50 protein-coding genes, 1 other RNA gene and 1 pseudogene (1 of these 52 running past the window's edge) are annotated in these 57,509 nt (G+C 57.7%); 29 read left to right on the top strand and 23 right to left on the bottom strand.

Translation table 11 applies throughout. From position 1 onward, the window contains the following. Together ACW9IR_RS09460 and ACW9IR_RS09455 are read right to left on the bottom strand one after the other, a co-directional pair. Positions 1-3,893, bottom strand: the 5' portion of a protein-coding gene (locus ACW9IR_RS09460) for a non-ribosomal peptide synthase/polyketide synthase (protein WP_457462908.1). 8,428 nt of this gene lie to the left of the window's left edge; 3,893 of the gene's 12,321 nt are visible here — the first part of the coding sequence; its start codon is at positions 3,891-3,893; its stop codon lies beyond the left edge, outside the window. A 244-nt stretch (positions 3,894-4,137) separates the two neighbouring features. After that, the gene (locus tag ACW9IR_RS09455; RefSeq protein ID WP_457462906.1) at positions 4,138-4,875 is read right to left on the bottom strand and encodes a thioesterase II family protein; all 738 of its coding nucleotides are present in this window, start codon (positions 4,873-4,875) and stop codon (positions 4,138-4,140) included. 129 nt (positions 4,876-5,004) lie between these two features. On the opposite strand from ACW9IR_RS09455, the gene ACW9IR_RS09450 reads away from it, so the two are divergent. Continuing rightward, the gene (locus ACW9IR_RS09450) at positions 5,005-6,138 is read left to right on the top strand and encodes a cupin-like domain-containing protein (protein WP_457462904.1); all 1,134 of its coding nucleotides are present in this window, start codon (positions 5,005-5,007) and stop codon (positions 6,136-6,138) included. Positions 6,139-6,249: 111 nt separating this feature from the next. Here the strand turns inward: ACW9IR_RS09450 and ACW9IR_RS09445 are convergent, their stop codons facing one another. Further along, the gene (locus tag ACW9IR_RS09445; RefSeq protein WP_457462902.1) at positions 6,250-7,422 is read right to left on the bottom strand and encodes an MFS transporter; all 1,173 of its coding nucleotides are present in this window, start codon (positions 7,420-7,422) and stop codon (positions 6,250-6,252) included. 328 nt (positions 7,423-7,750) lie between these two features. Between ACW9IR_RS09445 and ACW9IR_RS09440 the strand changes: the two genes are divergently transcribed. The 4 genes from ACW9IR_RS09440 (at position 7,751) to ACW9IR_RS09425 (ending at position 12,254) form a co-directional block, all read left to right on the top strand. Beyond that, a complete protein-coding gene (locus ACW9IR_RS09440) occupies positions 7,751-8,755 on the top strand; it encodes a terpene synthase family protein (RefSeq protein ID WP_457462900.1) in 1,005 nt (334 codons plus the stop codon). 129 nt (positions 8,756-8,884) lie between these two features. Then, positions 8,885-9,685, top strand: coding sequence for a 3-oxoacyl-ACP reductase FabG (fabG, locus tag ACW9IR_RS09435; RefSeq protein WP_102900905.1), 801 nt, complete (start codon positions 8,885-8,887; stop codon positions 9,683-9,685). After that, positions 9,678-11,504: a glycoside hydrolase family 15 protein gene (locus tag ACW9IR_RS09430; RefSeq protein WP_110719731.1), complete on the top strand. Its 1,827-nt coding sequence runs from the start codon at positions 9,678-9,680 to the stop codon at positions 11,502-11,504. The genes fabG and ACW9IR_RS09430 overlap by 8 nt, the downstream gene beginning before the upstream one ends. Positions 11,505-11,864: 360 nt before the next feature. After that, positions 11,865-12,254, top strand: a complete 390-nt coding sequence (locus ACW9IR_RS09425) for a hypothetical protein (RefSeq protein WP_102900903.1) — start codon at positions 11,865-11,867, stop codon at positions 12,252-12,254. On the opposite strand, the gene ACW9IR_RS09420 is transcribed toward ACW9IR_RS09425, so the two are convergent. Beyond that, positions 12,226-12,858, bottom strand: a complete 633-nt coding sequence (locus ACW9IR_RS09420) for a hypothetical protein (RefSeq protein ID WP_095120092.1) — start codon at positions 12,856-12,858, stop codon at positions 12,226-12,228. The genes ACW9IR_RS09425 and ACW9IR_RS09420 overlap by 29 nt on opposite strands. A 75-nt stretch (positions 12,859-12,933) precedes the next feature. Beyond that, positions 12,934-13,917, bottom strand: a complete 984-nt coding sequence (locus tag ACW9IR_RS09415) for a GlxA family transcriptional regulator (protein ID WP_457462896.1) — start codon at positions 13,915-13,917, stop codon at positions 12,934-12,936. 89 nt (positions 13,918-14,006) lie between these two features. On the opposite strand from ACW9IR_RS09415, the gene inhA reads away from it, so the two are divergent. From inhA to ACW9IR_RS09385, 6 genes are all read left to right on the top strand, one after another. Further along, a complete protein-coding gene (gene inhA / locus ACW9IR_RS09410; RefSeq protein ID WP_457462894.1) occupies positions 14,007-14,693 on the top strand; it encodes an isonitrile hydratase in 687 nt (228 codons plus the stop codon). 254 nt (positions 14,694-14,947) lie between these two features. Beyond that, positions 14,948-15,739 (top strand): CPBP family intramembrane glutamic endopeptidase, encoded by a 792-nt coding sequence (locus ACW9IR_RS09405; protein ID WP_102900899.1) that lies wholly within the window; start codon positions 14,948-14,950, stop codon positions 15,737-15,739. A 102-nt stretch (positions 15,740-15,841) separates the two neighbouring features. After that, entirely contained in the window at positions 15,842-17,407 is a 1,566-nt protein-coding gene (locus ACW9IR_RS09400; RefSeq protein WP_064389791.1) for a methyl-accepting chemotaxis protein, read from the top strand. Positions 17,408-18,092: 685 nt separating this feature from the next. Then, a complete protein-coding gene (locus tag ACW9IR_RS09395; RefSeq protein WP_457462891.1) occupies positions 18,093-19,517 on the top strand; it encodes an asparagine synthase-related protein in 1,425 nt (474 codons plus the stop codon). Positions 19,518-19,532: 15 nt separating this feature from the next. After that, a complete protein-coding gene (locus ACW9IR_RS09390; RefSeq protein ID WP_102900897.1) occupies positions 19,533-20,213 on the top strand; it encodes a lasso peptide biosynthesis B2 protein in 681 nt (226 codons plus the stop codon). Between the two features lie 12 nt (positions 20,214-20,225). Further along, entirely contained in the window at positions 20,226-21,881 is a 1,656-nt protein-coding gene (locus tag ACW9IR_RS09385; RefSeq protein WP_102900896.1) for an ATP-binding cassette domain-containing protein, read from the top strand. Between the two features lie 320 nt (positions 21,882-22,201). Here ACW9IR_RS09385 and ACW9IR_RS09380 read toward each other — a convergent pair whose 3' ends face one another. From ACW9IR_RS09380 to ACW9IR_RS09370, 3 genes and pseudogenes are all read right to left on the bottom strand, one after another. Then, on the bottom strand, positions 22,202-22,567 hold the full coding sequence (locus ACW9IR_RS09380) for a DUF6124 family protein (RefSeq protein WP_457462888.1): 366 nt from the start codon (positions 22,565-22,567) through the stop codon (positions 22,202-22,204). A 605-nt stretch (positions 22,568-23,172) separates the two neighbouring features. Continuing rightward, positions 23,173-23,533: pseudogene (locus ACW9IR_RS09375) on the bottom strand (DUF6124 family protein). Between the two features lie 1,261 nt (positions 23,534-24,794). Next, a complete protein-coding gene (locus tag ACW9IR_RS09370) occupies positions 24,795-25,475 on the bottom strand; it encodes an alpha/beta family hydrolase (protein WP_457462886.1) in 681 nt (226 codons plus the stop codon). A gap of 95 nt (positions 25,476-25,570) precedes the next feature. Between ACW9IR_RS09370 and ccoN (ACW9IR_RS09365) the strand changes: the two genes are divergently transcribed. The 8 genes from ccoN (ACW9IR_RS09365) to ccoP (ACW9IR_RS09330) all read left to right on the top strand — a co-directional run bounded on the left by ccoN (ACW9IR_RS09365) (position 25,571) and on the right by ccoP (ACW9IR_RS09330) (position 32,471). Beyond that, on the top strand, positions 25,571-26,995 hold the full coding sequence (gene ccoN, locus ACW9IR_RS09365; RefSeq protein WP_008082029.1) for a cytochrome-c oxidase, cbb3-type subunit I: 1,425 nt from the start codon (positions 25,571-25,573) through the stop codon (positions 26,993-26,995). A 10-nt stretch (positions 26,996-27,005) separates the two neighbouring features. Continuing rightward, the gene (gene ccoO, locus ACW9IR_RS09360; RefSeq protein ID WP_003223389.1) at positions 27,006-27,614 is read left to right on the top strand and encodes a cytochrome-c oxidase, cbb3-type subunit II; all 609 of its coding nucleotides are present in this window, start codon (positions 27,006-27,008) and stop codon (positions 27,612-27,614) included. 5 nt (positions 27,615-27,619) lie between these two features. Continuing rightward, positions 27,620-27,817, top strand: a complete 198-nt coding sequence (locus ACW9IR_RS09355) for a cbb3-type cytochrome oxidase subunit 3 (RefSeq protein ID WP_457462913.1) — start codon at positions 27,620-27,622, stop codon at positions 27,815-27,817. Beyond that, a complete protein-coding gene (gene ccoP, locus ACW9IR_RS09350) occupies positions 27,814-28,767 on the top strand; it encodes a cytochrome-c oxidase, cbb3-type subunit III (RefSeq protein ID WP_457462883.1) in 954 nt (317 codons plus the stop codon). Before ACW9IR_RS09355 ends, ccoP (ACW9IR_RS09350) begins: the two co-directional genes overlap by 4 nt. Positions 28,768-29,249: 482 nt before the next feature. Next, on the top strand, positions 29,250-30,692 hold the full coding sequence (ccoN, locus tag ACW9IR_RS09345; RefSeq protein ID WP_034152833.1) for a cytochrome-c oxidase, cbb3-type subunit I: 1,443 nt from the start codon (positions 29,250-29,252) through the stop codon (positions 30,690-30,692). Beyond that, complete coding sequence (gene ccoO / locus ACW9IR_RS09340) at positions 30,692-31,300, top strand: cytochrome-c oxidase, cbb3-type subunit II (protein ID WP_034152834.1); 609 nt, start codon at positions 30,692-30,694, stop codon at positions 31,298-31,300. Before ccoN (ACW9IR_RS09345) ends, ccoO (ACW9IR_RS09340) begins: the two co-directional genes overlap by 1 nt. 5 nt (positions 31,301-31,305) lie before the next feature. Then, the gene (locus ACW9IR_RS09335; protein ID WP_003175465.1) at positions 31,306-31,491 is read left to right on the top strand and encodes a CcoQ/FixQ family Cbb3-type cytochrome c oxidase assembly chaperone; all 186 of its coding nucleotides are present in this window, start codon (positions 31,306-31,308) and stop codon (positions 31,489-31,491) included. Further along, positions 31,488-32,471, top strand: coding sequence for a cytochrome-c oxidase, cbb3-type subunit III (gene ccoP, locus ACW9IR_RS09330; protein ID WP_007917163.1), 984 nt, complete (start codon positions 31,488-31,490; stop codon positions 32,469-32,471). The genes ACW9IR_RS09335 and ccoP (ACW9IR_RS09330) overlap by 4 nt, the downstream gene beginning before the upstream one ends. Positions 32,472-32,699: 228 nt before the next feature. Here ccoP (ACW9IR_RS09330) and ACW9IR_RS09325 read toward each other — a convergent pair whose 3' ends face one another. Beyond that, a complete protein-coding gene (locus tag ACW9IR_RS09325) occupies positions 32,700-33,704 on the bottom strand; it encodes a metallophosphoesterase family protein (protein ID WP_457462880.1) in 1,005 nt (334 codons plus the stop codon). 300 nt (positions 33,705-34,004) lie between these two features. Here ACW9IR_RS09325 and ACW9IR_RS09320 point away from each other — a divergent pair, with 300 nt between their 5' ends. The 7 genes from ACW9IR_RS09320 (at position 34,005) to hemN (ending at position 41,535) form a co-directional block, all read left to right on the top strand. After that, positions 34,005-34,181, top strand: coding sequence for a hypothetical protein (locus ACW9IR_RS09320; protein WP_457462878.1), 177 nt, complete (start codon positions 34,005-34,007; stop codon positions 34,179-34,181). A gap of 234 nt (positions 34,182-34,415) precedes the next feature. After that, complete coding sequence (gene ccoG, locus ACW9IR_RS09315; RefSeq protein WP_102900750.1) at positions 34,416-35,831, top strand: cytochrome c oxidase accessory protein CcoG; 1,416 nt, start codon at positions 34,416-34,418, stop codon at positions 35,829-35,831. Positions 35,832-35,842: 11 nt separating this feature from the next. Next, the gene (locus ACW9IR_RS09310) at positions 35,843-36,382 is read left to right on the top strand and encodes a FixH family protein (protein WP_038365378.1); all 540 of its coding nucleotides are present in this window, start codon (positions 35,843-35,845) and stop codon (positions 36,380-36,382) included. Positions 36,383-36,593: 211 nt separating this feature from the next. After that, entirely contained in the window at positions 36,594-39,044 is a 2,451-nt protein-coding gene (locus ACW9IR_RS09305; RefSeq protein ID WP_102900751.1) for a heavy metal translocating P-type ATPase, read from the top strand. A gap of 22 nt (positions 39,045-39,066) precedes the next feature. After that, positions 39,067-39,279 (top strand): cbb3-type cytochrome oxidase assembly protein CcoS, encoded by a 213-nt coding sequence (gene ccoS / locus ACW9IR_RS09300; protein ID WP_102900752.1) that lies wholly within the window; start codon positions 39,067-39,069, stop codon positions 39,277-39,279. After that, a complete protein-coding gene (locus ACW9IR_RS09295; RefSeq protein ID WP_016984739.1) occupies positions 39,272-39,955 on the top strand; it encodes a sulfite exporter TauE/SafE family protein in 684 nt (227 codons plus the stop codon). Before ccoS ends, ACW9IR_RS09295 begins: the two co-directional genes overlap by 8 nt. Positions 39,956-40,152: 197 nt before the next feature. After that, on the top strand, positions 40,153-41,535 hold the full coding sequence (gene hemN, locus ACW9IR_RS09290; RefSeq protein WP_102900753.1) for an oxygen-independent coproporphyrinogen III oxidase: 1,383 nt from the start codon (positions 40,153-40,155) through the stop codon (positions 41,533-41,535). Here hemN and ACW9IR_RS09285 read toward each other — a convergent pair. Beyond that, on the bottom strand, positions 41,532-42,014 hold the full coding sequence (locus ACW9IR_RS09285; RefSeq protein ID WP_102900754.1) for a hypothetical protein: 483 nt from the start codon (positions 42,012-42,014) through the stop codon (positions 41,532-41,534). The genes hemN and ACW9IR_RS09285 overlap by 4 nt on opposite strands. Before the next feature lie 154 nt (positions 42,015-42,168). On the opposite strand from ACW9IR_RS09285, the gene fnr reads away from it, so the two are divergent. Both fnr and ACW9IR_RS09275 read left to right on the top strand, forming a co-directional pair. Continuing rightward, positions 42,169-42,903, top strand: coding sequence for a fumarate/nitrate reduction transcriptional regulator Fnr (gene fnr / locus ACW9IR_RS09280; RefSeq protein ID WP_003223347.1), 735 nt, complete (start codon positions 42,169-42,171; stop codon positions 42,901-42,903). Positions 42,904-42,981: 78 nt separating this feature from the next. Continuing rightward, complete coding sequence (locus ACW9IR_RS09275; protein WP_024012326.1) at positions 42,982-43,530, top strand: adenine phosphoribosyltransferase; 549 nt, start codon at positions 42,982-42,984, stop codon at positions 43,528-43,530. 110 nt (positions 43,531-43,640) lie between these two features. Here the strand turns inward: ACW9IR_RS09275 and ACW9IR_RS09270 are convergent, their stop codons facing one another. From ACW9IR_RS09270 to dnaX, 5 genes are all read right to left on the bottom strand, one after another. Continuing rightward, positions 43,641-44,789, bottom strand: a complete 1,149-nt coding sequence (locus tag ACW9IR_RS09270; RefSeq protein ID WP_457462873.1) for an acyl-CoA dehydrogenase family protein — start codon at positions 44,787-44,789, stop codon at positions 43,641-43,643. Positions 44,790-44,975: 186 nt separating this feature from the next. After that, positions 44,976-45,578, bottom strand: coding sequence for a recombination mediator RecR (recR, locus tag ACW9IR_RS09265; protein ID WP_007918335.1), 603 nt, complete (start codon positions 45,576-45,578; stop codon positions 44,976-44,978). Between the two features lie 66 nt (positions 45,579-45,644). Next, positions 45,645-46,679, bottom strand: a complete 1,035-nt coding sequence (locus tag ACW9IR_RS09260; RefSeq protein ID WP_457462870.1) for an NADP-dependent oxidoreductase — start codon at positions 46,677-46,679, stop codon at positions 45,645-45,647. 276 nt (positions 46,680-46,955) lie between these two features. Next, positions 46,956-47,294 (bottom strand): YbaB/EbfC family nucleoid-associated protein, encoded by a 339-nt coding sequence (locus ACW9IR_RS09255; RefSeq protein ID WP_016984747.1) that lies wholly within the window; start codon positions 47,292-47,294, stop codon positions 46,956-46,958. 67 nt (positions 47,295-47,361) lie between these two features. After that, entirely contained in the window at positions 47,362-49,464 is a 2,103-nt protein-coding gene (gene dnaX / locus ACW9IR_RS09250; protein ID WP_457462868.1) for a DNA polymerase III subunit gamma/tau, read from the bottom strand. Positions 49,465-49,609: 145 nt separating this feature from the next. Between dnaX and ACW9IR_RS09245 the strand changes: the two genes are divergently transcribed. Continuing rightward, positions 49,610-50,359 carry a substrate-binding periplasmic protein gene (locus ACW9IR_RS09245; RefSeq protein ID WP_457462866.1) on the top strand — a complete coding sequence of 250 codons (750 nt, stop codon included), beginning with the start codon at positions 49,610-49,612 and terminating at the stop codon, positions 50,357-50,359. A gap of 57 nt (positions 50,360-50,416) precedes the next feature. On the opposite strand, the gene ACW9IR_RS09240 is transcribed toward ACW9IR_RS09245, so the two are convergent. From ACW9IR_RS09240 to ACW9IR_RS09205, 8 genes are all read right to left on the bottom strand, one after another. Continuing rightward, the gene (locus ACW9IR_RS09240; protein ID WP_457462864.1) at positions 50,417-50,905 is read right to left on the bottom strand and encodes an OB-fold protein; all 489 of its coding nucleotides are present in this window, start codon (positions 50,903-50,905) and stop codon (positions 50,417-50,419) included. A 152-nt stretch (positions 50,906-51,057) separates the two neighbouring features. Then, positions 51,058-51,417 (bottom strand): hypothetical protein, encoded by a 360-nt coding sequence (locus tag ACW9IR_RS09235; protein WP_457462863.1) that lies wholly within the window; start codon positions 51,415-51,417, stop codon positions 51,058-51,060. A 40-nt stretch (positions 51,418-51,457) separates the two neighbouring features. Further along, positions 51,458-52,600 carry a polymorphic toxin type 44 domain-containing protein gene (locus ACW9IR_RS09230; RefSeq protein WP_457462861.1) on the bottom strand — a complete coding sequence of 381 codons (1,143 nt, stop codon included), beginning with the start codon at positions 52,598-52,600 and terminating at the stop codon, positions 51,458-51,460. A 336-nt stretch (positions 52,601-52,936) separates the two neighbouring features. Then, positions 52,937-54,901: a hypothetical protein gene (locus ACW9IR_RS09225; RefSeq protein WP_457462859.1), complete on the bottom strand. Its 1,965-nt coding sequence runs from the start codon at positions 54,899-54,901 to the stop codon at positions 52,937-52,939. 35 nt (positions 54,902-54,936) lie between these two features. Continuing rightward, positions 54,937-55,284 (bottom strand): hypothetical protein, encoded by a 348-nt coding sequence (locus ACW9IR_RS09220; RefSeq protein ID WP_457462857.1) that lies wholly within the window; start codon positions 55,282-55,284, stop codon positions 54,937-54,939. Next, positions 55,277-55,726, bottom strand: a complete 450-nt coding sequence (locus ACW9IR_RS09215; RefSeq protein WP_457462855.1) for a hypothetical protein — start codon at positions 55,724-55,726, stop codon at positions 55,277-55,279. Before ACW9IR_RS09215 ends, ACW9IR_RS09220 begins: the two co-directional genes overlap by 8 nt. Before the next feature lie 243 nt (positions 55,727-55,969). Beyond that, an RNA gene (gene ffs / locus ACW9IR_RS09210) (signal recognition particle sRNA small type) lies at positions 55,970-56,066 on the bottom strand. A gap of 134 nt (positions 56,067-56,200) precedes the next feature. After that, positions 56,201-57,364 carry a zinc-binding metallopeptidase family protein gene (locus tag ACW9IR_RS09205; RefSeq protein ID WP_457462853.1) on the bottom strand — a complete coding sequence of 388 codons (1,164 nt, stop codon included), beginning with the start codon at positions 57,362-57,364 and terminating at the stop codon, positions 56,201-56,203. Positions 57,365-57,509: the final 145 nt, after the last annotated feature.

Genomic DNA, 57,509 nt, shown 5'->3' with positions numbered 1-57,509 from the left:
GGACGTTCGCACGGCAGGTCCGTCGCGCCCTGATGCTGGGCTTTCCAATAACCCAGTTGTTCATCGAAGCGTGAAGCGGCGCTTTCGAGGCGCGCGGTCCAGTTCTGGAAGGCATTGGTTTTGGCCGGCAACTGAATGCCGCCGCCCGCCGCCAGCTGCTCGTAAGCCTGCTGCAGATCTTCCAGCAACACCCGCCAGGAAACGCCGTCCACTACCAAGTGGTGAATAATCAGGGCCAGACGCTGAGAGCCATCGGCCAGCGTCACCAGCAATGCACGCAGCAGCGGACCGTTTTGCAGATCGAGGCTGCGCTGGGCATCGTTGCACAGCGCCTGCAATTGTTCAGCGGACTCGGCGTCACGCAGCCACAGCTCAGCACTGTCGACCAGCGGGCCGTGGTTTTGCTGCCAGCCGTCGACGCTTTCGACAAAGCGCAGGCGCAAGGCGTCGTGATGATTGATCACCTGCGCCAGCGCGGCATCAAGCCACTGCGCATTCAAGCTGTCGCGCGGGGTCAGCAGCAGCGACTGGTTCCAGTGCTCACGCAGCGGCATCGCGCGGCTAAAGAAATGCTGTTGAATCGGCCCGAGCACGGCGTCGCCGGTCACCGGACCTTGATCTACCGAGGTCTGATTATCCAGCGTGGCAACCAGCGCGAGGCTGCGCACGGTCTGGTACTGGAACAGGTCGCGCGGGCTGATACGAATCCCGGCCTGCCGCGCACGGCTGACCACTTGAATCGAGATGATCGAGTCGCCGCCCAGTTCGAAGAAGTTGTCTTCGAGACCAACGCGCTCAAGCCCGAGCACATCTTCCCAGATCGCCGCCAAGGCTTTTTGCAGCGCATCCTGCGGCGCGACGAACGCTTGCTGTGGCGCGGCATCCGGTTGCGGCAAGGCTTTGCGATCGAGTTTGCCGTTGGCGGTGACCGGCAGTTTGCTCAGCGTCATCAGGTAAGTCGGCACCATGAATTCCGGCAGGCTGCCGAGCAGCCACGCCTTGACGTCCTGCTGCCACTGTTCGTCCGGCTGAACCTGTTCCAGCACAAGGTAGGCCACCAGGTGCTTGCCGCCCTGCACCAGTACCACCGCTTCGCGCACCAACGGATGCTGCATCAGGCGGGTTTCGATTTCGCCCAATTCGATGCGCAGACCGCGCAGTTTCACTTGATGATCGAGACGACCGAGGTATTCGATCACGCCGTCGGCGCGCTGGCGCACCCGGTCACCGGTGCGGTACAGCCGCGCGCCGTCGTGGAACGGGCACGGCACAAAACGCTCGGCAGTCAGCGCCGGACGCTGGTGATAACTGCGCGCCAGCCCGGCGCCGCCCAGGTACAGTTCGCCGGCCACGCCACTCGGTACCGGCAGCAGCTCGGCATCAAGCACATGGGTGCGCAGGTTGGCGATCGGCCGGCCGATCGACACGCTGTCGGCGCCTTCGTCGACGCAGGTCCAGTGGGTCACGTCGATCGCCGCTTCGGTCGGGCCGTAGAGGTTGTAGAGGCCGGCGTTCGGCAGTTTGGCGAAGACTTGCAATTGCGCATCCAGCGGCAGTGCCTCACCGCTGCAGACGATGCGCTTGAGGCCCACGCAGCTTTCCACGCCCGCCTCATGAATGAACGCCTGCAACATCGACGGCACAAAGTGCAGCGTGCTGATGCCGTGGCGATTGATGATGTCGATCAGTTGCAGCGGATCGCGGTGCGCACCTGGCGCAGCAACCACCAGACGCGCGCCGGTCAGCAGCGGCCAGAAGAACTCCCAGACCGACACGTCGAAACTGAACGGGGTTTTCTGCAACACCGAATCGCTGGCGTCGAGCTCGTACGCTTCCTGCATCCAGCACAAGCGGTTGACCAGCGCCGCGTGGCTGTTGCCGGCGCCTTTCGGTTTACCGGTAGAGCCCGAGGTGTAAATCACATAGGCCAGGTTCAGCGGATCGACGCTGACGTCCGGGCGGCTGTCGCTGTAGCCGTCGAGCAGGCCCGGTTGATCCAGTGTGATGACCTGCACGCCGTCAGTCGGCAGCGATGCCAGCAAAGCATCCTGGGTCAGCAACAAGGTGATGCCGCTGTCCTCGATCATGTACGCCAGACGTTCCTGCGGGTACTCCGGATCCAGTGGCACATAAGCGCCGCCAGCCTTGAGAATCGCCAGCAGCGCGACAACCATTTCCACCGAACGCAGGGCGCATACACCGACCAGACTGTCGGCCCGCACGCCTTGCTCACGCAGCAGATGCGCGAGGCGGTTGGCGCGGGCATCCAGTTCGGCGTAGCTCAGGGTCTGCTCACCGAACAGCAGCGCCGGCGCATTCGGCGTGCGCGCGACCTGCGCTTCGATCAGTTGATGGATTGGTGTTTCGGTCGGGTAAACCGCGTGGACGTTGTTCCAGTCGTGCACCAGCGTGTGCTGTTCCTCGGCTTCCAGCAGCGGCAATTCGCCGACACGTTGCGCCGTATCGGCGACCATGGCGGTGAGTAGACGCAGCCAGTGTCGCGCCATGCGTTCGATGGTTGAAGCCTCGAACAAGTCGCTGGCGTACGTCAGCGCCGCGTGCAACTTGCCGCCCTTCTCATAGGTATCGAGGGTCAGGTCGAACTGGGTGGTGCGGCTCTGCCAGTCGAGGCTGTCGAGCACCAGGCCGGACGCCGTGCTGAGGCTGGCAATATCGGCCACTTGCGGCTGATGGTTGTACATGACCTGGAACAGTGGCGTGTGACTGAGGCTGCGTTCCAGTTTCAGCGCTTCGACCAGTTGCTCGAACGGCAGATCCTGATGCGCTTGAGCGCCGAGCGCGGTTTCCTTGATCGCGCGCAGCAGGTCATCGACCCGCGTCTGCCCGTCCAGTCGGGTACGCAGCACTTGAGTGTTGACGAAGAAGCCGATCAGCCCTTCGATTTCGCCACGGTTACGGTTGGCAATCGGCACGCCGACGCGGATGTCGGTCTGACCGGTGTAGCGATGCAGCAGCGCGTTGAAGGCACCGAGCAAGAGCATGAACAACGTGACTTGATGCTGCTGCGCGGTGTTGCGCAGTTGCCCGGCCAGTTGTTCATCGACAGCGAACTCATAGCGAGTGCCGCGATAGCTCGGCATCGCCGGACGTGAATGATCCAGCGGCAGCTCCAGCACCGGATGTTCGTCGCCCAGTTGTGCTTGCCAGTAATCGAGTTGCCGCGCCTGCTCGCCCGCCTCCAGCCAGCGGCGCTGCCACAAGGCATAGTCGCTGTACTGGATCGGTAGTGCTGCCAGTTGCGGCTGCTGGCCGGCATCGAACGCGTCGTAGCAACGAATGAATTCGTCGATCAGCACGTTCATCGACCAGCCATCGGAGACGATGTGGTGCAGGGTCAGCAGCAGAACATGTTCCTGCTCGGCGAGCTTGAGCAAGGTCACCCGCAGCAGCGGGCCGACGGCCAGATCGAACGGCAATACCGATTGCTGTTCGGCGGCCTGCACCACGGCCTGTTCACGTTCGCTGGCCGGCAATGCACTGAAATTTTCATGGCTGATCATCAGCGGCGCCGTGGCCGGCACCTGCAACAGGCTGTCGTCAGCCTGGCGCTGGAACACCGTGCGCAGGGTTTCGTGACGCTCGACCAGGCTGGCGAAGGCTTGCTCCAGCGCGCCGAGGTTGAGGCGACCGCTCAGGCGCACCGCGCCCGGCAGGTTATAGGCGCCGCTGCGCGGATCGAGTTGCCAGAGAAACCACATGCGTCGCTGCGCGTAGGACAGCGCTTGGCGATCCTCCGCCTCGATCCCGGCCGGAATCGGAAACCGGGCGAAATCCACGCCCTCCTTTTGCAGCGCCGCGAGGAACATCTGGCGCTTTTCCAGGGGCAACCCGATAAACCGGCGAGCAAGTTTCAAGGAGTCTTCAGCATTCATTTCTCAGCATCCGGATCAGTAGGCAGGAAGCACAAAGGCACGTCATCCCTATAAAACGAATGCAGACCGGAAAAATTAGCGAATGAGAATAACTGTCAGGCGGGAGGTAGAGCGGGGAATTTCAGATCTGCAAAACACCCTGTGGGAGCGAGCTTGCTCGCGAATGCGGTATGTCTGCCAATACAGATGTTGACTGACATTGCGTCTTCGCGAGCAAGCTCGCTCCCACAGGTTTTCGCGGTGTTCAGGCGGTTGCGGCCATGGCGTGGCGGCGATGATGTCCGTCGAGCTGATCCTTGATCACTTTGAGCACCTTCGCTTCATGCTCATGAATAAAGAAGTGCCCGCCCGCAAGCATGTCCACCGAGAAACTGCCGCGGGTTTCCTTGCTCCAGCCGATCAATTGCTCGGTGGTGGCACGATCAGCCTTGCCGCCGAGCACATGCACCGGGCAGTTGAGCAGCGGTCGCGCCAGCGGTTCGAACTTGCCACACAGCTGAAAATCCGCGCGCAGGATCGGCAGGGTCAGGCTCATCAGCTCTTCGTTGGCCAGCACTTCTTCGCTGGTGCCATTGAGTGTACGTAACTGCTCGATCAACTCGGCGTCAGTCTTGGGGTCGGCGAAGCCGCGATCGTAATCGGCCCGCATCGTCGGCGCCGCAGTGCCGGAAGCGAACATCGCTACTGGCTCAGGACAGCCCAGCGCACGCAGGGCATGCGCCATTTCGCAGGCCAGCAACGCGCCCAGACTATGGCCGAACAGCGCATAAGGAGTCTTGAGTGTCGGGCGCAATTCCTTGGCCAGTTGCATCGCCAGTCCACGCATGTCGGTGTGCAGCGGCTCACCAAAACGTGCGCCACGCCCCGGCAGCTCAACCGGTTGCAAGTGCAGCCACTGCGGCAGTTTCGGCCGCCAGCGGCTGTAGACCATGGCACTGGCGCCGGAATACGGCAGGCACAGCAGGGTCAGCTTGGTCACCACGCTTTCCTCGAAAAATTCATCTGTAGAGAGAGACGTATCCCGCGCCGGGTAAATTAGTCATCGACCAGTAAATTCCCCCAACAGGCGCTCGTTAACTGTTCAGGCCAAAACCAATAATGAGGGATCACCGTGGACCTGCAGAGCATCCTGGGCAAACTGTTCGCCAATGCCGGCGCCGTCGGCATCGAAGGCGTTTTTCAATTCGTGTTTGGTCCGCAGCAGGCCTACTGGTCCGAGGTCAAGGCCAGCAGCCGCACCGTGCCTGGACGCCACGCCAGCCCGGACGTGACCATTGAAGTCGCCGAGCGCGATTTCCTCGGGATCATGAGCGGCATGGCCAACGTCGAAGAGCTGTTCGCCAGCGGGCGCCTGAAAATCGGCGGCAACATGGGCCTGGCAACGATGCTGCCGCAGATCATCGAACATGCGATGCACGGTGGCGCCGTGGCGGAAAAAGTCGACATGAACAAGCGCTACCCGACCCCGCCGCGCTTCAGTGAAAAACTCACCGCCAGCCTGCCGACCCAAAGCAGCATCGAACGCCTTTCGCGCAGTGATCTGTCGGTCGCTGAATTCAAAAGCCGCTATCTGCCCAATGGCATTCCGGTGGTGGTCAGCAATGCGCTGCACGACTGGCCACTGTTCAAGCTCAGCCGTGAAGAATCGCTGGTGCATTTCGCCGAGCTGCAAGGCATCACCCGCCATGGCGACTACGTGAAGAAAACCTTCTCCACCGAACGTGATTTTCGCTCCACGTCGATGGCCGACTTCATCGCCTCGCTGGACCAACCGGCGGTCAAGGGCGCCAATGGCGAGCCGCCGGCGTATATGGGCAACAACATCCTGCCGGCGCAGTTGATGCAACAGATCAAATACCCGGCCTACTTCGACACCTCGTTATTCATCCCGCCGCGTATCTGGATCGGACCGAAAGGCACGTTGACGCCGTTGCATCGTGACGACACCGACAACCTCTTCGCGCAGGTCTGGGGGCAGAAGAAATTCACCCTCGCCGCGCCGCATCATCGTGAAGCGTTGGGCACTTGGTCGACGGCGCCGAAGGGTGGTCTGGATGGTTGTGATTTCAACCCGGATGCGCCGGATTACGAGCGCTTCCCCGCCGCTCGGGACGTGACCTTCTTGCGCGTAACGCTGGAGGCTGGGGATCTGCTGTTTTTGCCGGAGGGCTGGTTCCATCAGGTGGAGTCGGTGTCGACGTCGTTGTCGGTGAATTTCTGGGTGAATTCGGGACGGGGCTGGTAACACTTCAACTCCTGTGGGAGCGAGCTTGCTCGCGAAAGCGGTCTTTCATTCAACATTGATGTCGACTGATCTGACGCATTCGCGAGCAAGCTCGCTCCCACAATGGAAATTTCATTTCAGATGGCGGTAACTCTGTACCGCCGAACCCAGCACCACCGCCCCCGCCGCAATCGCCAGCCAGAAACCGCTGCGCGCACCGAAAGCGTCCACCAGCCAACCGGAGCCGGCAGCCCCGACGGCCACGCCGATACTCAAACCGGTGACCAGCCAGGTCAGGCCTTCAGTCAGTTTGGCGGGCGGCACGATGCGTTCGATCAGCGCCATCGCCACAATCAGCGTCGGCGCAAAAAACAGCCCGGCGATGAATACCGCCACCGACAAGCCGAAAATATTGCTCGCCAATAACAGCGGCAACGTCGTCACCGCTGTCGCCACGCCGCCGTACAAAAACAACCGGGGCAACGGCAGTTTCGAACGCATCGCACCGAAGGCGATGCCGGCCAGGCACGAACCGATGGCGTACACGGACAACACAATGCTCGCTGCCGCCGGTTGCCCCTGTTGTTGGGCAAACGCGACGCTGACCACATCGATGACGCCGACGATAACGCCCATGGCGATCATCAGCGCCAACAGTAACTGAACGTCAGTCGAACCAATGATCGAGGCGTGATGTTCGCACGCATGCGGGTGCACCGGCGGCTCAGTGCTGCGCTGGGCGACGAACGCCGTCACGCCGATCGCCAGCGCCAGCAAAGCCGCCAGCGGCCCGGCCTCAGGAAACACCGCCACACACAACCCCACCGACAGCGGCGGACCGACAATAAAACAGACCTCATCAAGCACCGATTCCAGCGCATACGCGGTCTGTAATTGCGGCTGGCCACGATAGATCTCGGTCCAGCGTGCGCGCACCATCGCCGACATGCTCGGCATGCAACCGGCCAGTGCGGCGAAGATGAACAGCGTCCAGTTCGGCGCCTGTAACCGCGTGCACAGCAGCAACATCAGCAGTGCGCCGCCGCCGATCAACGCCGATACCGGCAGAATCCGCCCCTGACCGAAGCGGTCCACCAGCCTTGAAACCTGCGGCGCACAAAACGCCGTGGCGAGCGCAAACGTCGCCGCCACGCCACCAGCCAACGCATAGCCACCCTTCAACTGCGAAAGCATGGTGATCACACCGATACCGGTCATGGAGATCGGCATGCGCGCGATCATCCCGGCCAGCACAAAATTTCGTGCGCCGGGGGCGTTGAATAATTCGCGGTAGGGGTTTGCCATGGACTGCAGCCTCATCAAGGGCCGCCAAGTTGCCATAGGGTCGGGTGGCGTGGAAGCGCGCAATTGTTGGTGGAATGTGAAGGCCTGAAATGCAAATGAAGCCAGTACCGTTTTTTCACACTTGAAGCTTCAGCCGCCTGCTGTTGGCAACGCAACCATTCGTCGCAAATCATGCGTACCTGTCAGACCTGACAGGTGCTTCGTCTTCCAACAAAGCGCATTCATATACCCAACGTTACCCATGCAGGAACTCGCAGGTTGAGAACATTGCTCAGACCCGACGACTGCATCCAGTGTCCCGAGGCAAGCGGTGTAAAAGGAGCAGACCATGAATCGACCCACCTCCACGGCACAACCACGCAGCGCCGTTTCGCCCTTTGTCGTGCGCAGCCTTTTCTGTCCTTGCCCGACACGCATTGATGAGGCGCTGGGCCAGGAAGTCAACGAGCGTCTTATGACGTGGATACCGAGCGTGGGTATCTTTGCCGGTAAACACGAAAAACTGCGCGCCAGTGACTTCGGTCGCTACGCGATGTTGTGCCATGCCGACACGGACGATCCGGACAGGTTACTGCTCGCTGCGCAATGTTTCGCGGCACTGTTCGCCGTGGATGACCATTATTGTGACGACCTATCGCTCGGTGGCCGCCCCGAGAAAGTGGCCGAAATGCTGTCGTTCGCCATTACGGCAATCGATCCGGTGTATTTGCCTGCGCCTTTCGATGAAGAACTTTCGCAACAACAAACGTGCGACCCGGTAATCAGGGGCTTGCTGTCTTACATGAAACGCGTGGGGCAATTCTCCACCCCCTCACAAGTGGCTCGAGTACGGCAAATCACCATTGCCATGTTTGTCACCATGGCTGCCGAAGCCCCGTGGCGTATCTACGGTACCCAACCCACCATCGCCGAATATCTGGCCAGCCGACAGGTCAACAGTTTCTGGCCTTGTCAGGTTCTGATTGATGTTATTGGTGACTACGAAGTACCCGCCAACCTGTATTCCCACCCACAGATTCATCGCATCAGCGCCTTGGCGGCACTGGCCACGACTTTGGTCAATGACTTGTATTCCGCGTACAAGGAGCACCTCAAGGAAACGGGAGACTTCAAGCTTCCCTACCTTCTGGCGGCCAGACATCACTGCTCGCTGCAAGAGGCCATCGATAAAGCGGCGGATATTCATGATGCCGTCATGCAGGAATACTCAACGCTCGAAAAGCAACTACTGAACAATGCCGCACCTTTGACCAAACGCTATTTGAAGGGCTTGACCACTTGGGTGGCGGGTAACCTGGAATGGCATAAACACAGTGCGCGCTACCACATCTGAATGGTCGCTATAAAACGCTCAACTGCCTCACAGCGCATTTGGGCCAGAAGGGTGTAGAGACTTTTCACTGAACTCTCGCCTGCGCTGGCCAGTCAGCTATTGAAGACAAAGCTTCAGGCCCAGACACTCATGCAGATCTCCCTTACCCGCCAGGTAGCCCTGATCACCGGCGCCAGTTCTGGCATCGGTCACGCCGCCGCCAAGGCCCTCGCGGCTGCCGGCGCTGCAGTGGTCATCAACTACAACCGACAGGCCGAACCTGCCGAAGCACTTGCCCGGCAGATCGTCGCCGACGGTGGCCAGGCCATCGCCATCCGCGCCGACGTATCAAAGGAAGACGAGGTTGAACGGCTGTTCGCCGAAACCCTCGATGCCTTCGGCTCACTGGATATTCTGGTGGCCAACTCGGGTATGCAAAAAGACGCGCCCGCTGTGGATATGTCGCTGGACGACTGGAACGCGGTGATCGGCGTCAACCTCACCGGCCAATTCCTCTGCGCCCGCGCTGCCCTGCGGATTTTCAATCGCCAGGGCGTTCGCAAAGGCGTGTCCCGCGCCGCCGGCAAAATCATCCACATGAGCTCGGTGCACCAACGCATTCCCTGGGCCGGGCACGTCAATTACGCCGCGTCCAAGGGCGGCGTCGATCAGTTGATGCAGACCCTCGCGCAGGAAGTCAGCCATCAACGCATCCGCATCAATGGCATCGCGCCGGGGGCGATTCGCACGGCGATCAATCAAGACGCCACCGAAGGCGCGGCCGCTGAAAAGCTGCTCGAACTGATTCCCTACGGACGCATCGGCGATGCCGAGGACGTCGCCAACGCGGTGGTCTTTCTCGCCTCGGACGCCTCCGATTACATCGTTGGCACCACCCTGTTCATCGACGGCGGCATGAGCCTCTATCCGGAGTTTCGCGGCAATGGCTGAGCATCACCTGGAACGACAAAGCCCGATCGACGCCCACGGCATCATCGGCGACATGCGCAGTGCAGCGCTGGTCAATGATCGCGGCAGTGTCGATTTTTTCTGCTGGCCGGAGTTCGACAGCCCGTCGATTTTCTGTTCGCTGCTGGATACTCCCGACGCGGGGATTTTCCAGTTGGCGCCGGACTTGCCCGACGCGCGCCGCGAGCAGATTTATCTGCCCGACACCAATGTTCTGCAAACCCGCTGGCTCAGTGAACGCGCGGTGGTGGAAGTCACCGATCTGCTGCCTATCGGTGACAGTGACGATGCCCTGCCGCTGCTGATGCGGCGGGTTCGTGTAGTGAGCGGCTCAGCAACTTTCACGATGCGCTGCGCCGTGCGCCACGATTACGCACGAGCCGACACCCGAGCACAGATGGATCAACAAGACGTGACGTTCAGCGCTGCCGGCCAACCGTCACTGCGCCTGGCTTCAGACCAGCCGATGCAGATCGACGCCCAAGCGGCGGTGGCGCAATTCACCCTCAAACAAAATGAAACGGCGGCGTTCATGCTCGGTGCCACCGATGATCCACGATTTGCCGAAGGCGCAGGACACTTGTGCATGGAACGCACGCTGAAGTTCTGGCGCGACTGGATCGGTCAATCGATTTACCGCGGACGCTGGCGCGAAATGGTCAACCGCTCGGCCCTCGCGTTGAAACTGCTGACGTCGCGCAAACACGGCGCGATTCTCGCCGCCGCCACTTTCGGTCTACCGGAAACGCCGGGCGGCGAACGCAACTGGGACTACCGCTACACATGGATCCGCGATGCCTCGTTCACGGTGTACGCGTTCATGCGCCTGGGCTTTGTCGGCGAAGCCAACGCCTACATGGGCTGGTTGCGCGGGCGGGTCAGCGACTGCTGTGGCCAGCCGATGAAACTGAATATTCTCTACGCCATCGACGGACAACAGGAATTGCCGGAAACCGAACTGGATCATCTGTCCGGTCACGGCGGCGCAAAACCGGTACGCATCGGCAACGGCGCGTACGAGCAGATCCAGCTCGACATCTTTGGCGAGCTGATGGACGCGGTGTATCTGGTCAACAAATATGGCGACGCGATTTCCCACGAAGGCTGGAAACACGTGCGCGAAGTGGTCGATCAAGTCTGTGAGACCTGGCAGACCAAGGATGTCGGCATTTGGGAAATGCGCGGTGAACAGCACCACTTTCTGCATTCTCGACTGATGTGCTGGGTGGCGCTGGACCGGGCGATTCGTTTGGCGTCGAAGCGCTCGCTGCCGGCACCGTTCGCCCAGTGGGACCAGACCCGACAGGCGATTTACGCCGACATCTGGGACAATTTCTGGGATGAAGAGCGCGGGCATTTCGTCCAGTACAAGGGCGGCACCGCGCTCGACGGTTCGATGCTGTTGATGCCACTGGTGCGCTTCGTCAGCGCCAAGGATCCACGCTGGCTGTCGACCCTCGAAGCCATCGAAAAGACGTTGGTGCGCGACGGCATGGTGTATCGCTATCGCAATGACGCCAGCAATATCGATGGCCTGGCCGGCACCGAAGGCGCGTTCGCTGCGTGTTCGTTCTGGTATGTCGAATGCCTGGCTCGCGCGGGGCAGGTGGAAAAAGCCCATCTGGAGTTTGAGCAATTGCTGCGTTATGCCAATCCGCTGGGCCTCTATGCAGAGGAATTCGACAGCCATGGTCGACACTTGGGCAATACGCCGCAAGCGCTGACACATCTGGCGTTGATCAGTGCGGCGAGTTTTCTGGATCGGCGCTTGAGCGGGGAAAAGAGTGAGTGGCAGCCGTAATGTTCGCTAGAGGTTGTAGGAAATAGCCCACAAAACGATGACTTTGTAGGATCCCTGTGGCGAGGGGATTTATCCCCGCTGGACTGCGAAGCAGCCCAAAAACCCTGCAGCTCACTCATCCAGAAGTACCGGGGCTTCTGACTTTGGGGCCGCTGCGCAGGCCAACGGGGATAAAACCCCTCACCACAGTTGGACACACCTGCGGACTACAGCGGCTCAACATCCCCCCTGTCATCCCTACCCCGCAACTCGCAGTCACACCCGGAAATACCCTGTTGCCAGCTGTTACATCCGCCCCTACCATCCACCGCAACGGGCACAGCGGAGCTGTCCAATAAAACCCGAATTCAAGGAACCAGAATGAGCCAGCACGTCCAGCGCACCATCGACACGCCCCTTCGCAGCGGCCTGACCCGCACCCAACTCTGGGAAGCCGCGGACAAAGGCCTGATCAAATGCTGGGAAATCGGCCGCCAGCGCGCCACCCGCTTCCCCGACCTCGCGCAAAAATGTCTGGCCGGCGAACTGCCCGTGCTCGGCTGGAAAGGTGGTGTGAGCCGCAGCCTGAAAAAAAACGAAAAATATGGCTCGCTGAAATACCTTGCGCAATGGCAGGGGTTACGTGGGGAGGATCTGGATATCGACTTGAGCAGCGAACGTTCGCTGACCTGTTCGCGGACGAAGATGCTGGTGACGTTTACCCCGGATCGGACGAAGTATTTCAATCAGGTGGCGGAAGCCGAGGCTTAGCCGTGCGGAAGTCCGGTCGGTAGCAACCCGGGTACAGCGCACACACGCCGTACTGGGCATCCAGATCGGCCATGTGCTGGTAAAACTGCTCAATCTCCCAGAACGTCTCTTCCGCGACGGTCATCAGGTAGAAGTAACTGAGTTGATGATCGTTCGGCAGCACTAATGGAAACTCTGGCAGCGCGTCCATCCGCGGTGCATTGGCCAGAGCCGCTAGCATGGGCGTCGGAGCCTGGGACAACTGCTCGAAGTACTTCTCTTTGTACGCCGCCAGACCGACGGCTTCGCCCTTGGCCCTGGCATCGATCAGTTGCGCGAGGTTTGCGCGGCGCTGCTGCCAGTACGCGGCTGGCAGGTCGACATTCATTTGTTGCTTATGTTTGGCCAAAGCTTCGTCTGCGCTGACTTGGCGCTTTGGTTCGCCCGGCTCGGCGGCAGCTCGTGCTTCGAGTTCCTTGAACGACAGCATGATCGTCGACTTGGCAAACATGCGCTCCATCAGTTCACGGCGTTGCGGGGTATCCGGCAGTGACGGGGGCGGCGAGGCGCAACCGGCCAGCATCCCGACGAGTACCAGCAGAGCAAGCAGCGGTTTGAGTGACATGCATCGTCCTTGAAGTCGGTCGGCAGAATTAGCTGCGCAGTTTATCTGAACCCGAAGAAGCCCCGCTGGAAACCCTCAAGGCATCACCGGATCGGGTGCAACGCTGACCGAAAACCGCTCGCGATAGGCTTGCGGCGTCACGCCAATCGCCCGCAGGAAACTGCGGCGCAGCGTTTCTTCGCTACCAAAACCGCAATTGGCCGCGATGCGTTTCACCGGCAAACCGGTATCACTGAGCAAGCGCCGGGCGGTTTCGACGCGGATCAATTCGATCGCCCGCGCCGGGGTCTGACCGGTGTCGGCGCGGTAATGGCGGACGAAGCTGCGTTCGCTCATGCCCGCCTGCTCGGCCAGGGTCGGGACGCCGAGGTCGCAGGTGAGGTTCTCGGCGATCCACGCATGTAACTCATCAAAACGATTGCCCTGATTCTGCAACGACAAGGTCACGCTGAATTGCGATTGCCCGCCCGGACGTTTGAGGAACACCACCAGATGGCGGGCGACGTCCAGGGCGATGTCGCTGCCCAGATCCTCTTCAACCATCGCCAGTGCCAGATCGATGCCAGCGGTGACACCCGCCGAGGTCCATACCGGGCCGTCGGTGATGAAAATCGGATTGGCCTCGACTTGCAGTTTCGGATGTTGCTGCGCCAATTGTTCGCAACGGGTCCAGTGGGTGACGACGCGACGACCGTCGAGCCAGCCACTGGCCGCGAGCAAAAATGCCCCGGTGCACACTGACGCTACGCGCCGACATTTCGCCGCATGTTCGCGCACCCAATCCACCAACGCCACATCTTCGGCGGCAGGATAAATGCCCCAGCCACCGGCGATGATCAGCGTGTCGCTGGGCTCCAGCGGTAGCGGTTCGGCCAATACCGCCAGCCCCGCCGAGGACATCACCGCCCCGCCCTCGCTGGCAATCACCGACGGCGCATAGGGCACGGGCAAACCGCGTTGACGACAGAGGTCATTGGCCGAAGCAAACACCTGCAACGGCCCGGTGACGTCGAGAATCTGCATATTGGCGAACGCGAGTACGTGGATGGCTTTGGGCATTTGGCGTAATTCGTGGGGTGATTGGCGTATGCGCCAGAACCTACGCGCCTACAGTGAAGCCGTCCACCCCTTTTAATGGAGTAAGCACGATGACGTTGCAGATCGGTTTTCTGTTGTTTCCGCAGGTTCAGCAACTCGACCTGACCGGGCCTTATGACGTGCTCGCCTCGTTGCCGGGCGTGCAGGTGCATCTGATCTGGAAGGATCTGATGCCGGTCACCGCCAGCGCCGGTCTGTTGCTGAAACCGACCACCACGTTCGAGGACTGCCCGTGTCTGGATGTGATCTGCATTCCCGGTGGCGGCGGTGTCGGGCCGTTGATGGAAGACGCGCAGACGCTGGACTTCATCAAACGCCAGGCTCTTCAAGCGAAGTATGTGACCTCGGTCTGCACCGGCTCGCTGGTCCTTGGCGCAGCGGGTTTGCTGCAAGGCAAACGGGCGACCACGCATTGGGCGTATCACGATCTGCTGCCGACGCTGGGGGCGATCGCGGTGAAGGATCGGGTGGTGCGTGACGGCAATCTGTTTACCGGTGGCGGGATTACGGCGGGGATTGATTTTGCCTTGGTATTGGCTGAAGAGTTGGTGGGTGCCGACGCGGCGCAACTGATTCAGTTGCAATTGGAATACGCTCCGGCACCGCCGTTCAACGCGGGCAGCCCGGAGACTGCGCCGGGTGCGATTGTCGATGAGGCACGTTTGCGTGCAGCGCCATCGCTGAAGCTGCGCACGGAAATCACCGAGCGTGCGGCGGCGAAACTTAACCTGCGCTGATTCCCAGCCATCCACAAAAACCCTTGCTGGAATACTAATCCCCTGTGGGAGCGAGCTTGCTCGCGAATGCGGTGTATCAGTCGAAACAACTATTGCCTGTCAAACCGCTTTCGCGAGCAAGCTCGCTCCCACATTGGGATTTATGTTTGGCCAACGGTATCGGAGTTGTCCCGCTTTACCGCCACACCTTCACTTGTCCCCACGCCCCCACCCGTGTAGAAAGCCCCTCCACACATTCTGCACAGGGACTTTCGATGAAGGCTTTGCCATGGCTCTATCTGGCGCTTCTCAGCCTCGGTTACGGATGGGCGCTGAGCTTCGGTCAGCTCGGTTGGCTCGCTTTGATTTCCGTTGGATTACTGGTGTTCGCAGGTTTTGCCGTGCGCCAACAACAGGTGCCGGTTGCGCGGTTTCTCGGTCATGGCCTGTTCATCGTGCTGGCCTTGGCGCTGGCGTTGCACTGGTTGCCGGGGTTTGCCAACGGGCGCGCCATCGATCCGCAGCGCTTCACCGACAATGCCGTGCCGTTCTCGATGTACCTGAATCTCGATAAACCGTTGATTGGCTTCTGGCTGCTACTGGTCTGCCCGTGGATTGTCGGGCGCCGTTCATTGCGTCTGAGCGTGTACGCCACCGCCCTCGCTCTGACTCTCAGTGCGATTCTGGCTCTCGGCGGCGCACTGTTGCTGGGCGTGATCGCTTGGGCGCCTAAATGGCCGGATCAGGCATGGTTGTGGGTGCTGAACAACCTACTGCTGGTGACCTTGGTCGAAGAAGCGCTGTTTCGCGGCTATATACAGGGCGGCCTCAGCCAGCGTTTCAAACATCTGCCTTACGGTGAAAATCTCGCCCTGCTGCTGGCCTCGCTGCTGTTTGGTCTGGTGCATGTCGGCGCAGGCTGGACCTGGGTGTTGCTGGCAGGCCTGGCGGGTGTCGGCTATGGTCTGGCCTACCGTTTTGGCGGACTCGGCGCGGCGATCGCGACGCATTTCGGCCTGAACCTGCTGCATTTCGGCTTGTTCACTTATCCGATGCTCGCCGGCTGAAGCAAGCGCCGTTTTGCGACGCTGTGCTGATTATTGAAAAAAAATTTCAATAATCAGCTGTCACCGCCGACAACCTTTCAAAGCCTTGCGGATTGAAAAACCATGCGTAACAACCAGCCCATTACACAACGCGAACGGACTTTCCCGGCTCAGCAGCGGTTGATCTCCACAACTGATGCCAAGGGCGTGATCACCTACTGCAACGACGCTTTCGTCGAGATCAGCGGGTTTTCGCGTGAAGAGCTGATCCGTGCGCCGCACAACCTGGTCCGTCACCCCGACGTCCCGGCTGCGGTGTTTTCGCACATGTGGGGCACATTGAAACAAGGCTTGCCATGGATGGGCATTGTCAAGAATCGCTGCAAGACCGGTGACCATTACTGGGTTAACGCCTACGTAACACCGGTGTTCGACGGCAATCAGGTGGTCGGTTACGAGTCGGTGCGGATCAAACCCACCGCCGAGCAGATCCGCCGTGCCGAAGCGCTCTACCAACGCATCAACCAAGGCAAGTCGGCGATCCCTTCCAGCGACAAATGGCTGCCGGTGCTGCAAGACTGGCTGCCGTTCATTCTGGTCAGCCAACTGAGCTTCGTGATCGGCGCGACCCTGAACTCGCAGTGGGGCTTCGCCCTCGCCGCCGGTCTGTCGGTGCCACTGGGCCTGATGGGCCTGCAATGGCAGCAACGCGGGCTCAAGCGCCTGCTGCGTCTGGCCGAGCAGACCACCTCCGACCCGCTGATCGCGCAGATGTACACCGACAGCCGTGGCGCCCAGGCGCGTCTGGAAATGTCGATTCTCAGCCAGGAAGCACGCCTGAAAACCTGCCTGACCCGCCTGCAGGACACCGCCGAGCACCTGACCGATCAGGCCAAGCAGTCCGACGCCCTGGCGCACAACAGCTCCACCGGCCTGGAACGTCAGCGCGTGGAAACCGAACAGGTCGCCACCGCCGTCAACCAGATGGCCGCGACCACTCAGGAAGTCGCCAGCCACGTACAGCGCACTGCTGACGCCACTCAGGAAGCCAATCGCCTGACCGGTCGCGGTCGTGACATCGCCGGGGAAACCCGCGAAGCCATTCAGCGTTTGTCCGTGGTGGTTGGGGAAACCGGTCTGACCGTGACCCAACTGGCCAAGGACAGCGACGAAATCGGCGGCGTGGTCGACGTGATCAAAGGCATCGCCGACCAGACCAACCTGCTCGCCCTGAACGCTGCGATTGAAGCAGCGCGTGCCGGTGAGATGGGCCGTGGTTTTGCGGTGGTGGCTGACGAAGTGCGTCAACTGGCGCAGCGCACCAGCGAATCGACCGGGCAGATTCACGCCCTGATCGCCAAGTTGCAGCAGACAGCTTCAAGTGCCGTGCAAACCATGGAAGCCGGGCATCGCCAGGCCGAAGAAGGTGTGGCGCGGGTGCTGGAAGCGGATCAGGCGTTGGTCGGGATCAGTGAAGCGGTGGCCAACATCACCGACATGACCACACAGATTGCTGCGGCGACGGAAGAGCAAAGTGCGGTGGCTGAGGAGATCAGCCGCAACATCAGCAATATTTCGGAGCTGGCCGATCAGACGTCGGAGCAGGCGCATAACTCGGCGTTGTTGAGTGAAGAACTGACCAAAACGGCGAATACGCAGTACTCGTTGGTGGAGCGGTTTAACCGCTGATTGAACTGGCGATAACAAAAAACCCGGATGGCGAGAGCTTCCGGGTTTTTTGTTGCCTGTATGAAATGGACGTTGTTGGGCAGGCCGCTTTCGCAACAAGCGCTGGCCATGCAGGAACCTCGACGATCACGTCACTTCGCGGAAGGCGTTTAAGACCAACCCAAGATGCGTTTAAAGCACACATTGCTGCACCACCTTAAGCCTACAGACCCTCTCGCCATTGCCTACATCAACGACAGAATCCGCTGGCTTGTACGCTTGGCGCACGGACTCTATCGTGACCTTGTTACAAAAAAACGCGAAACGATTTGGAGAAAAGGCTTCCTCAGAGGAATGCCTGTTCTATAGAACGTTTTTTAATCCGCCCCGTTACTCAATACGCAAATCTCAACAATCTCCCACAACTTATTCAGGCATTAAACTTAAAAAAGAGGATTGGATCATGTTCAAAAGAAACAAATACGTCACTCACGATAAAACAAGCCGCCCTTTGATATTCAAAGCGACCCCAACGATAAATGGCTATGGTGGAGGCTGCGTCTTGGAAGGCAAATACTTCATTTTTCGGCCAGATTGCGGCGGCCCTAGAATTCCAAGCCCGAGGTAATTCCTAAACGTCATTATTGAGCGCCCCCTATAGGGCGCTCAATAATCGGTCCAGCTCACATAAAGCCAAGGAGTGGCCATGAACAACAAAGGAAAGCGCTATCAAACACACAACCCTAATTCAACACAACAAAAACCCACCGCAGAAAAAATAGTGCACGTAAATCCTTTATCATCCTGCAAGTTGATAGTAATCAACAGCAATATCGGCAGCATTATGAGTGATAAATTCGAGCACCCCATATTCAAAAAAGAACCGGACAGGTATCAAATAATTCGCCAACTCACCCAAGACGAACCTGCCTCAACGTCCACTTATTGGGAGGGGGTCATATTGCTCCCGCCCTCACACACATACACGTTCGATACCAAACTAAAGACCAGCACTATTGAGACCAACCTCACCCACCTTCAAGGCCAATATTCATTCGCAAATCAAGACCCTTTTGAATTGATAATTGATTACATCGCCGAAGAACATAATAAAAACAAACATGGAGAGCTTGTAGTGCGTTTCTCGGGAGGTGTCGATTCAACGTGCTTACTACTTGCAGCGATTGAAGTCGCTGGAAAAGATCACGTTACCGCCATCACTTGGTTCGACGAAAAATGCAGTGCAAATAATGATAGAAACACAGCCACCACTTTATGCAATACACTTGACGTAAACCACATACTGTTCAAGCTCGAACCAGAAGACTTCTTTCAGGAAGTGAATCCGACTGATCATTTATGTATAAACTCCAGCATGGCCTCTGAGCAGGTATTCAAAAAAGAAAGAGACTTTATCTTCTCCCAACTAGGACACGAATTCATTGTATTGGATGGACATGGAGGCGATCACTTATTCTTAGACCCCGTACCCTCCGCTGCATTCCAACATTTAATTAGAGAAAAGAGATTTTTCAAGGGATTTAATATAGCTGCAACGATCTCCAAACTGACAGGATCAAACCTCTACCAAACCCTTACTCAAAACAGGCGACAACAAAACAACGAGACTGACCAGTTAAGTTATTTTTTTAACTCGCAGTTTTTGCCGCGAAGGGGTGCAGAAAAACCTAAGAGCCTAGCCGAGGAACATGTACAAGCTATAACACAGGCCGTTTTCCAAAATTCGATCAGTTCGACCCTTAACAAGTTCAACAACATAATTTTTCCATTCACAAGCCAAAAAATCATTGAGTATGCACTCACACAAAACCCATACAGCATGTTCGACGAAAGTGAAACCAGACTACCAATAAAGCGAGCCTTCAGAAAAAAACACCCAAACATACTACTTCGACGTGACAAGGGGCATATAACAGGCGCCTATCAAAAAGCATTAAAATTTCATCAAAAAGACATTATAAAAAAGATCCGCAGCAGTTGGATGACCCAAGAAAACATAATTAACATGCCCAACATTGAAAACTCTATAAATCGCTCAGCAATGGGATTGGGAGGTGTCGAAAAAAATTTGCTGAAAATCATATGCGCGTCCTTAATTAAAAATATTTAAAGGAGAAAAGGAAAAATGGAATTTACTTTTCAGCCTCACGCACACGCCATCTTGATAGACAACCAACTTGTCATCCTTGATGAAAAACTCGACACCTACTTAATTTTTAACGAATCACAAACTACGATACTGATCAAAGGCGACAAAGACTGCAACGAATACAACGAGATTCGACACGAACTCTCCTCTCTAAACATCATCACTGATTCGATTCACAACTCCAACCCTCTAACAAAAGCGAATGATGACTACGAAGGTATTGATAACTATACGTGGAGAATAAAAAGGCAAAACCCTCGTCAACCCGTTAAATTGCTACCGACAATGCGGGCATGCCTGGACCTCCTGATTTTAAAGATAACAATCGCACTCGGTGGCCTGGAAACCTGCCTGAATAGCATGAGAGCCTCAAAAAAAGCTCTATCAGGAAACCCTTTATCAGCTTGGCACGAAAGTATTGAAAGCTACGCGCAAGGCGTTCGCATCGCTTCACTTGTATTGCCTTTTAAGGTCAAGTGCCTTGAGTCTTCTATCTGCCTTTTCAAACACGCCATGAGAAACAATAAAAAGTGTGACTTCTTTATTGGCGTTCAATTATATGACTTCCTTTCGCACGCGTGGATCGAAATAAATGGAGAAGTCATTGCCGATGATCCACACCTATCACGCAAGCTACCTAAAATACTGACAATATAAGGCTGCTCAAGAATGAATTGGCTCTATCAATACATAAAAATCTTTAAAATAATCTCAAAAAATTATCGCTGGTTTACAGCCAGCTTTGTCGGAATATCAGCAATATTTCTCCTATGCAGCGCCCTGAACTCCCTCCTCCCGGTTATATTGAGAAATGCTGCCAACTCCATTCACGAATCAAATAGCATGCAAACACAGTTTCTGTTTTTTGCGGCATCGTATTCGGCCATATGGACTCTTTCTCAGGTTCTGTCGAATATACGTGGAATTTTATCAGCGTGGATACTCGCGAAGTGTGACACTACAATCTACGAAACAATCATTAACAGGATCTTCCAGTACCCATATAAAAAACAAAAAAACCTGGACCCCGGATTTGTTGTAGCTGACATAAACAGATCCGCTAGCAGTTTCAGCATGATAACTATAGGCGTATTTTGGACAATTACCCCTATTACTGTGGAAATCATCATTGCGATAAGTGTACTGTACGCGATCATGGGCCCTGCCTACGCAATCTTGTTCCTTCTCTCCTCCTTAGTACTGATATGCATATCGGTTTATGTTGCCAGGTCCAGCTGCAGCATTCATCGGGAATTATTTGAGGCAGACGCCAAATTATCCAGCTATACAGTCGAAAGACTTGGCCGCACTTACGACATAAAGCTTAATAGTACGCAACTTAAGGAATGCCATGCAGGCAAAAGCTTTTTTGACAACTATGTCAAGACAATCAGAAAAGCCAACCTTCATATGGGTATACGTATTTCCGCTCAAGGATTAGCAATTGGAAGCGTGCTGGCTTTTTTCGTGATTTTGTCAGGAGTTAATTATCATTCAATATTTACCTCAGGTGATTTCATCATGATCACTGGCTATATCACAATGTTCACGATGCAGTTACATCTATTGGCTGGAACACTGATAAATCTTCAGGGAAACCTTGTCTCCCTGGATGACGGCGTTAAATACATCGAAGAAAAAATCAACAATTCATATTACCCAAACACATCTCAGACCGAACAAGGTTTTGTTCTTAGAGAACTATCACTCACCAAAGACAATAACGTTATATTTTCCAGAATCAACTATCAATTCAAACAAGGTGTACACATTATAGCGGGGAGTTCTGGCGCAGGAAAAACGACACTTATCAATACTCTATTAGGCCTCGAAGAAAATTATACGGGAGCAATACATTACAGAGGGCACTTGATAAACGAAACCATGAGTGAATTCATACTCTCTGAGGTTTCCGTCGCACCACAGCAACCTATACTCATAGCTGGCACCTTTAAAGACAACCTGCTTTATGGATCGAAAAATGTTTCACCGCAAAAGCTAAGATGGGTCATTGAACTTCTGGGGCTTTCAAAAGACAACTCTGAAATAGAGGAACTATTGGCTACTACAATAGGCGCCGCGAATAGCGAACTCAGCGGGGGAGAAAAACAACGAATTGCTATTGGCCGAGCAATTCTAAGAGATAAACATACATTAATATTAGATGAACCGACCTCTTCACTTGATGATACAACGGCTTACAAAATCATTGAGTGGCTCGCCTCCAACATACCCTGCTTAATAATTGTCACTCATGATGCTGGTTTGAAGAAAAAATACGGCGTGGCAATAGAGCTGACTGAAAATCACCTTCAGAGCACTTAGCCACTCAACGTGCTCCCCGCTCGCGATGAGCGCTATCACTACCGGGAACGATCTCACTCAAGTAATGCAGACATTGCCTACAATTGCGCCAGAATGCGCCGACTGGTGCTTGTTGAGGCTGCGATCTTTTAATTCTGAAAGCCCGGACGGCGAAAGCTTCCGGTTTTTATTGCCTGTTTGAAATCGATGGTGCTTGGCAGATCGCCATCGCGAGCAGGCTCACTCCTACAGGGATCGTTGTCGGGCTCGCAATCTGTGATCACCGCAGATCCAATGTAGGAGTGAGCCTGCTCGCGATGAGGCCGTAACAGCCAGCGAAACTATTGAGGCAACTTCAGCTTATCCAATAGTCGATTGATCAACAGTTCGTTGAGCATGATCACCTGTTGCAGCGCCAGCAGTGGCTTGCGCTCCGGGCCGCCTATTGAGTTGGCGATGTTGCCGGCCATGGCAAGGGCGTATGAAAGCGACTCGCTCGCCTCGACTAACAGGGTTTCGTCGTCCAGCGTGGGGTCGACAAGATAGACCGGGCGAAACTTGGGCGAACTTGGTGGGGCTCCCAGTGCTTCGGGTCGGAGGTAGTAGTCGAGAGCGCGGCCGGTTGCTTCCTTGACCTTTTGCGGGTCAAGTGAAGGATCGTGGGGAATTGGATCGGTTTCTGGTGGGTTGGGCGTGATTTTGAACATGGATGAAACTCCTATCGCAGTTTAAGGAGCCATCACCCTCGCTACCAAACGAATGGGTGGTGGCCATACGCGGGTTGGTAGACCGGCTGCAATAGGAACCCGGCGCTCACGAGTGAGCCCCACGCATGACCACCATAAAGTCGAGCCTCAAGAAAGAGACTCGATAAGGTGTTGCCACACAGCTATTACAGACGGGCTACCAAACCCGATCACTGATTTGCAGTGACAGGGAAACGATATAGCCCGGCCCATAGCCGCGTAAGCCGGCGGATTCTGGCGTACGCGTAGGTAACGGCGCAAGGTGTTGTAGGCCCGGTGGCGTAACGGGTTGTGTGATTTAAACGTACTTGCAGGATTGCGTTTACCAGCAGAAAAATCCGCAAATACCCTGTTCTTTTTGATGGTGTCTGTCAGAGCGCTTTCGCGAGCAAGCTCGCTCCCACATTTGAACCGGATGATCAGTTAGAGGTTGGTCGGCTCTTAGGCCGCCATCGCGAGCAGGCTCACTCCTACAGGGGATCGTTGTCGGGCTCGCAATCTGTGATCACCGCAGATCCAATGTAGGAGTGAGCCTGCTCGCGATGAGGCCATAACAGCCAGCGAAATTACTTAGGCAACTTCAGCTTATCCAGTAGTCGATTGAGCAACAGCTCGTTGAGCATGATCACCTATTGCAGCGCCAGCAGCGGTTTGCGCTCCGGGTCGCCAGTTGGCGATGTTGCCGGCCATGGCATGGGCGTATGAAAGCGACTCGCTCGCCTCGACCAGCAAGGTTTCGTCGTCCAGCGTGGGGTCGACGAGATAGACGGGGAGAAACTTGGGCGAGCTTGCCGGAGCACCCAGGGCTTCGGGTCGGAGGTAGTAGTCGAGGGCGCGATCCGTCGCTTCTTTTGTCTTTTGAGACTCAAGCGCTGGGTTGTGAGGGGTTGGGTCGATGCCCGGAGGGTTTGGCGTGGTTTTGAACATAAATATCTAATTCCTGATCCAGGGCCGCGACCGTTCTCTACTAAAAGAAGGGTGGCGGCTGTGCGCAGGTTAGTAGACCGGAGGAATTAGCAGGACCGGCGCGCTCGAAAGCGCCCTGAGCACAGCCACCATTGAGTGCAGGCAAATACGCCTGACTTAATGGGACCTATGCACTTACTAAAACCATACGGGCTACTAAACCCGACCACTGATGGGCAGTGGCAGGGAAACGATATAGCCCGCGCCATGGTCGTGTAAGCCGGCGGATTCTGGCGTACGCGTAGGTAACGGCGCAAGGTGTTGTAGGCCCCGTGGCGTAACGGGTTGTGTAATTTAAACGTGCTCACAAAATCATGTTTACGCACGGGAAATGCCGGACAGTGAGCGCTTCCAGTTCTTTATCGTGTCAGCGAAATAGCCCCTCACCCTAACCCTCTCCCAGAGGGAGAGGGGACTGACCGAGGTGTTTGGGCAAGGTACACCGACGTGCAATACCGCGTTGAACTCAGGCGCTGAAAAGCACACAAATCGGCTCTTCTCCTTCCCAGGGAGAGGTGACTGACCGAGGCGTTTGGGCAAGGTGCGCCGACGTGAAATACCAAGTCGAACTCAGATTCTGAATCAGATCAAAAGCCCCTCCCCCTAACCCTCTCCCAGAGGGAGAGGGGACTGACCGCGTGGAATGGAAGAGATACGCCGACGTGCGATACCGAGTTGAACTCAGAGTTTGAAATGCCCAAAAATCGGCTCCCTCGCCCTCCGGGAGAGGGCTGGGGTGAGGGAAAAATCCACCACAAATCCAAAGCCGACTACGCCCCGCTCTTCACCACTCAATAGGCCGAGTGTCAGCTCGCCTGCTCTTGATTTTGATCCACGGGCGACGTCGGAAGGCTGAGTGGAGGGATTGATCCGGGCGTGGGAGCGCAGCGACCGTTTGGCGAAGCCAAACACAGCGAGAGGAGGTGCAGCGAAGCAAACCGTAGGCGCTGCGCCCGGATCGATCCCGGAGCGAAGGGACCCCGAGCCTCAGCGAGCGGGCCGCACGTAGGAGCAAGCGTTTTTGGTTACTTTTTAGGCGTTTGTAAAAAGTGACCCGCCGTAAGGGCGGAACCCTAAGTGGCCGTTACCGCAGGAATGGATATGTACCCAAAAAATATGTCGTTGCTGAAATCGATCCCCCTCACCCCAGCCCTCTCCCCCATGGGGGGCGAGGGGGAAGGGAGCAGATCTTCATGCAGTTCAAAATCTCAGCCCGGCTCGGTCACTTGCTGAGAAACTCGGCTACTTTCTGCGCGGCGCTGGCCAAATGCTGTTCATGGGTAAATCCGGAAACCTTGAGCGGCTTCAAGTCATGATCCCCGGCCGCTAGCCACGCCACCTCAATACTCGGAGACAAGGTGTAAGCCTCAACCGCCTCACGATTGCCCAGCGCATCCCGCTCGCCTTGCACAATAAAAGTCCGCGTCTGCAAAGAAGCCAAATGCTCAACCCGAGGCTTCTCCGGCTTCCCCACCGCATAAAACGGATACCCCAAACACACCAACGCATCAGCGCCCAATTCGTCAGCCAAGAGACTCGCCATCCGCCCACCCATAGACTTCCCGCCAACGGCCAAAACCCCAGCGACATGACGCCGCACCTCGGCATACACCTCACGCCAGCATTCCTGCAATTTCCCCGCAGGATTCGGCGGCCGCTTCACCCCATCCACCCGCCGCTGCGCCATATAAGGAAACTCAAACCGCAACACGTTAATCCCAAGCCCAGCAAGGCGCCCAGCCATGTCATTCATCCAGTCACTGTCCATCGGCGCACCAGCACCGTGAGCAAGGATCAACGTCGCCGCAGCCTCACCGTTGGCGGCATCCCAAAGCCACCCATGATCACGCACGCACTGCGCCCATTGATCCCCGTCAATACTGGCCTTGTGCTGTTTGTCCATGCTTGCCTCGCTTTTAGTCTGCCTATAACTCCAGACGAAGGATTCGCCGCGTGTTTTGCGCGCGCTCACTTCGGCTGAACCGTGGATGGGGAACCATGAACACTTCTATCAGTACCGCCTACAACTACAAGGTGGTCCGCCAATTCGCCATTATGACGGTGGTGTGGGGCATCGTCGGCATGGGGCTCGGGGTTTTTCTCGCGGCCCAATTGGTCTGGCCCGAACTCAACTTCAATTTGCCCTGGACCAGTTTCGGCCGTCTGCGCCCGCTGCACACCAACGCGGTGATCTTCGCGTTCGGTGGCTGTGCGCTGTTCGCCAGTTCGTTCTACTCGGTGCAACGCACCTGCCAAACCCAGTTGTTTGCACCAAAAATCGCCGCGTTCTGCTTCTGGGGCTGGCAACTGGTGATCCTGTTGGCGGCGATCAGCCTGCCACTGGGTTACACCAGCTCCAAGGAATACGCCGAGCTGGAATGGCCGATCGACATCCTGATCACCATCGTCTGGGTCGCCTACGCCATCGTGTTCTTCGGCACGATCATGCAGCGCAAGACCAAGCACATCTATGTGGGCAACTGGTTCTTCGGCGCGTTCATCATCACTGTGGCGATTCTGCACATCGTCAACAACCTTGAGTTGCCGGTGAGTTTCACCAAGTCGTACTCGGTGTACGCCGGTGCAACCGACGCGATGGTGCAATGGTGGTACGGCCACAACGCCGTAGGCTTTTTCCTCACCGCCGGTTTCCTCGGGATGATGTACTACTTCGTGCCGAAACAGGCCGAGCGTCCGGTGTATTCGTATCGTCTGTCGATCGTGCACTTCTGGGCGCTGATCACCCTGTACATCTGGGCCGGCCCGCACCACTTGCACTACACCGCGCTGCCGGACTGGGCACAGTCGCTGGGCATGGTGATGTCGCTGATCCTGCTGGCACCGAGCTGGGGCGGCATGATCAACGGCATGATGACCCTCTCGGGCGCCTGGCATAAGTTGCGCAGCGACCCGATCCTGCGCTTCCTCGTGGTCTCGCTGGCGTTCTACGGCATGTCGACCTTCGAAGGTCCGATGATGGCGATCAAGACCGTCAACGCCCTCTCCCACTACACCGACTGGACCATTGGTCACGTACACGCCGGCGCCCTCGGCTGGGTGGCGATGATTTCCATCGGCGCGCTGTACCACATGATCCCGAAAATCTTCGGCAAGGCGCAGATGCACAGCGTCGGTTTGATCAACGCGCACTTCTGGCTCGCGACCATCGGCACCGTGCTCTACATCGCCTCGATGTGGGTCAACGGCATTGCCCAGGGCCTGATGTGGCGCGCAGTGAACGAGGACGGCACGCTGACCTACTCCTTCGTCGAAACCCTGGTGGCCAGCCACCCAGGCTTCGTCGTGCGGCTGATTGGCGGGGCGATCTTCCTCAGCGGCATGTTCCTGATGGCTTACAACACCTGGCGCACCGTGCGGGCCTCGCAGCCTGCTGACGTCGTTGCTGCCGCGCAGATGGCCTGAGGAGTCCGCCATGAAACACGAAACGATTGAAAAGAACGTCGGCCTGTTGATGTTGCTCATGGTGTTCGCCGTGAGCATCGGCGGCCTGACCCAGATCGTCCCGCTGTTCTTCCAGGACGTCACCAACAAACCGGTGGAAGGCATGAAGCCCTACACCGCGCTGCAACTGGAAGGCCGCGACATCTATATCCGCGAAGGCTGCGTCGGTTGCCACTCGCAGATGATCCGCCCGTTCCGCGCCGAAACCGAGCGCTACGGGCATTACTCGGTGGCCGGTGAAAGCGTCTGGGATCACCCGTTCCTGTGGGGGTCGAAACGTACCGGTCCGGACCTCGCCCGAGTCGGCGCGCGCTACTCGGATGACTGGCATCGCGCGCATTTGTACAACCCGCGCAACGTCGTACCGGAATCGAAAATGCCGGCCTACCCATGGCTGGTTACGCAAGCGGTCGACAGCAGCCACACCGAAACCAAGCTCAAGACCATGCGCACCCTCGGCGTGCCGTACACCGACGACGACATCAGCGGCGCGGTGGCCAGCCTCAAGGGCAAAACCGAAATGGACGCCCTCGTCTCCTACCTGCAAGTGCTCGGCACTGCGATCAAGAGCAAGAGGTGAGCACGATGGTCTTTGAAATGAGCGCAGGGCTGATCCGTGGTTTAGGCACCGTTGTCGTGTTTGTAGCGTTCGTCGGCTTGACCTTGTGGGTGTTCAACCGCAAGCGCACCCCGGAGTTCGCTGAAGCACGTCTGCTGCCGTTTGCCGACGAACCGCAAGCCGAAACAACCCAAGCAAATGAAACAAGGAGTACCCGGCCATGACCACCTTCTGGAGTACGTGGATCTGCGTACTGACCATCGGCAGCCTGATCGGCCTGACGTGGCTGCTGATCGGCACCCGACGGGGCGAAACCAAGGGCAGCGTCGACCAGACCATGGGCCACAGCTTCGACGGCATCGAGGAGTACGACAACCCGCTGCCGCAGTGGTGGTTCATGCTGTTCGCCGGCACGCTGGTGTTTTCCGTGGGCTATCTGATCCTCTATCCGGGCCTGGGCAACTGGAAAGGCATCCTGCCGGGTTACGAGGATGGCTGGACCGGCGTGCACGAATGGGAAAAGGAAATGAACAAGGCTGATGCCAAGTTCGGCCCGATCTTCGCCAAGTTCGCCGCCATGCCGGTGGAAGAAGTGGCGAAGGATCCGCAGGCGCTGAAAATGGGTGGCCGCTTGTTCGCCTCCAACTGCTCGGTGTGTCACGGCTCCGACGCCAAAGGCGCGTTCGGTTTCCCTAACCTCGCCGACAGCGACTGGCGTTGGGGCGGCGACGCCGAGACCATCAAGACCACCATCATGGGTGGCCGGATGGCGGCGATGCCGGCCTGGGGCGAAGTGCTCGGCGAGGCCGCGGTGAAGAACGTTGCCGCTTATGTGCGCCACGAACTGGCCGGTCTGCCATTGCCGGCCGACAACAAGGCTGACCTGCAAGCGGGACAGCAAGCGTTCAGCACCACGTGCGTAGCCTGTCATGGGGCAACCGGCCACGGCACTGAAGCCATGGGTGCGCCGAATCTGACGCACCCGGCCGGGTTTATCTATGGCACCAGCCTGACTCAACTCGAGCAGACCATTCGCCATGGTCGCCAAGGCCACATGCCGGCGCAGAACGAGCTGCTGGGCAACGATAAAGTGCAATTGCTAGCCGCTTATGTGTACAGCCTGTCGCACGGATTGAATACAGAAAAACTGATTACTGAAGACAACGAGAAGTAAGCATTGCGTACACCACTGCCGCACCATTCTCGGTGCGGCAGCATCCAGCCCCTTTGCGACGCATTGTCGCACCCCTTCACACCCTCGCCTTTCGGTTCCCCGGATTCGGGTCTACGCTTGCTCGATGCGGACTGGCTTGTGCCGGTTCCAGGTCAACGCTGACTGCTGTGTTCCGCGAACCGGCTGACTGATGTGGCCGCAAACGCCGGTAGATACCGGCTGTCGTGCCATTTACCGTCCGTCACCCGAACCGAGCGTTTGAACACACCCCGTTACAAGCGACCGGAACCCCTCGCTTTTTTCGTCCGCTGCGACATTTTGTCCGAGGCCAATTTTGACCTTACGCGGCGCATGGAAAGGCCGCAGAATCTGCCTTGGAAAGCATTGACCCAGGTCATGGCGCGTTGCAATGACCCCCTGCTCTCTGCATACTTGCGGCCGATTTTAATCCTAATAAAACACCCAAACCGTGGAACCTTAGAATGAGCACAGCAATCAGTCCGACTGCTTATAACTATAAGGTAGTCCGCCAGTTCGCCATCATGACGGTGGTCTGGGGGATCCTTGGCATGGGGCTCGGTGTCTTCATCGCCTCGCAACTGGTCTGGCCGGAGTTGAACTTCGGTCTGCCGTGGACGAGCTTTGGACGCCTGCGCCCGTTGCACACAAACCTGGTGATTTTCGCCTTCGGTGGTTGTGCACTATTTGCCACTTCCTACTATGTCGTGCAGCGAACCTGCCAGACGCGACTGATTTCCGACAGCCTCGCCGCCTTCACCTTCTGGGGCTGGCAAGCGGTGATCGTCGGCGCGATCATTACCTTGCCGCTGGGTTACACCACCACCAAGGAATACGCGGAACTGGAATGGCCGATCGCTATTTTGCTGGCCATTGTCTGGGTCACCTACGGTCTGGTGTTCTTCGGCACCATCACCAAGCGCAAAACCAAGCACATCTATGTGGGTAACTGGTTCTACGGTGCCTTCATCGTCGTCACGGCGATGCTGCACATCGTCAACCACATGTCGCTGCCGGTGAACCTGTTCAAGTCCTACTCCGCCTACTCCGGCGCGACCGACGCGATGATCCAGTGGTGGTACGGCCACAACGCGGTGGGCTTCTTCCTGACCACCGGTTTCCTCGGGATGATGTATTACTTCGTGCCGAAACAGGCCGAACGTCCGATCTACTCCTATCGCCTGTCGATCGTGCACTTCTGGGCACTGATCACCCTGTACATCTGGGCCGGCCCGCACCACCTGCACTACACCGCCCTGCCGGATTGGGCACAATCGCTGGGCATGGCGATGTCGATCATCCTCCTGGCGCCAAGCTGGGGCGGCATGATCAACGGCATGATGACCCTGTCGGGCGCCTGGCATAAGTTGCGCACCGACCCGATCCTGCGCTTTCTCGTGGTATCGCTGGCGTTCTACGGCATGTCGACCTTTGAAGGGCCGATGATGGCGATCAAGACCGTCAACTCGCTCTCGCACTACACCGACTGGACCATCGGCCACGTACACGCCGGCGCGCTCGGCTGGGTAGCGATGATCTCGATCGGCGCGATCTACCACATGATCCCGCGCCTGTTCGGTCGTGCGCAGATGCACAGCGTCGGCCTGATCAACGCGCACTTCTGGCTCGCGACCATCGGCACCGTGCTGTACATCGCGTCGATGTGGGTCAACGGCATCACTCAGGGCCTGATGTGGCGTGCAATCAACGATGACGGCACCCTCACCTACTCGTTCGTTGAAGCGCTGCAAGCCAGCCACCCGGGTTACATCGTTCGTGCCTTGGGCGGTGCGTTCTTCGCCAGCGGCATGTTCCTGATGGCTTACAACGTCTGGCGCACCGTGCGCGCCTCGAACCCGGTTGAAGCTGAAGCCGCTGCCCAGATCGCTGTCGTTGGAGCTCACTGATGAAGCATGAAGCTGTCGAGAAGAATATTGGCCTGCTGGCCTTCTTCATGGTCATCGCCGTCAGCGTTGGCGGCCTGACCCAAATCGTTCCGCTGTTTTTCCAGGACGTCACCAACAAGCCGGTCGAAGGCATGAAGCCGCGTTCGGCACTGGAACTGGAAGGCCGCGACGTCTACATCGCCAACGGTTGTGTCGGCTGCCACTCGCAGATGATTCGACCGTTCCGCGCCGAAACCGAACGCTACGGCCACTACTCGGTCGCCGGTGAAAGCGTCTGGGACCACCCGTTCCTGTGGGGTTCCAAGCGTACCGGTCCGGACCTGGCCCGTGTCGGCGGTCGTTACTCCGATGACTGGCAACGTGCGCACTTGTACAACCCGCGCAACGTGGTGCCTGAGTCGAAAATGCCGGCTTACCCGTTCCTCGTGGAAAACAAGCTCGACGGCAAGGAAACCGCCAAGAAAATGGAGGTTTTGCGCACCCTCGGCGTCCCTTACACCGACGAAGACATCGCCGGTGCACAGGCTGCCGTGAAGGGCAAAACCGAAATGGACGCGCTGGTGGCCTATCTGCAAGGCCTGGGCACCATCATCAAAAGCAAACGGTGAATTAGATGGATATCGGGATGATTCGTGGCCTGGGCACCGTTGTCGTGATGGTGGCCTTCATCGGTCTGGCCTTGTGGGTGTTCAGCCCCAAGCGCAAGTCGGAGTTTGAAGACGCGACCTTGTTGCCTTTTGCGGATGATCCCGAAGCCATCAAGCACGTCGAGCAAGCTTCTAGGAGTAACAAAGAATGACTACATTCTGGAGTCTGTACGTCACAGTCCTCAGTCTCGGTACGATCTTCGCCCTGACCTGGCTGCTGCTGTCGACCCGCAAGGGCCAGCGCAGCGAACAGACGGACGAGACGGTCGGGCACTCCTTCGACGGGATCGAGGAGTACGACAACCCACTGCCGAAATGGTGGTTCATGCTGTTTGTCGGCACGATCATTTTTGCCCTGGGTTACCTGGTGCTGTACCCGGGCCTGGGCAACTGGAAAGGCCTGCTGCCGGGTTACAACTACCTCGATAACGACAAGCAGACCGCGTTCGCCAACGGCCAGACCGGCTGGACCGGCGTGCACGAGTGGGAAAAGGAAATGGCTCGCTCGGACGCCAAGTTCGGTCCGATCTTCGCCAAGTTCGCTGCCATGCCAATCGAAGAAGTCGCCAAGGATCCGCAAGCGCTGAAAATGGGTGGACGTCTATTCGCCTCCAACTGCTCGGTGTGCCACGGTTCCGACGCCAAGGGCGCTTACGGCTTTCCTAACCTGACCGACGCCGACTGGCGTTGGGGCGGCGAACCGGAAACCATCAAGACCACCATCATGGGCGGTCGTCACGCGGTGATGCCGGCCTGGGCTGAAGTGATTGGTGAGCAAGGCGTTGCCGACGTGGCCGCGTTTGTCGTGACCAATCTGGATGGGCGCAAACTGCCGGAAGGCACCAAGGCTGATCCGGCCAACGGCGGCAAACTGTTCGCCGCCAACTGCGTGGCCTGCCACGGTCCGGCCGGTAAAGGCACACCCGCCATGGGCGCGCCGGACCTGACCCACCCGGGTGCGTTCATCTACGGTTCGAGCTTCGCGCAACTGCAGCAGACCATCCGTTACGGCCGTCAGGGCCAGATGCCTGCGCAGGAACAACTGCAAGGCAACGACAAGGTTCACCTGCTGGCGGCGTATGTTTACAGCCTGTCCCACGGTGAAAAAGCACCGGAAGCGAACGCCGAGTAAGGCCGACGCTCCAGACAAAAAACGGCCCCGCCAATTCTCTTTGGCGGGGCCGTTTTGTTTTAACGCATTGGCATCGACAGTGGGAGCGCTTGCTGCACTGCCAGGGTTGCCGGTGTGCAACTGTCGCCACTCGCCTGTCGTCTCACGCACCCGGTCGCGAAAAGGCACCACTGACGGCCACGTTCGACACCAGGCAAAAAAACCTCGCCGAACTCCACGAGCCCACTTTCAGGGACGATTGGCCCAGATGGATTTCACCGGAACGGTGTCGATCAACTCGCGGTTTTGCCATTGATTGTTCTTCACCAGATAAATCTGCAACTGCTTGCGATCCTCAGTAAAACTGGTGATCAGGTAAGTCTGTTGAGAAGTGGCGCCACTCAGGTACATCGGCACATTCCCCAACCAATACGAACTGCCGCCATCCTTGTGCAGATGACCGGCAAATACTGCGGTGACCTGGTAGGTCTTGAGCATTTCGATAAAGCGCTTCTGCTGGCTGGGACTGCCCTTCATCTCCAGCGGTTTGTGCATATTGATGATGATGGCGTGACCCTGAACTCTCGCCAGGCGAAGATCCTTCTCGAGCCAGTCCAGTGCACTGTTTATTTCGAACGTCGTCGGATTCAAAAAATGAGCTATCCGGGTTGTGTAAGTCGGCTCATTATTGAGTTGAACCAAATGGACGTCACCGATAGTCTTTGAATAAGCAAGACTCCCCGAATAAAGTCTGTTGACCACACTGCCACTAATCGTCAGATCAAAATTATCCACCTTGCCTTCATGATACTCTTTGAATTGGACAATGCTCCCCGCCGCACAACTGTTACTGAAGCAGTCATCTACATTATTTTCATAATCATGATTGCCCAGGCCATATAGATAATTCGTGCCGAAGTGCCGCTTCAATGCCGCCGCCATATAGTCACGCTGCCAGCCATGGCCGAAAGCAGTGATATCGCCATTGATCATCAAAGGGATAGTCGACTGCGATCCATTACGAGTTCGAAAGTCTGCAATACTTGCCAGCTGACTTTCTACCAGCCACTTCGAACGCGTGGTGAACTCCTCATCGGATTCAGGTGTTCTGCTGTCCGTCTTGTCTGTCCAGGGATATTGGGTGTCCGATGCGAACACCATGTGCTTCGGTGCATCCGGCACTGCATGGGCCATGAAAACCGAAAACAATAAAAACGCACCCACAAACAAACTTGCCACTTTATTATTAGCCATCACATAACACTTCCATTTAGTCGAATAAACTGACGACCTCGTGCCGTCAACTTTCACGCTATTCGAAAACCTTATAATCCTCAAACATACAGTGCGAATTAATTAATTTATTTTATTTCGAGCCCGACATCACCCCACTTGCAAAGCGCAACTAAGGTTAACTCCCTCATTACACAAGACGCTCATAAAATGAGACGAATATCCGCTAGACCCGACTTTCAGCGAGCAGTAACTTTTATAAGCGCCTGACGCACATTTTCAGAGCGCCTCTTACATCAATAGATTTCAAGGAAGATAACCATGCGAGAAGCTGATCATGATTGCGTGCAATCCCATGAGGATTTCACCTATGTCAACTCTGACACCGACCCCTTCAATACGCAGCACCAGGACAGTGATAACGCCACAACCGTCGACGTGGTCAAAAAAAACCCCGAAAGCGGGCTCGACAGTCTCGGCGGCGGAAGGCTGATCTGAACAAGGCTGGGACTCGCTCGTCAGAGCGAGTCTCATGCATCGTCTATAGTCAATTGATCTGGATCATGACTTGTTCCATCTGCTACACCATTTACACCCTTCCCCCAACGCGACCAAAGGTCGCACCCGTTCGTCGGCGTGACAGGCGTATCATTGCGCCACTGCAACGCCCCTTTTTGACCTTGGTTGGCACGTATCGACCGAGGCATTTTTCCACTGCCGTGGGATGCAATGATGAGCAACCAGATTCCGGTACACGACGTCACACCACCGAGCAAAAACGCGAACAACAGCGTTGATCTTTACGCCTCTCGAGAAAAAATCTACACCCGCGCTTTCACTGGCCTGTTCCGCAATCTGCGGATGATGGGCGGTGCCGCATTGTTCCTGCTGTATTTCGGTACGGTGTGGCTGAACTGGGGCGGTCATCAGGCCGTGTGGTGGAATCTGCCGGAACGCAAGTTCTTCATTTTCGGCGCCACCTTCTGGCCGCAGGATTTCATTCTGCTGTCCGGCCTTCTCATCATTGCCGCGTTTGGCCTGTTCTTCATCACCGTGTATGCCGGCCGGGTCTGGTGCGGTTACACCTGTCCGCAAAGTGTGTGGACGTGGATTTTCATGTGGTGCGAGAAGGTCACCGAAGGCGACCGCAACCAGCGCATCAAGCTCGACAAGGCGCCGATGAGCGCCAACAAGTTCCTGCGCAAAGCCGCCAAGCACTCGATGTGGCTGCTGATCGGTTTCGTCACCGGTATGACCTTCGTCGGCTACTTCTCGCCGATCCGCGAACTGGTCTTTGAGTTCTTCACTGGCCAGGCCGATGGCTGGTCGTACTTCTGGGTGGGTTTCTTCACCCTCGCGACCTACGGCAACGCCGGTTGGTTGCGCGAACAAGTGTGCATCTACATGTGCCCGTATGCGCGCTTTCAGAGCGTGATGTTCGACAAGGACACGCTGATTGTTTCCTACGACCCGCGTCGCGGTGAAAGCCGTGGCCCGCGCAAGAAAGGTATCGATTACAAGGCTCAGGGCCTCGGTGATTGCATCGATTGCACCATGTGCGTGCAGGTCTGCCCGACCGGCATCGACATCCGCGACGGCCTGCAAATCGAGTGCATCGGCTGCGCCGCGTGCATCGACGCCTGCGACAGCATCATGGACAAAATGGACTACCCGCGCGGGTTGATCAGCTACACCACCGAACACAACCTGTCCGGGCAGAAAACCCATAAACTGCGGCCACGCCTGATCGGCTACGCCGTGGTGTTGCTGGCAATGATCAGCCTGTTGGTCACCGCGTTCTTCATGCGCTCGCTGGTCGGTTTCGACGTCAGCAAGGACCGCGTGCTATACCGCGAGAACGCCGAAGGCCGGATCGAAAACGTCTACAGCCTGAAAATCATGAACAAGGACCAGCGCGACCACACCTACGTGCTCGAAGCCAGCGGTTTGCCGGATCTGCGCCTGCAAGGCAAACGCGAGATCAAGGTCGCGGCCGGCGATATCGTCAGCATGCCGGTCGAGTTGTCGAGCGCACCGGAACAACTGCCATCGAGCACCAACGAGGTGAAATTCCTCCTCAAGGATGCCGATGACGACAGCGTCCACGTTGAAGCCAAGAGCCGATTCATCGGCCCACAAATCCGTTGAGAGAACTGAACATGCCCGCAGCAAACGCCGCAAGTCCTTGGTACAAGCACCTTTGGCCATGGATCATCATCGGGATTCTGGCCTGTTCGGTGACCCTGACTCTGTCCATGGTGACTATTGCGGTGAACAACCCGGACAACCTGGTCAACGACAACTACTACGAGGCTGGCAAAGGCATCAACCGTTCGCTGGACCGTGAACTGTTGGCGCAAAATCTGAAGATGCGTGCGGCTATGCATCTGGATGACGTGACCGGTGAAGTTGATTTGCGCCTGAGCGGTGACAGCCAACCGAAGACGCTGGAATTGAACCTGATTTCGCCGACTCAACCGGAGAAGGATCGCAAGATCGTGTTGACCCGCAGCGAAAGCGAAACCGGCCGTTACATCGGTCAGTTGGGTGACAAGGTTGAGGGTCGTCGCTTTGTTGAACTGCTCGGCAGTCAGGATGACCATGTGTGGCGCATGTTCGAAGAAGAACTGGTCAGCCATGACAAGGATCTGCTGCTGGGTGATGAACCGCTGCAAGGTGCCGAAGACTTGAAGAAGTAGACAACTTCAAAAGCCCCCTCACCCTAGCCCTCTCCCCCAGGAGAGGGAACTGATCTCGAGCGTTTGCACGTTTTGTGTATGACAGTGAAAATCCAGGCGACTGAGCCTGTTTTCAGGCTCACACCGATCGGCCCCCTCTCCCTCCGGGAGAGGGCTGGGGTGAGGGCAAGCGGACAACTCCAATGCAAGGGCTTACCCCCTCAACGATGCCATGACCAGCCCACTCCCCTGTTACCACTGCGCTCTGCCCGTCCCGTCCGGCAGCCGCTTCACCGCTGTCGTACTCGGGGAGTCCCGCGAGTTCTGCTGCCCGGGCTGTCAGGCCGTGGCCGAAGCCATCGTCGCTGGTGGTCTGGAAAGCTACTACCAACACCGCAGCGAAGCCTCGGCCAACCCCGAAGCGTTGCCGGTGCAATTGACCGACGAACTGGCGCTGTACGACCGCGCCGATGTCCAGCAACCCTTCGTCCGCCACGAAGGCGAACTGGCCCAAACCACGCTGTTGATGGAAGGCATCAGTTGCGCCGCGTGTGGCTGGCTGATCGAAAAACACCTGCGCACGCTGCCTGCCGTGGCCGAGGCGCGACTGAACCTGTCCAACCATCGTTTGCACGTGAGTTGGGCCGACGCGCAATTACCGCTGAGCCAGATCCTCGCCGAGCTGCGCCACATCGGTTACGCCGCCCACCCGTATCAGGCTGATCGCGCCAGCGAACAACTGGCCAGTGAAAACCGCCTCGCTCTGCGCCAGCTCGGTGTGGCCGGTCTGCTGTGGTTTCAGGCAATGATGGCGACCATGGCCACCTGGCCGGAATTCAACATCGACCTCAGCCCCGAGCTGCATACGATTCTGCGCTGGGTCGCACTGTTCCTGACCACGCCGATCGTCTTCTACAGCTGCGCGCCGTTCTTCAAAGGGGCGATGCGCGATTTGCGCACGCGTCACCTGACCATGGATGTCTCGGTGTCACTGGCGATCGGCAGCGCCTACATCGCCGGGATCTGGACCTCGATCACCGGCGTTGGCGAGTTGTATTTCGATGCGGTCGGGATGTTTGCGCTGTTTCTGCTTGCCGGGCGTTATCTCGAACGCCGCGCTCGCGAGCGTACCGCCGCGGCGACGGCGCAGCTTGTGAATCTATTGCCGGCCTCGTGTCTGCGCCTCGACGACAGCGGCCAGAGCGAACGCATCCTGCTCAGCGAGCTACGCCTCGGCGAGCGGATTCTGGTGCAGGCCGGCTCGATTCTGCCGGCGGATGGCAAGATCATCGACGGCCAGTCGAGCATCGACGAATCACTGCTGACCGGCGAATACCTGCCGCAACCGCGCATACCGGGCGACGTGGTCACCGCCGGCACGCTCAACGTTGAAGGCGCGTTGACCGTGGAAGTACAGGCGCTGGGTCAAGACACACGCCTTTCGGCCATCGTCCGCCTGCTCGACCGCGCCCAAGCGGAAAAACCGCGACTGGCAGAAATCGCCGACCGTGCCGCGCAATGGTTTTTGCTGGTATCGCTGATCGCGGCGGCCGCCATTGGCCTGTTGTGGTGGGAACTGGATTCGTCGCGAGCATTCTGGATTGTCCTCGCCATGCTGGTTGCCACCTGCCCGTGCGCCCTGTCGCTGGCAACGCCGACCGCCCTCACCGCCGCCACCGGCACCCTGCACAAACTCGGGTTGCTGCTGACGCGCGGCCATGTGCTGGAAGGTTTGAATCAGATCGACACAGTGATCTTCGACAAGACCGGCACCCTTACCGAAGGCCGACTGGTGCTGCGTTCGATTCGCCCACTCGGCGCGCACGACAGCGATGAATGCCTGAGCCTCGCCGCCGCCCTGGAGAACCGTTCAGAACACCCGATTGCCCGCGCTTTCGGCCGTGCGCCGCTGGCCGCTGAAGAAGTCCACAGCACGCCGGGGCTTGGCCTCGAAGGCTTGGTGGGCGGACAGCGTTTGCGCATCGGCCAGGCAGAATTTGTCTGCGCCCTCAGCGGTGCGAACGTGCCCGGCATGCCGGACGAGGCCGGCCAATGGTTGCTGCTCGGCGACACTCAAGGGCCACTGGCGTGGTTCGTCCTCGACGATCGCTTGCGTGATGACGCTCCGGCGCTGCTCGCCGCGTGCAAGGCGCGTGGCTGGCGGACGCTGCTCTTGTCCGGTGACAGCTCGCCGATGGTCGCCAGTGTGGCGGCGGAACTGGGCATTGATGAGGCTCGCGGCGGTCTGCGTCCGGACGACAAACTGCAAGTCCTGCAACAACTGCACAAGGAAGGTCGCAAAGTGCTGATGCTCGGTGACGGCGTCAACGACGTGCCGGTGCTGGCTGCCGCTGATATCAGCGTGGCCATGGGTTCAGCCACCGATCTGGCGAAAACCAGCGCCGATGCGGTGTTGCTGTCCAATCGCCTCGACGCCCTGGTCCAAGCCTTCACACTCGCACGGCGCACCCGCCGGGTAATCATCGAGAACCTGCTGTGGGCCGCGCTGTACAATGGCCTCATGTTGCCGTTCGCCGCCCTCGGCTGGATCACTCCGGTGTGGGCCGCCGTCGGCATGTCGATCAGTTCGTTGACCGTGGTGCTCAATGCCCTGCGCCTGACTCGCCTGCCGAGTTCGTCGCCCGTCAGCACCCGGTCAGAAACCCGCCCGCTGCCGGCCTGAGCCGCGCGAGCCTGGAGTAAAGATGCCAGCTCTCTACGTGATGATCCCGGCCGCCCTGCTGATCGTGGCCATCGCCGTTTACATCTTCTTCTGGGCAGTGGACAGCGGTCAGTACGACGACCTCGACGGTCCGGCGCACAGCATCCTCTTCGATGATCAGGATCCGAAACACACCGCTGCCGTGGACGAAGCCAACGCCAGCAAACCGGACGACAAGGCCCCACCCCATGCTTGAACTGGCGCCATTGCTGGTCTCGGCATTGATCCTCGGCCTGCTCGGTGGCGGCCACTGCCTGGGCATGTGCGGCGGCTTGATGGGGGCGCTGACCCTGGCGATTCCCAAGGAACAGCGCAGTCGGCGCTTTCGTTTGCTGCTGGCGTACAACCTTGGGCGAATCCTCAGTTATGCCACCGCAGGATTGCTGATTGGCCTTGCAGGCTGGGCGGTCGCGAACAGCCCAGCCGCATTGTTCATGCGCGTGCTGGCCGGACTACTGCTGATCGCCATGGGTTTGTATCTGGCCGGTTGGTGGAGCGGACTGACGCGCATTGAAAGTCTCGGACGCGGTTTGTGGCGTTACATCCAACCCGTCGCCAACCGCTTGCTGCCGGTATCGAGTTTGCCTCGTGCGCTATTGCTTGGCGCGCTGTGGGGCTGGCTGCCGTGCGGACTGGTTTACAGCACGTTGTTGTGGTCGGCGAGTCAGGGCAATGCGCTGGACAGTGCATTGTTGATGCTTGCGTTTGGCCTCGGCACCTGGCCGGTGCTGCTCGCCACGGGCCTCGCGGCAGAACGCGTCACCGCCATTTTGCGCAAACGAAGTGTGCGCATGGCCGGAGGGTTGCTGGTGATCCTGTTCGGCATATGGACATTGCCCGGGCCGCATCAACATTGGTTGATGGGGCATTAGATCGGCGGCGCGGCCTTCGCGAGCAAGCTCGCTCCCACAGGGGATTTAAGGCGTACACAAAATCTGTGGGAGCGAGCTTGCTCGCGAAGAGGCCTGCATGATCAACACACCTCTCCCCGTTGATGCAAATCAACAGCCCCACCACCGCACCCCGATAGACTCGCTCACACTGCCAGCCTATCCGGGGGAACGCCCGCATGCTCGACGCCATTCGTTGGGACTCTGATCTGATCCGCCGCTACGACCTGGCGGGGCCGCGCTACACCTCTTATCCGACGGCTGTGCAATTTCACAGTCAAGTCGGCACCTTCGACCTGTTCCATGCCCTGCGCGACAGCCGCAAAGCCCTGCGCCCCTTATCGCTATACGTGCATGTGCCGTTCTGCGCGAACATTTGCTACTACTGCGCCTGCAATAAGGTCATCACCAAGGATCGCGGTCGTGCGTTGCCGTACTTGCAGCGGCTGGAGCAGGAGATCCAGTTGATCGCCTGCCACCTCGACCCCGCGCAAAAAGTCGAGCAACTGCACTTTGGTGGCGGTACGCCGACCTTTCTCAGCCACGACGAACTGCGTCAGTTGATGGCGCACCTGCGCAAGCATTTCAATCTGCTGGATGACGACTCCGGCGATTACGGCATCGAGATCGACCCGCGTGAAGCCGACTGGTCGACCATGGGCCTGCTGCGCGAACTGGGTTTCAACCGGGTCAGCATCGGCCTGCAAGACCTCGATCCGGCGGTGCAGCGTGCGGTCAATCGCCTGCAAAGTCTGGAAGAAACCCGTGCGGTGATCGACGCCGCGCGCACCCTGCAGTTTCGCTCGATCAATATCGATCTGATCTACGGCTTGCCCAAGCAGACCCCGGAAAACTTCGCCCGCACCGTCGAGGAAGTGATCAGCCTGCAACCGGATCGGCTCTCGGTGTTCAACTATGCGCACCTGCCGGAACGTTTCATGCCGCAGCGGCGGATCAATGGCAATGAGTTACCGGCGCCCGCGCAGAAACTGGAAATGCTCGAACGCACCATCGAACAGCTCACCGCCGCCGGTTATCGCTACATCGGCATGGACCACTTTGCCCTGCCCGACGATGAGCTGGCCATTGCCCAAGAGGAGGAAACCCTGCAACGCAACTTCCAGGGTTACACCACCCACGGCCATTGCGACTTGATTGGTCTGGGGGTTTCCGCAATCAGCCAGATCGGCGACCTGTACTGCCAGAACAGCAGCGATCTCAACGAGTACCAGAACACCCTCGCCGCCGCACAACTGGCGACCAGCCGTGGCCTGGTGTGCAACGCCGATGATCGCTTGCGCCGAGCGGTGATCCAGCAGTTGATCTGCAATTTCAGCCTGGAATTCGCCGAGATCGAGCAGCAGTTCAACATCGATTTTCAGGGTTATTTCGGCGCGCTATGGCCGCAACTGCAAGGCATGGCCAGCGATGGCCTGATCGAGCTGGATCGCGAACGAATCGCCGTGTTGCCGGCGGGGCGTCTGCTGGTGCGCTCGGTATGCATGGTGTTTGATGCCTACCTTGAGCAGCAAACCCGCCAGCGTTTCTCGCGGGTGATTTAGTTTTTCGTCAGCAGCGAACCGACTTTAAGATTCTGATCCGACGTCAGGCCCGACTGCCCGACCACTTTGGACAAGGCCAGATTGGCGGTGATCAGCCCAGTGTTCAACGCAGCAATGGCGCCGCGCAGAGCCGCGAGTTTGTTGATCTTTTCTTCGTTGGAAAGGCGTTTGTCGGTCATGACCGCTTCGATGAGTGCCTTTTTCTCGGCGATCTGTTTTTGCAACTTGCGGATCATCTTCAGCAATTGCTGGATGTTCTCAGGCAGCCCGCTGTCGTCGATGTCGCTGTTTTCGCCACCGACACTGGCGGCTTTTTCAATCGAGGCACCGGACAGCGACACTTTGACGCCCTCGACCAAGGTCGGGGTTGCCTCTTCGGTCGAGCCTGCTTCCCGTGCATTGTCTAAAGAGGTTTTAAACGTTTCCGGCATTGCCGCAACGTCGCTGCTACCGGGGCCCAGCGTGCCAATGGCGGCCATCGAAGCGTTCCTTGTATGCGTTCTGATACCTGTTTATCGGCGGCTGGCCCTGCGGCTTTACACCTGTAGGGCAAAGTCGCCCCAGACTGGCCTCAATGTCCTCCCGTGGGTTACCCTTACGGCTTATGTGTGTTTTCCCACAAGGATTAAAGAAATGTCCGAGCCAGTTAAACTGCGCGCTCATAACCAGGCCCATTGCAAGGATTGCAGCCTGGCCCCTCTCTGCCTGCCACTTTCTCTGAATCTGGAAGACATGGATGCGCTGGACGAAATCGTTAAACGCGGCCGCCCACTGAAAAAGGGCGAGTTCCTGTTCCGCCAGGGCGACACGTTCGATTCCGTTTATGCAGTACGCTCCGGCGCCCTGAAGACCTTCAGCCTGAGCGACAGCGGCGAAGAACAGCTCACCGGGTTCCACCTGCCGAGCGAACTGGTCGGCCTGTCCGGCATGGACACCGAGAAACACCCGGTCTCCGCCCAGGCACTGGAAACCACCTCTGTCTGCGAAATCCCTTTTGAACGTCTCGATGAACTGGCCCTGCAATTGCCGCAGCTGCGCCGCCAGTTGATGCGCGTGATGAGCAGGGAAATCCGCGACGACCAGCAAATGATGTTGCTGCTGTCGAAGAAAACCGCTGACGAGCGCATAGCGACGTTCTTGGTCAATCTGTCCGCGCGCTTCCGCGCTCGCGGCTTCTCGGCCAATCAGTTCCGCCTGAGCATGTCGCGCAATGAAATCGGTAACTACCTCGGCCTGGCGGTGGAAACCGTGTCTCGCGTGTTCACGCGCTTCCAGCAAAACGAGCTGATCGCCGCCGAGGGCAAGGAGATTCACATCCTCGACCCGATCCAGCTCTGCGCGCTGGCCGGTGGCTCGCTCGAAGGTTAATGTCGATCCGCGGTTGAGCGAAGCGTTTCAGCCGCGGGTATACTGCGCCGTTTGCAGCCCTGCCAGGACACCTCGACGATGGTCTTCGACTCCTTCGACATCAAATCGCTTATCCGCCCTGTGATCGACTTCCCGAAACCGGGTGTGATCTTTCGCGACATCACCCCGCTGTTCCAGTCGCCGACGGCCCTGCGCCTGGTGATGGACAGCTTCGCCCACCGCTATGTGGAAGCCGACTTCACCCACATCGGCGCGATGGATGCCCGGGGCTTTCTGATCGGCTCGGTGCTGGCGTATCAGTTGAACAAGCCGCTGGTGCTGTTCCGCAAGCAAGGCAAACTGCCGGCGGACGTGCTGGCCGAGGGTTACGCGACCGAGTACGGCGAAGCGTTCCTGGAAGTACACGCCGACAGCCTGTGTGAAGGCGACTCGGTAGTGATGTTCGATGATTTGATCGCCACTGGCGGCACGCTGATCGCGGCAGCCAACCTGATTCGCCGCATGGGCGCGCGGGTGCATGAGGCGGCGGCGATCATTGATTTGCCTGAGCTGCAAGGTTCGCAGCGCCTGCAGGACATGGGTATCCCTACTTTCTGCCTGACGCAGTTTGCACTGACTGATAAGTAAGCGGCGCCTGTTCCATCGCTTTCGCGAGCAAGCTCGCTCCCACATGGGAACGCATTCCAACTGTGGGAGCGAGCTTGCTCGCGAAGGGGCCGGCAGCCTCACTGCAAAACCTATAGCCCCATCTGCTTGCTGATGATCTCGTTCATCACCTCCCGCGTCCCGCCGCCAATCGACAGAATGCGGTTATCCCGATACAGCCGCTCCACCAGACTCTCGCGCATATACCCCAACCCACCAAGAATCTGCACCGCCTCGGTGGTGATTCGGTCCGAGGTATCCGTGGCAAAATTCTTCGCCATGGAAATCTCTTTGATCACGCTCTGCCCCGCCGCCATCTTCGCCGCTTGCCGGTAAGTGAACTCCCGTGAAACCTCCAGCGCAGTCGCCATTTCGGCGAGGCGATGCTTGATTACCTGAAACTTGCCGATCGGTTTGCCAAACGCTTCACGCTCCCGCGCCCATTTCAGGCTCTGTTCCAGCGCAAGTTGTGAGGTCATGTTGGCCATCAGCGCCAGCGCCAGTCGTTCGCTTTGAAAATTGCCCATGATGCAGGCGAAGCCCATGTTCTCGGCGCCGATAAGATTTCCCACAGGCACGCGGCAATCGTCGAAGAACAATTCGGCGGTGTCCGACGCCCACCAACCCATCTTTTTCAACTGACGGCCAACGGTGAAGCCCGGCGTGCCCTTTTCGATCAACAACAGGCTGATGCCGCCGAAACCCGGCGCACCGGTGCGCACCGCAACGGTGTAGAAATCCGCGCGCACGCCACTGGTGATAAAGGTTTTGCTGCCGTTGACACGATAGACATCGCCGTCGCGCACGGCGCGGGTTTGCAGGTTGGCGACGTCGGAACCGCCGCCTGGTTCGGTGACCGCCAGGGCGCTGATCTTTTCGCCGCTGAGCACTGGCGGCACAACCCGATCACGCACCTCGGGACGGGCCCATTTGACGATCGGTGGCAGGCCGATATCCAGCGAGCCGAGACCCGCTACCAGGCCGCCAGAGCCGCAGCGCATCAATTCCTCACTGGCGGCGACCTTGGCGAACACATCGCCTTCATGGCTACCTCCCAGCGTCTCCGGGTAACCGATGCCAAGGATGCCCGCCGCGCCAGCCTTCAGGTACAGCTCGCGGGGGAAGCTTTCCGCTTCTTCCCACTGGTCGATGTCCGGCAGGATCTCGCGCTCGACGAAACGCCTGACGCTGTCGCGGACCAATTGGTGGCTGGGGTCGAAGTATTCCTGAAAGGCAGGCATGGGCGAGCTCCACGGAAGGGTTCGCCGAACTTAACCGAGCGCTTGCTTGGTTTTCAACAAGATTGTGGATGTGAAGCTCGGAAACCGAGTCGCATCGATCGCGAGCAGGCTCACTCCTACAGGGGAACGCATTCCAAATGTAGGAGTGAGCCTGCTCGCGATGAGGCCAGAACAGGCATTACAGTATTAGAGAGAAATCGGTTTCCGCCCGGCAAACGAATGCGCCAGCGTGCCGCCATCGACCAGCTCCAGTTCACCACCCAACGGCACGCCGTGGGCAATCCGCGAAGCGATCAGGCCTTTGTTGCTCAGCAGCTGCGCGATGTAATGCGCCGTCGCTTCACCTTCCACCGTCGGGTTGGTCGCGAGGATGACTTCGGTAAACGTCCCCGCTTCTTCGATTCGCGTCATCAACTGCGGAATGCCGATCGCCTCAGGGCCCAAGCCATCAAGCGGCGACAAATGCCCCTTGAGCACAAAGTAGCGCCCACGGAAGCCAGTCTGTTCGACCGCATAGACATCCATCGGCCCTTCCACCACACACAGCAACGTATCGTCACGGCGGGTATCGGCGCATTGCGGACACAGATCGTCTTCGGTCAGCGTGCGGCACTGGCGGCAGTGACCGACCCCTTCCATGGCCTGGCTGAGGGCCTGGGCCAGGCGCAAACCGCCGCTGCGGTCACGCTCAAGCATCTGCAACGCCATGCGCTGGGCGGTCTTCTGACCCACGCCCGGCAAGGTGCGCAGCGCGTCGATCAGTTGGCGAATCAAAGGGCTGAAGCTCATGGGTAAAAAGTCCGACAAAACAACGAGACGCGGTTTATACCCGCGCCTCTGGCCAGCGTCAAATACTCAGTCCTGGGCGACCTTCACCACCAGTTTGCCGAAGTTGCGCCCCTCCAGCAGACCGATAAACGCCTCGGGCGCCTGCTCCAGGCCTTCCACCACGTCCTCACGGAATTTGACCTTGCCCTCGCGCACCCACGGCACCATGTGGCTGATGAATTCCGGCTGACGATCACCGTAGTCGTCGAACACGATGAAGCCTTGAATCCGCACGCGCTTGGTCAGCAGTGTGCGTTGCAGCATCGGCAGGCGATCCGGGCCTTGCGGCGCTTCGGAGGCGTTGTAACCAGCGATCAGACCGCACAACGGAATGCGCGCCTTGGGATTGAGCAGCGGCACCACGGCATCGAACACATGACCACCGACATTCTCGTAGTAGATGTCGATGCCATTGGGGCAGGCCTTGGCCAGTTGCTCGGCGAAGTCGGCGGCTTTGTGATCGATGCAGGCATCGAAACCCAGCTCTTCAACCACGTACTTGCACTTCTCGGCACCGCCGGCCACACCGACCGCGCGCAGGCTTTTGATCTTCGCCACCTGGCCGACCACCGAGCCCACCGCGCCGGACGCCGCAGCGACAACGAGGGTTTCACCTTCCTTCGGCTGGCCAATGTCCATCAGGCCCATGTACGCGGTCATCCCCGGCATGCCCAACACGCCCAGCGCCATTGAAGGACTCGGCAGCCCGGCAGGGATCGGGATGATGTTGCGACCGTCGCTGATGCTGTGGCTCTGCCAACCGGTCGCGCCGACCACCAGATCGCCTTTATGGAATTTTGGATGACGCGAATCCTCGACACGGCTGACCGCGCCGCCGGTCATCACTTCGCCGATTTGCACCGGCGCGGCGTAGGACGGCGCGTCGCTCATGCGCCCGCGCATGTAGGGATCGAGGGACAGATAGAGGGTTTTCAGCAGCACCTCGCCGTCCTGCAGATCCGGCAGAGCTTCGCGTTCGAGGCGGAAGTTTTCCGGGGTCGGCGCACCGATCGGGCGTGAGGCGAGGACAAAGCGCTGGTTGAGGGTGAGAGGGTCGGACATGTCAGCGTCTCCTGTGAAGGGTGAATTCAGCGGGTATAGGGAGCAGACCGTTGAGGCTTTTGCGCGTTCGATGTTTATTCAGTTGGCCGGGATTGATCGTTCCCATGCTCCGCGTGGGAACGCCGCATCGGACGCTCCGCGTTCGGCTCTGGACTTGGAACGCGGAGCGTCCCGGGCTGCATTCCCACGCAGAGCGTGGGAACGATCAGTCGGAAACAAAAATGCCAGGCGCGATGCCTGGCATTTTGTGTAGCTCATCTGTCGCCGAATGGCGAATCAGAATGGCAGTTTCATACCGGCAGGCAGGTTCATGCCGGCGGTCATGTTGCCCATTTTGTCCTGGCTGTTTTTCTCGATCTTGCGCACAGCGTCGTTGACGGCAGAGGCGATAACCGCTTCCAGCATCTCTTTGTCATCTTCGCTCATGCCTTCGACCAGGCTTGGGTCGATGCTGACGCTTTTGACGTCGTGACGACCGGTCATCACCACGGTGACCATATCGCCGCCGGCCTTACCGGTGACTTCGGCGTTGGCCAGTTCTTCCTGCATCTTGGCCATTTTTTCCTGCATCTGCTGCGCCTGCTTCATCAGGCCGGCCATGCCACCTTTCATCATGGGAATCACCTCAAAAGTACTTGGATCAAAACAGCGCCCGGCCAGCGAGGCCGGGCACCTTCAGTTATTAGCCTTGGGCGACCAAGGCGTCGACAGGTTCAATAGTATCGTGTCGCACCACCGCGCCGAACTGCTGAACCATCTGCTGGATGAACGGATCGCCGTGGATCGACTCCTCCGCCTCGCGCTGACGGTTGGCGCGGCGGCGGGACGCGGCCTGGGCCGGGGTTTCCTGCTCGGGCTTGATCAGCTCGATGGTCAGGGTCAGCGTGCGACCGTGGAACTGGTTCAACGCATCGTTCAGACGCCGCTGCTGCGTGGCATTGAACAGTGCACTGTGCGCCGGGTCGAGGTGCATCAGCCAATGGTCGCCATCGACGGCGATCAATGTGCAGTTGGCGGCGATGCTGCCAGTCATGCCGGAGATCGGCAGTTTCGGGAACAGCTCCAGCCATTGCAACGCCAGACCGGTGGCCGGTGCCGCAGCCGGTTCTGGCTCAGGTTCCGGGGCCGGCTCGGCGGCGTGTTCGCTGGCCAGTTCGTCGAGGTAGCTGTACGCCGAATCCATGTCCGGCTCGATGTAATCCTCATCCAGCGGCGGCTCGTCATCCAGGTCCATGCCCGGGGTGGCGGCATCGACGTCGGCGACCGACGGCTCGGGAATCGGTGCGGCAGCCCATTCTGGAGCCTCCGGAACGACGCTGTCCGGGGTCGGCAACGGCATCGGCGGCAACTCGGGTTGCTCGGCGGTGGTTTCCAGCACCGGTTCGACGGCGGGTTGCTGCGCGGGTTCGGGCTCTGGCTCTGCCTCGGGTTCTACCGGGTCATTCCACGGCAGATCGACGACAGCTTCGGCAACGACAGGTGCAGGTTCAGGTTCTGGCGCGGCAACAGGAGCAACCGGCGCGGGCTCGGGAGCCGGCGCGGGTGCAGCGACGGGCGTCGGCGCTGGAACGGGAGCCGGCGCAACCGCCGCAGCAACTACCGGCGCAGGTTTAGGCGCGGCAGCCACGGAGTTTGCGGAATCAACTGTGGCCTGGCTGATCCCCACTGGCTTTAGCGGTTGCCTCGGGGCGTCCGCCGTATCAGCGGGCCGGAAGGCGAGCATCCGCAGCAGGACCATTTCGAACCCGCCGCGCGGATCCGGCGCCAACGGCAAATCGCGGCGACCGATCAGGCCCATCTGGTAATAGAACTGCACGTCTTCGGCCGGCAAGGCCTGCGCCAATGCCAGCACGCGATCGCGGTCGCCATGGCCGTTGTCGACACCTTCCGGCAACGCCTGAGCGATGGCCACGCGGTGCAGCACGTTGAGAATTTCCGAGAGCACGCCGTTCCAGTCCGGGCCTTGTTCAGCCAGGTGACGCACGGCTTCGAGCAACGCCTTGGCGTCGCCTTCGATCAACGAATGCAGGACGTCGTAGACCTGACCGTGATCCAGCGTACCGAGCATCGCCCGCACATCCGTGGCCAGAACCTTTCCCTCACCGAAGGCGATGGCCTGATCGGTCAGGCTCATGGCGTCTCGCATCGAACCGTCAGCGGCGCGACCGAGCAACCACAGTGCATCGTCTTCGAACGGCACGTTTTCGGCGGTCAGTACGTGGGTCAAATGCTCGACCACACGCTCGGGCGTCATGTTCTTCAGCGAGAACTGCAGGCAGCGCGACAAAATCGTTGCCGGAAGTTTCTGCGGATCAGTGGTCGCGAGGATGAACTTGACGTACGGCGGTGGCTCTTCGAGGGTTTTCAGCAGCGCATTGAAGGAATGGCTGGAAAGCATGTGCACTTCGTCGATCAGGTAGACCTTGAAGCGCCCACGGCTCGGCGCGTACTGCACGTTGTCGAGCAGCTCGCGGGTGTCTTCGACCTTGGTGCGGCTCGCGGCGTCGATCTCGATCAGGTCGACGAAGCGACCCTCGTCGATTTCCCGGCACACCGAGCACTCGCCGCAGGGGCTGGAAGTGATACCTGTCTCACAGTTCAGGCATTTGGCAATGATCCGCGCAATCGTGGTTTTACCCACCCCACGCGTACCGGTGAACAGGTACGCATGGTGCAGCCGCTGGCTGTCCAAGGCATTGATCAGAGCCTTGAGCACATGGGTCTGGCCGACCATTTCGCGGAACGAGCGCGGACGCCATTTACGTGCAAGAACCTGATAACTCATCGAAAACCGTCGCAACGAAGGAAGCTGAAGCGGCTAATGCTAGCGGAGCAAGGGCAAAATTGCATCCGGTGTCCTCGTCTAATATGGCTAAGCTGCATCAGCAGAGGCTTTTATCGGCTCGGGATCGGGAATTACCGGAGCGTTTATGCGGTGGGCCGTGGGGGCGTTGCTGGGAATCAGCCTGAATGTGACGGCAGCGGAAAACCCGTTGCGCTTCGCCATGCCCGACAGCTGGGCGATGCCGATGGTGCAATACGAACGCGGCCGCCCGACCCAGGGCATTCTTTACGACCTGATGCTCAGCCTGGCCACGCAGGTCGGCGTACCGGCGCAATTTCACGTCCTGCCCCGCGCCCGCGTGCAGAGCGCGATGGAACACGGCGAGATTGATGTGCGCTGCTATGCCGCGCAGTCGTGGCTGCCGAATCAGTCGGGGGATTACATCTGGAGTCTGCCGTTGTTCTTCCAGCGCGATCTGTTGATCAGCCGCAAGGATCAACCGACCAGCACAGACCCCACGCACCTGCCCCGCCAATCCATCGGCACCGTTCTTGGCTACACCTACCCGACCCTGCAACCGTTATTCGACGCTGATCGGTTGCAACGTGAAGATGCGCGCAATCAAGAGCAGGTGTTGGAGAAGCTGCTGGCCGGACGTTATCGCTATGCAGTGAGCAATCAGTGGACGCTGGACTGGTTCAACCAGCGATTGATGCCTGAGCAGCAACTGCAAGGTGTCGCCGTGTTGCAGGAGCAGAAGGTGGGTTGTTATGTGAGGAATGATCCGAAGGTGCCGGTGCAACGGATATTGCGCACGTTGCTGCGGATGAAAATGTCGGGGGAGATTGATCAGATTATCCGGCTCTATACGGGCAGCTCGGAACCAGGTTTCTAACCCACTAAATGAAAAAAGGGACTCATGCATGAGTCCCTTGTTCAAACCAACTGGCAATTAAAGCAGAGCGCAAGAACCAGACATCGGGATCTTCGCTACATCACCTTTGCCTACACACAATAGTGTGACTTTCGCTCCCTTCTTCAGCGAAGCCAGTGAATTGGCATCACTCTTTTCGAAAGAAAACTGCGGCTCCATGAACTGATTCACACCACCACGCAATGTGAGGTATGGATTACCCATGAAGTCAGTATTGATGTCTGTGACAGTACCCGACACCTTGAATTTTTTATCTTTAAACTTCTGATCGGCAGCGACTGTGTTCTCGTTGTAAGCAACAGCGATATCACGTGCAGTCACAGCCGGTGTGGCAGCCAATTCCTGTTTTGCTTTTTCAAGCTCTGCTTCTGCACGTACTTTTTTCGCGTCGGCGAGCGCCACTGCTTCCGCTTGTTTCTGCTCCGGAGACTTCATCGCATTGCTGATGAAGCCGATAACAAAAAGTACACCTATGATAATGCCGACCCATTTAAACAGTTTTTTCACGCCTTTCTTCCTCTGATAGTTGAGTTTTCCGTTACCGCGTCATGTCCGATTGCCGGTGCTGCCTGACGATTTCAAACGAACCGATTCTCTAGAATCGGTTCGTTTGATGCAAGGCCAGTTGCCATCATTGGTGCCAGAAGCATTGAGCCGTGCTAGGGCTTGGCAAAATCCCACTGGCACTGCTTCAGCCGATCTACGTCGGTGCCACTCTCTTTTCGCATATCAATGTTGCCGTCCGCGTCAAGATAGATATCCGTGTTAGGCCATTTGGGCGTGATGCTGATGCAATGATTACGTCCGCCTTCTTTACTCCACCACGAAAACTCCATGAAGAATTCGTCGTCTGGAAGGAAGAAACCATTGTCCATCGCCCCGCCACCAGGACGCATGCCGCCTTTGTAAATACGATCTTGCACATTCCAGATATACCGGAACTCATTTTGTCCTGCTTTAGAGTAATGAACGTTCACCGTCGGCAAAGCGATGTCCCAGTGAGTAATAGCGAGATACACAAGAGGTATCCACAGCACTCGTATGAACCATGTCCGCCGCTTACTGACAGTTGTGGGCACGGATTCCATCTCCCCAACTCCCCGGTGGTACTGCAACAACTTCATCCATGATCATCTTCGCGGTCACTCCGCCTGCGGGATACTGTTCGGCGAGCTTAATCCCGATTTGAATCGATACCCTATCGGCAACGTCATCCCATGATCGCGGCGCATACCATGGGCTTGCCGTTGTGTGTGGGCCAGGATGCACTCTCCTCTCTTCAGGCTTGTTCAGCTCGCCAGCTTTGGTGGCTGCGTCGGACAAAAGCTGCGCAACGCCAGCTCCGTCCAATAGCTCGCTCTCGGACATGCCTGCTATGACTCCGACATACCCATAATGGATGTTCGACCAGATATCGTAGAAGTAATCGTAGGCCCCCTGTTTGTGGTAAACGCCAACAAAAAGCTTGCGGAGCTTCGGCTTATGATCCCAGTCCATTCTCGGACCTACTTTACTTGCCCAGATTGTCCAAGCGGCGATTATGTCCATGTAATTACCGAGGAGTCGGGCAACTGGCCGACCCACGCCTTTTAGCGACGAAGGCTGTCTGTCTGGCGAAGCAGGATCATAGTTGTAGAGCTTTTGCATCGATGAGACTTCCGGGCTCAGGATATTTCGATTCATCTCACCTGCAATGTAGTTAGCCAGAGGTTCCATTTGGTCAGGATGGTTGCACAAGGTAGGTTGCTCTTTATCCACATTCTGTTTTGCGCTCGGAGTGCCTGTATCTACAAGCGCGTTGGCGGCAACAGCCTTTTCTTTCAGTTGCGGATCAGCAAGAAGCGTGGCCATCTTCTCCTCGTCAACCGTACCATTGGGGCGAACCGCTCCAAGTGCCATGAAGTTGATGATGGTTGCCCCTCCAGCTCCCCCCATGACAAAACCACCACCAACATCACCTGATCCGCTAATGATCGTTCCTCCATGACTTGTAGGGCTTCCCAAATGAGCCATGGGGCGGCCATTGACCAGAATCGAGGGAAACCCCGTGGTGATGACCGCGCCGCATCCGCAAGTGTCACCAACACGGGCAGATCCCATGAAGTTGATATTGGTATCAGAAGAAGCAGATGCGATTGGGGTTGTACCATGCCCCGGTAATGGGCAGACATGCTTGTCTCCCAATCGAGCTGAGGAAATCATTCGTCGTCCTTGTGTCGAGCATCAAACCTCCGTCATTGGAGGTGAAAGCGTTTTGAAGCGCCGCGAGAGTACCGCACACATCGGCGAGTGGCCTTTAGGAAAATTCCGAATTGGGGGCAAGAATTGCCTGAGATCGCATTTCCACCCTCTGTAGGTGCCGACCGGCCCTCAGTAACGCATAGAGGCAATTAGTGGGGAGCCCCCCCCCGATATGGAATTGGTCGCTAACAGGAAAGATCTATAGTGAGACGAGAAGTCGCAGCCTAAAAAATACTCGCAAAATCCTGTACAGCTCGGTGTTGCCACGATATTTCGCAGCCCACAAAAGGAAATTGATCAATAACCGTGCGATTCACGAAATTTTTGCTTTCGACCTTCATGACCGTCCACCCATTCAACGACATCCATTGGAACGTAAAGCTTTACCTTGGCGCGAGAGATTGCAATGTATACGGCGCAAATCCTCCGATCAAACTCATAGGCATCCCTGAACCGCTCTTTGGTGAGCAACTCTGGAGTCAAGAGAACTTCATCGAACTCCATACCTCCCGCTCCCTCTGCAAGCATCAACATGCAGCACTTATCGGAGCGACCGATCATTCTGTTCAAACGAGTCAGATCGGCAATCTTGAAACCTTTCTCGAGTTCAGCCTTAACCCAGAGAAACGACAGATCGAATTGGTTGGCGTCGCAAACTTGCTGCCAATCAGTCATATCACTGAAATACCGATGCGCCCCATTCGGGATGGCATCGACACTGTAAAAATCCGGCTTGAACAATGCGATAGCGGTAGTCATGAAACGCTTGAGGTCATCCTCTGAGCCTTCCGAAAAGCTAAACGCGCAATTTGCATCGTGCAAGGAGATGGCCCACTTCACCGTGTCCCAAGGTGACGCCGTCAAAACCACACAACCCTCTGGTGGAACGAAACCTTGTGGGTAGATTTCTATACCGACGTCAGCGTCACGAGCACCTTCGAATGGAATCTTGCTCTTCTCCGTGTGAAGGGAAATCAACGGATTGACCAAGCGCTCGACATTGCGACCTGAGCGTACGGAATAGCAGACATCGCTTTGCCGCACCTCGCGTTTTCTTTTGACTACGTCACGATTGGCATGCTGATACTCATCTCCCAAAGTTATCAGTACCTGACGGCCGCGATCGATTATCTGTAGGAGCGATGCAGGAATGTCCTGGCTCTCGTCAATCAGAATATGCGTGTATCGGGCAGGAACCGCACATCCTGCCAGACTTGCACGTTTTATCATTAACAAGGCTTCGAGTTCTGTTCCAGCAACCCATGTCGGATTTGCCGTGAGATAGACCCATAGCCGGCTTGAATACTCGAGAAGCACCTTGGAATCCAGGCTAGACAAAGCGCACTTGAAATGAGGGAAATGTTTGGCCGATAGAGTGTGGTCCGTAGAGCCGCAATAAAGCTCAATCACCTTGAGGCAGACATTCAGGGCTTCCTGACCATTGCGGGCCTGGAAACCGAGGATATTCAATTCCCGCGAAAGGGCCTGCTTGCTCGGCCCTCTCGACGAAGCATTTGCTGCTCTGGGCGTGAATTCATGCATAAGTTTCCGCGCAAAGGCCTCGAAGGTTGCACATGAGCTTCCCTTACCTGCACCTCCAATGCGCTCACGCAGGGTTTCTAACTTTTCCTTCGTACGCGCCAAAACCAACGTACCACCAGGTAGCAGGCACTCCATCAAGACTCCCAGCAGGTGGCTCTTTCCTATTCCCGCGTAACCTTGAACGTGCAGGTCCTCATCCAGATTTGCGCGAAAGGTTCTGACCAACTTGTCTTGCGCAGCACTCAACCAACGCTCACGGCGCTTGGGCGTGACCATTTGCTGGCTGAAGGGATTATGAATCTTATGGTGGCGAATTTTGTACCCGACATCCCATTTACCATCAGGCATCAGATATTCCTGCGCCGAAACTTCATCAGCCAAGAGGAAACGCAGATTCATATGCTTGAGAGCATTCAGGCCACAGGACAACTTGTCAGTGTTGAACAACCGTTGCGCTTCGGACAGTAAACCTGCCCCCCCCGAACGGCGAGAGTCGACGCCCCACGCTATAAGCTTGACCAGAATTTTCTCAGCTGCGACAGCATTCAGGTCTTTTTCATCCGCCTGTGCCAAATTTTGAATGACCAGCACCGCCGCCAGTTCCGGCTCGGTTAAGGCGCCGAGATTTTTTTCGCCACCTTCCAGAAGCAAGCTCGCGCACACTTCCTCTGTAACGGGCAGAAAAGTAGGACTGGATAAATCAAAATGTTCCGGGTGCATAAGGCCTCATAGTCAAGGTAGGGAACGTCACAAGTTCAATCCCAGTCATGGTTTTCATTCATTTCGGGATCATCCTCCTCTGGATCGTCTGTTGACCAGAGACCACGATCTTCAAACACCCGCACCACTTCATTTCGGATCGGCGTGACATGGCGAACATCATTGAGCCAACCCAATTCAACCAATCTAGATCGTACCTCCCCTATCGGCACTCCCAGAGTTGTGCTCAAGCGGTAAAGAATTCTTTCGGCGATTTGAATATTGTCATCCTGATGATCTACATAGATGACACCATGCCCGCGCCACTTCACCTCATAATGATCAAGTAATGGCGCTAAGTACTCTGCCAAGGTTTCCTTCGCCATCCATTGCGAATCACTCATGACTGGCGCCATCGTTAACGCGAAGCTCGAAGTTATAGTCACCCAAGGTGCCCGACATTTTTCCGGGATATCTGTTGCTCTCTTTGGAGATACCTGCCCCTTTAGCATCGACTTGCCCCTGCAACTCAAAGACTGCTATTTCGAGTAGTCTGATTAAGTTTTGAGGGTTCTCGGCAGTCACGCGCAACTGCAGATCAAGTCTCCCCGCAACCGCTTGAATTGAAGATTGGGTATACGGTACCGAATCGAAGGGCATGGCTTGTTGAAGATCATCAACGTTACTGCCCGAAGCGCCACTCAAAATCGCAGCATGCTCCTCGTCCATGAGGTCAAGCACCCTCGAAAGCTCAAGGGTCTTGTCTGGATGCAATTGCATCTGTTCCTTGATCTCTAAACGGCGAAGCTGCCAGTCCCGAATTTTTCTTTGGGTCGAGTTATCCATTTCACCCACTTCGACTAATTTTCAATGCTGGGGTGCAGAGTATGACAGCCTTCATATCCGGTGGCTGGAAGGACGTGTAAAGCGAGTCGGATAATTTGTTACAACACTGCGGCGCCATCGCGAGCAGGCTCACTCCTACAGGGGATTTGTGTCGGCTTGGTAAATCGCAGGCACAAAAAAACCGCAGTGGGCGAAACCCATGCAGTTCTGTTTGAAGCGTTCGATTGTTCGTTAAGGTGGTAACCCCACCAGCCACACCCCGGCACACAATGTTCCCGCTGTGGCTGCTGCCTTCCGGCTCTGACCAGGTTCACGGGTAATCGTTGCGGGGGGACCGATGGGGTCACCATAACGACGCTTGCCTGTCGGCGAGCCGCGCCATTGTACCTATCTGAGACGAAGTTACAACCGTTGGTTGCAGATTAAAAACATGAATCGCTTCAAGGACATAAAGATCGCAGCCGATGGCAGCTACTACAGGGCCAACACCTCATCCGCCCTGCCGCCTGCTTGCTGGATCACCAGATGAATGAAGTGCAGCTTGGCAATCGCCGGCGCCGGGAGCACGAACGGGTAGAAATCCGGCTGACCCATGCTGCGTGACAGTTCATTGAGCATGCCGGCCAGTTCGATCCACGCGTTGACGAACGACAGAAACGCCTCGCCACCGGGATGTTCCGGGTCATACAGCGTGCTGGTCGGAAACGGCTGGTAATCAAAATCCATTTCCCGCGCGCTCATGCCGAAGCCCAGCGCCGTGTCAACCGCATCCATCATGTGCAGGTAATGCGCCCAGGTTTCCGCCCAGTCTTCCCAGGGATGCATGGTTGCGTAGGCGCTGACGTATTGCTGCGGCCAATCGAGCGGTGCGCCTTGCTGATAGTGGCGATCAAGCGCCTCGGCGTAACTGGCGCGTTCGTCGCCGAACAGGTTACGGAATGAGCCGAGCCACGGGCCGTTGGCGATCAGGCGATCCCAGTAATAGTGGCCCACCTCATGGCGAAAATGCCCGAGCAACGTGCGATACGGTTCGTGCATCTGCGCCCGCACCTGCTCGCGGTGGGCGTCGTCGGCTTCTTTGATGTCGAGGGTGATCAGGCCGTTGGCGTGACCGGTCATTGGTGCATTGCCTTCGAGGTCGACGCCAATGAAATCGAAAGCCAGCCCGGTGTCTTCATCGACGGTTTTCGGGATGACCTGCAAGCCGAGGGTGATCAACTGCGCGACGAGCCGACGCTTGGCGATTTCGACTTTGCGCCAGCGCTCAGGGTTGTCTGGATCAGACAAGTCAGGGATGGTGCGGTTGAGGCTGCAAGCGACGCACAGGCTATCGTGATCGTTGGCCGGCAGCAGCCAGTTGCACGCGGCAGCTGTGTCGAGGTTGGCGCAGCGGCGGAACAATCCCGACTCGGGATCGGCGTCGAGCGTCCAGGTGCCCGCGTATGGCCCCGGTTGTAGCGAGGTCAGGCGACTTTCTTCGGGTTGATAACCGAGCAAGGCATTGCACGCCAGGCACTGGCTGTTGCGAAAGAACAGCGACTGGCCGCAGCGGCACGGCCAGACTTTGCTGTTGCGTGAGGATTCGCCCATGAACGGCGCGATGATGCGGGAACTGAGCTGCTCGAAAAAGCGGTGCATGACGATCTCTCCCTGGGGCTTGCCAAAACTAGATCATTCTTGCGGGTTGATCGTTCCAACGCTCTGCGTGGGAAAATCAAAAGATCGCAGCCTGCGGCAGCTCCTACAGGAGATCAGTGAACACCCGCTTTATCGTGGTGGAACA

The organism is Pseudomonas sp. SDT291_1_S447, assembly GCF_054070155.1.
Note: the sequence above shows the minus strand (reverse complement) of the source record. Positions and strands in the feature narration are given on the sequence as shown.

Excerpts from the sequence above, each read along its gene's own strand:
- ACW9IR_RS09445 (WP_457462902.1), bottom strand. The coding sequence starts at position 7,422 with ATGGCAAACCCCTACCGCGAATTATTCAACGCCCCCGGCGCACGAAAT.
- ACW9IR_RS09440 (WP_457462900.1), top strand. The coding sequence starts at position 7,751 with ATGAATCGACCCACCTCCACGGCACAACCACGCAGCGCCGTTTCGCCC.
- fabG (WP_102900905.1), top strand. The coding sequence starts at position 8,885 with ATGCAGATCTCCCTTACCCGCCAGGTAGCCCTGATCACCGGCGCCAGT.
- ACW9IR_RS09430 (WP_110719731.1), top strand. The coding sequence starts at position 9,678 with ATGGCTGAGCATCACCTGGAACGACAAAGCCCGATCGACGCCCACGGC.
- ACW9IR_RS09425 (WP_102900903.1), top strand. The coding sequence starts at position 11,865 with ATGAGCCAGCACGTCCAGCGCACCATCGACACGCCCCTTCGCAGCGGC.
- ACW9IR_RS09420 (WP_095120092.1), bottom strand. The coding sequence starts at position 12,858 with ATGTCACTCAAACCGCTGCTTGCTCTGCTGGTACTCGTCGGGATGCTG.
- ACW9IR_RS09415 (WP_457462896.1), bottom strand. The coding sequence starts at position 13,917 with ATGCCCAAAGCCATCCACGTACTCGCGTTCGCCAATATGCAGATTCTC.
- inhA (WP_457462894.1), top strand. The coding sequence starts at position 14,007 with ATGACGTTGCAGATCGGTTTTCTGTTGTTTCCGCAGGTTCAGCAACTC.
- ACW9IR_RS09405 (WP_102900899.1), top strand. The coding sequence starts at position 14,948 with ATGAAGGCTTTGCCATGGCTCTATCTGGCGCTTCTCAGCCTCGGTTAC.
- ACW9IR_RS09400 (WP_064389791.1), top strand. The coding sequence starts at position 15,842 with ATGCGTAACAACCAGCCCATTACACAACGCGAACGGACTTTCCCGGCT.
- ACW9IR_RS09395 (WP_457462891.1), top strand. The coding sequence starts at position 18,093 with ATGAACAACAAAGGAAAGCGCTATCAAACACACAACCCTAATTCAACA.
- ACW9IR_RS09390 (WP_102900897.1), top strand. The coding sequence starts at position 19,533 with ATGGAATTTACTTTTCAGCCTCACGCACACGCCATCTTGATAGACAAC.
- ACW9IR_RS09385 (WP_102900896.1), top strand. The coding sequence starts at position 20,226 with ATGAATTGGCTCTATCAATACATAAAAATCTTTAAAATAATCTCAAAA.
- ACW9IR_RS09380 (WP_457462888.1), bottom strand. The coding sequence starts at position 22,567 with ATGTTCAAAATCACGCCCAACCCACCAGAAACCGATCCAATTCCCCAC.
- ACW9IR_RS09370 (WP_457462886.1), bottom strand. The coding sequence starts at position 25,475 with ATGGACAAACAGCACAAGGCCAGTATTGACGGGGATCAATGGGCGCAG.
- ccoN (WP_008082029.1), top strand. The coding sequence starts at position 25,571 with ATGAACACTTCTATCAGTACCGCCTACAACTACAAGGTGGTCCGCCAA.
- ccoO (WP_003223389.1), top strand. The coding sequence starts at position 27,006 with ATGAAACACGAAACGATTGAAAAGAACGTCGGCCTGTTGATGTTGCTC.
- ACW9IR_RS09355 (WP_457462913.1), top strand. The coding sequence starts at position 27,620 with ATGGTCTTTGAAATGAGCGCAGGGCTGATCCGTGGTTTAGGCACCGTT.
- ccoP (WP_457462883.1), top strand. The coding sequence starts at position 27,814 with ATGACCACCTTCTGGAGTACGTGGATCTGCGTACTGACCATCGGCAGC.
- ccoN (WP_034152833.1), top strand. The coding sequence starts at position 29,250 with ATGAGCACAGCAATCAGTCCGACTGCTTATAACTATAAGGTAGTCCGC.
- ccoO (WP_034152834.1), top strand. The coding sequence starts at position 30,692 with ATGAAGCATGAAGCTGTCGAGAAGAATATTGGCCTGCTGGCCTTCTTC.
- ACW9IR_RS09335 (WP_003175465.1), top strand. The coding sequence starts at position 31,306 with ATGGATATCGGGATGATTCGTGGCCTGGGCACCGTTGTCGTGATGGTG.
- ccoP (WP_007917163.1), top strand. The coding sequence starts at position 31,488 with ATGACTACATTCTGGAGTCTGTACGTCACAGTCCTCAGTCTCGGTACG.
- ACW9IR_RS09325 (WP_457462880.1), bottom strand. The coding sequence starts at position 33,704 with ATGGCTAATAATAAAGTGGCAAGTTTGTTTGTGGGTGCGTTTTTATTG.
- ACW9IR_RS09320 (WP_457462878.1), top strand. The coding sequence starts at position 34,005 with ATGCGAGAAGCTGATCATGATTGCGTGCAATCCCATGAGGATTTCACC.
- ccoG (WP_102900750.1), top strand. The coding sequence starts at position 34,416 with ATGAGCAACCAGATTCCGGTACACGACGTCACACCACCGAGCAAAAAC.
- ACW9IR_RS09310 (WP_038365378.1), top strand. The coding sequence starts at position 35,843 with ATGCCCGCAGCAAACGCCGCAAGTCCTTGGTACAAGCACCTTTGGCCA.
- ACW9IR_RS09305 (WP_102900751.1), top strand. The coding sequence starts at position 36,594 with ATGACCAGCCCACTCCCCTGTTACCACTGCGCTCTGCCCGTCCCGTCC.
- ccoS (WP_102900752.1), top strand. The coding sequence starts at position 39,067 with ATGCCAGCTCTCTACGTGATGATCCCGGCCGCCCTGCTGATCGTGGCC.
- ACW9IR_RS09295 (WP_016984739.1), top strand. The coding sequence starts at position 39,272 with ATGCTTGAACTGGCGCCATTGCTGGTCTCGGCATTGATCCTCGGCCTG.
- hemN (WP_102900753.1), top strand. The coding sequence starts at position 40,153 with ATGCTCGACGCCATTCGTTGGGACTCTGATCTGATCCGCCGCTACGAC.
- ACW9IR_RS09285 (WP_102900754.1), bottom strand. The coding sequence starts at position 42,014 with ATGGCCGCCATTGGCACGCTGGGCCCCGGTAGCAGCGACGTTGCGGCA.
- fnr (WP_003223347.1), top strand. The coding sequence starts at position 42,169 with ATGTCCGAGCCAGTTAAACTGCGCGCTCATAACCAGGCCCATTGCAAG.
- ACW9IR_RS09275 (WP_024012326.1), top strand. The coding sequence starts at position 42,982 with ATGGTCTTCGACTCCTTCGACATCAAATCGCTTATCCGCCCTGTGATC.
- ACW9IR_RS09270 (WP_457462873.1), bottom strand. The coding sequence starts at position 44,789 with ATGCCTGCCTTTCAGGAATACTTCGACCCCAGCCACCAATTGGTCCGC.
- recR (WP_007918335.1), bottom strand. The coding sequence starts at position 45,578 with ATGAGCTTCAGCCCTTTGATTCGCCAACTGATCGACGCGCTGCGCACC.
- ACW9IR_RS09260 (WP_457462870.1), bottom strand. The coding sequence starts at position 46,679 with ATGTCCGACCCTCTCACCCTCAACCAGCGCTTTGTCCTCGCCTCACGC.
- ACW9IR_RS09255 (WP_016984747.1), bottom strand. The coding sequence starts at position 47,294 with ATGATGAAAGGTGGCATGGCCGGCCTGATGAAGCAGGCGCAGCAGATG.
- dnaX (WP_457462868.1), bottom strand. The coding sequence starts at position 49,464 with ATGAGTTATCAGGTTCTTGCACGTAAATGGCGTCCGCGCTCGTTCCGC.
- ACW9IR_RS09245 (WP_457462866.1), top strand. The coding sequence starts at position 49,610 with ATGCGGTGGGCCGTGGGGGCGTTGCTGGGAATCAGCCTGAATGTGACG.
- ACW9IR_RS09230 (WP_457462861.1), bottom strand. The coding sequence starts at position 52,600 with ATGATTTCCTCAGCTCGATTGGGAGACAAGCATGTCTGCCCATTACCG.
- ACW9IR_RS09225 (WP_457462859.1), bottom strand. The coding sequence starts at position 54,901 with ATGCACCCGGAACATTTTGATTTATCCAGTCCTACTTTTCTGCCCGTT.
- ACW9IR_RS09220 (WP_457462857.1), bottom strand. The coding sequence starts at position 55,284 with ATGAGTGATTCGCAATGGATGGCGAAGGAAACCTTGGCAGAGTACTTA.
- ACW9IR_RS09215 (WP_457462855.1), bottom strand. The coding sequence starts at position 55,726 with ATGGATAACTCGACCCAAAGAAAAATTCGGGACTGGCAGCTTCGCCGT.
- ACW9IR_RS09205 (WP_457462853.1), bottom strand. The coding sequence starts at position 57,364 with ATGCACCGCTTTTTCGAGCAGCTCAGTTCCCGCATCATCGCGCCGTTC.